General features: G+C 71.1%; 56 protein-coding genes and 2 riboswitches (2 of these 58 running past the window's edge). Of the genes, 36 read left to right on the forward strand and 20 right to left on the reverse strand.

Annotated features, from left to right (window positions below; all coding sequences use genetic code 11):
- Both FB563_RS23820 and FB563_RS23825 read right to left on the reverse strand, forming a co-directional pair.
- On the reverse strand, positions 1 to 739 hold the 5' end (the start) of the coding sequence (locus tag FB563_RS23820; RefSeq protein WP_142218887.1) for a hypothetical protein. The gene continues 857 nt to the left of window position 1, outside the view; the window shows 739 of its 1596 coding nt (coding positions 1–739); its start codon is at positions 737 to 739; its stop codon lies off the left edge, out of view.
- A gap of 102 nt (positions 740 to 841) precedes the next feature.
- Entirely contained in the window at positions 842 to 1063 is a 222-nt protein-coding gene (locus FB563_RS23825) for a hypothetical protein (RefSeq protein ID WP_055710484.1), read from the reverse strand.
- A 182-nt stretch (positions 1064 to 1245) separates the two neighbouring features.
- On the opposite strand from FB563_RS23825, the gene FB563_RS23830 reads away from it, so the two are divergent.
- Positions 1246 to 2220 carry a carbohydrate kinase family protein gene (locus FB563_RS23830; protein ID WP_142218888.1) on the forward strand — a complete coding sequence of 325 codons (975 nt, stop codon included), beginning with the start codon at positions 1246 to 1248 and terminating at the stop codon, positions 2218 to 2220.
- 70 nt (positions 2221 to 2290) lie between these two features.
- On the opposite strand, the gene FB563_RS23835 is transcribed toward FB563_RS23830, so the two are convergent.
- On the reverse strand, positions 2291 to 3670 hold the full coding sequence (locus FB563_RS23835) for a cysteine desulfurase/sulfurtransferase TusA family protein (RefSeq protein ID WP_142218889.1): 1380 nt from the start codon (positions 3668 to 3670) through the stop codon (positions 2291 to 2293).
- A gap of 284 nt (positions 3671 to 3954) precedes the next feature.
- Here FB563_RS23835 and ctaC point away from each other — a divergent pair, with 284 nt between their 5' ends.
- The 4 genes from ctaC to FB563_RS23855 all read left to right on the forward strand — a co-directional run bounded on the left by ctaC (position 3955) and on the right by FB563_RS23855 (position 8463).
- Positions 3955 to 4914: an aa3-type cytochrome oxidase subunit II gene (gene ctaC / locus FB563_RS23840; protein WP_055706855.1), complete on the forward strand. Its 960-nt coding sequence runs from the start codon at positions 3955 to 3957 to the stop codon at positions 4912 to 4914.
- Positions 4911 to 6644 carry an aa3-type cytochrome oxidase subunit I gene (gene ctaD / locus FB563_RS23845; RefSeq protein WP_142218890.1) on the forward strand — a complete coding sequence of 578 codons (1734 nt, stop codon included), beginning with the start codon at positions 4911 to 4913 and terminating at the stop codon, positions 6642 to 6644. Before ctaC ends, ctaD begins: the two co-directional genes overlap by 4 nt.
- Positions 6641 to 7039: a cytochrome c oxidase subunit 4 gene (locus FB563_RS23850; protein ID WP_023551358.1), complete on the forward strand. Its 399-nt coding sequence runs from the start codon at positions 6641 to 6643 to the stop codon at positions 7037 to 7039. Before ctaD ends, FB563_RS23850 begins: the two co-directional genes overlap by 4 nt.
- Before the next feature lie 164 nt (positions 7040 to 7203).
- A complete protein-coding gene (locus FB563_RS23855; RefSeq protein ID WP_142218891.1) occupies positions 7204 to 8463 on the forward strand; it encodes a L,D-transpeptidase in 1260 nt (419 codons plus the stop codon).
- Positions 8464 to 8498: 35 nt separating this feature from the next.
- On the opposite strand, the gene FB563_RS23860 is transcribed toward FB563_RS23855, so the two are convergent.
- A complete protein-coding gene (locus tag FB563_RS23860; protein WP_055710317.1) occupies positions 8499 to 8900 on the reverse strand; it encodes a response regulator in 402 nt (133 codons plus the stop codon).
- A gap of 167 nt (positions 8901 to 9067) precedes the next feature.
- Here FB563_RS23860 and ctaE point away from each other — a divergent pair, with 167 nt between their 5' ends.
- The 6 genes from ctaE (at position 9068) to FB563_RS23890 (ending at position 16155) form a co-directional block, all read left to right on the forward strand.
- The gene (ctaE, locus tag FB563_RS23865) at positions 9068 to 9688 is read left to right on the forward strand and encodes an aa3-type cytochrome oxidase subunit III (protein WP_142218892.1); all 621 of its coding nucleotides are present in this window, start codon (positions 9068 to 9070) and stop codon (positions 9686 to 9688) included.
- A 63-nt stretch (positions 9689 to 9751) separates the two neighbouring features.
- Positions 9752 to 10564 (forward strand): cytochrome bc1 complex diheme cytochrome c subunit, encoded by an 813-nt coding sequence (gene qcrC / locus FB563_RS23870; RefSeq protein WP_142218893.1) that lies wholly within the window; start codon positions 9752 to 9754, stop codon positions 10562 to 10564.
- A complete protein-coding gene (gene qcrA, locus FB563_RS23875) occupies positions 10561 to 11619 on the forward strand; it encodes a cytochrome bc1 complex Rieske iron-sulfur subunit (protein ID WP_142218894.1) in 1059 nt (352 codons plus the stop codon). The genes qcrC and qcrA overlap by 4 nt, the downstream gene beginning before the upstream one ends.
- Positions 11616 to 13253 carry a cytochrome bc1 complex cytochrome b subunit gene (gene qcrB, locus FB563_RS23880; protein ID WP_142218895.1) on the forward strand — a complete coding sequence of 546 codons (1638 nt, stop codon included), beginning with the start codon at positions 11616 to 11618 and terminating at the stop codon, positions 13251 to 13253. Before qcrA ends, qcrB begins: the two co-directional genes overlap by 4 nt.
- 125 nt (positions 13254 to 13378) lie before the next feature.
- On the forward strand, positions 13379 to 14443 hold the full coding sequence (gene trpD, locus FB563_RS23885) for an anthranilate phosphoribosyltransferase (protein WP_142218896.1): 1065 nt from the start codon (positions 13379 to 13381) through the stop codon (positions 14441 to 14443).
- A 75-nt stretch (positions 14444 to 14518) separates the two neighbouring features.
- A riboswitch (SAM riboswitch) is annotated at positions 14519 to 14635 on the forward strand.
- Between the two features lie 158 nt (positions 14636 to 14793).
- Positions 14794 to 16155, forward strand: a complete 1362-nt coding sequence (locus tag FB563_RS23890) for an aminotransferase class V-fold PLP-dependent enzyme (RefSeq protein WP_142218897.1) — start codon at positions 14794 to 14796, stop codon at positions 16153 to 16155.
- Positions 16156 to 16192: 37 nt separating this feature from the next.
- Here the strand turns inward: FB563_RS23890 and FB563_RS23895 are convergent, their stop codons facing one another.
- Together FB563_RS23895 and FB563_RS23900 are read right to left on the reverse strand one after the other, a co-directional pair.
- Positions 16193 to 16474, reverse strand: a complete 282-nt coding sequence (locus FB563_RS23895) for an Lrp/AsnC family transcriptional regulator (protein WP_055705265.1) — start codon at positions 16472 to 16474, stop codon at positions 16193 to 16195.
- Positions 16471 to 17214 (reverse strand): rhomboid family intramembrane serine protease, encoded by a 744-nt coding sequence (locus tag FB563_RS23900; protein ID WP_079048660.1) that lies wholly within the window; start codon positions 17212 to 17214, stop codon positions 16471 to 16473. Before FB563_RS23900 ends, FB563_RS23895 begins: the two co-directional genes overlap by 4 nt.
- Positions 17215 to 17398: 184 nt before the next feature.
- Between FB563_RS23900 and FB563_RS23905 the strand changes: the two genes are divergently transcribed.
- The 5 genes from FB563_RS23905 to FB563_RS23925 all read left to right on the forward strand — a co-directional run bounded on the left by FB563_RS23905 (position 17399) and on the right by FB563_RS23925 (position 22792).
- Entirely contained in the window at positions 17399 to 17638 is a 240-nt protein-coding gene (locus tag FB563_RS23905; RefSeq protein ID WP_014672226.1) for a hypothetical protein, read from the forward strand.
- Between the two features lie 42 nt (positions 17639 to 17680).
- Positions 17681 to 19024, forward strand: coding sequence for an NYN domain-containing protein (locus FB563_RS23910; RefSeq protein WP_055705263.1), 1344 nt, complete (start codon positions 17681 to 17683; stop codon positions 19022 to 19024).
- A 224-nt stretch (positions 19025 to 19248) separates the two neighbouring features.
- The gene (locus FB563_RS23915) at positions 19249 to 20283 is read left to right on the forward strand and encodes a C40 family peptidase (RefSeq protein ID WP_055705262.1); all 1035 of its coding nucleotides are present in this window, start codon (positions 19249 to 19251) and stop codon (positions 20281 to 20283) included.
- Between the two features lie 249 nt (positions 20284 to 20532).
- On the forward strand, positions 20533 to 21570 hold the full coding sequence (locus tag FB563_RS23920; RefSeq protein WP_167528506.1) for a C40 family peptidase: 1038 nt from the start codon (positions 20533 to 20535) through the stop codon (positions 21568 to 21570).
- A 28-nt stretch (positions 21571 to 21598) separates the two neighbouring features.
- Positions 21599 to 22792, forward strand: coding sequence for a hypothetical protein (locus tag FB563_RS23925; RefSeq protein WP_411573172.1), 1194 nt, complete (start codon positions 21599 to 21601; stop codon positions 22790 to 22792).
- Between the two features lie 22 nt (positions 22793 to 22814).
- Here FB563_RS23925 and FB563_RS23930 read toward each other — a convergent pair whose 3' ends face one another.
- On the reverse strand, positions 22815 to 23345 hold the full coding sequence (locus FB563_RS23930) for a PadR family transcriptional regulator (RefSeq protein WP_055705260.1): 531 nt from the start codon (positions 23343 to 23345) through the stop codon (positions 22815 to 22817).
- 131 nt (positions 23346 to 23476) lie between these two features.
- Between FB563_RS23930 and FB563_RS23935 the strand changes: the two genes are divergently transcribed.
- Entirely contained in the window at positions 23477 to 24799 is a 1323-nt protein-coding gene (locus tag FB563_RS23935; RefSeq protein ID WP_055705269.1) for an MATE family efflux transporter, read from the forward strand.
- A gap of 10 nt (positions 24800 to 24809) precedes the next feature.
- Here the strand turns inward: FB563_RS23935 and FB563_RS23940 are convergent, their stop codons facing one another.
- Positions 24810 to 26045 (reverse strand): glycosyltransferase family 87 protein, encoded by a 1236-nt coding sequence (locus FB563_RS23940; protein ID WP_055705259.1) that lies wholly within the window; start codon positions 26043 to 26045, stop codon positions 24810 to 24812.
- Positions 26046 to 26162: 117 nt separating this feature from the next.
- On the opposite strand from FB563_RS23940, the gene FB563_RS23945 reads away from it, so the two are divergent.
- Both FB563_RS23945 and FB563_RS23950 read left to right on the forward strand, forming a co-directional pair.
- Entirely contained in the window at positions 26163 to 27305 is a 1143-nt protein-coding gene (locus FB563_RS23945) for a glycosyltransferase family 4 protein (protein WP_055705258.1), read from the forward strand.
- A 147-nt stretch (positions 27306 to 27452) separates the two neighbouring features.
- Positions 27453 to 29075 (forward strand): GMC oxidoreductase, encoded by a 1623-nt coding sequence (locus tag FB563_RS23950; protein ID WP_079048659.1) that lies wholly within the window; start codon positions 27453 to 27455, stop codon positions 29073 to 29075.
- A gap of 13 nt (positions 29076 to 29088) precedes the next feature.
- Here FB563_RS23950 and FB563_RS23955 read toward each other — a convergent pair whose 3' ends face one another.
- A complete protein-coding gene (locus FB563_RS23955; RefSeq protein ID WP_055705256.1) occupies positions 29089 to 30885 on the reverse strand; it encodes an AMP-dependent synthetase/ligase in 1797 nt (598 codons plus the stop codon).
- A 296-nt stretch (positions 30886 to 31181) separates the two neighbouring features.
- Here FB563_RS23955 and FB563_RS23960 point away from each other — a divergent pair, with 296 nt between their 5' ends.
- The 7 genes from FB563_RS23960 (at position 31182) to FB563_RS23990 (ending at position 37716) form a co-directional block, all read left to right on the forward strand.
- Complete coding sequence (locus FB563_RS23960; RefSeq protein ID WP_055705268.1) at positions 31182 to 31994, forward strand: metallophosphoesterase family protein; 813 nt, start codon at positions 31182 to 31184, stop codon at positions 31992 to 31994.
- 122 nt (positions 31995 to 32116) lie between these two features.
- On the forward strand, positions 32117 to 32569 hold the full coding sequence (locus FB563_RS23965; RefSeq protein WP_055705255.1) for an SRPBCC family protein: 453 nt from the start codon (positions 32117 to 32119) through the stop codon (positions 32567 to 32569).
- A 94-nt stretch (positions 32570 to 32663) separates the two neighbouring features.
- Positions 32664 to 33839 carry an ArsA family ATPase gene (locus tag FB563_RS23970; RefSeq protein ID WP_055705254.1) on the forward strand — a complete coding sequence of 392 codons (1176 nt, stop codon included), beginning with the start codon at positions 32664 to 32666 and terminating at the stop codon, positions 33837 to 33839.
- A gap of 60 nt (positions 33840 to 33899) precedes the next feature.
- On the forward strand, positions 33900 to 34400 hold the full coding sequence (locus tag FB563_RS23975; protein WP_055705253.1) for a DUF5304 domain-containing protein: 501 nt from the start codon (positions 33900 to 33902) through the stop codon (positions 34398 to 34400).
- A 67-nt stretch (positions 34401 to 34467) separates the two neighbouring features.
- Entirely contained in the window at positions 34468 to 35421 is a 954-nt protein-coding gene (locus tag FB563_RS23980) for an ROK family glucokinase (protein WP_055705252.1), read from the forward strand.
- Between the two features lie 68 nt (positions 35422 to 35489).
- The gene (locus FB563_RS23985; RefSeq protein WP_055705267.1) at positions 35490 to 36245 is read left to right on the forward strand and encodes an endonuclease/exonuclease/phosphatase family protein; all 756 of its coding nucleotides are present in this window, start codon (positions 35490 to 35492) and stop codon (positions 36243 to 36245) included.
- Between the two features lie 100 nt (positions 36246 to 36345).
- Complete coding sequence (locus FB563_RS23990) at positions 36346 to 37716, forward strand: serine hydrolase domain-containing protein (protein ID WP_055705266.1); 1371 nt, start codon at positions 36346 to 36348, stop codon at positions 37714 to 37716.
- A gap of 83 nt (positions 37717 to 37799) precedes the next feature.
- Here the strand turns inward: FB563_RS23990 and FB563_RS23995 are convergent, their stop codons facing one another.
- Genes FB563_RS23995 through FB563_RS24005 form a run of 3 tightly spaced genes read right to left on the reverse strand, consistent with a single transcriptional unit; the run spans position 37800 to position 39883 of the window.
- On the reverse strand, positions 37800 to 38477 hold the full coding sequence (locus FB563_RS23995; RefSeq protein ID WP_055707439.1) for a TetR/AcrR family transcriptional regulator: 678 nt from the start codon (positions 38475 to 38477) through the stop codon (positions 37800 to 37802).
- Between the two features lie 40 nt (positions 38478 to 38517).
- Entirely contained in the window at positions 38518 to 39111 is a 594-nt protein-coding gene (locus FB563_RS24000) for a hypothetical protein (protein WP_055707438.1), read from the reverse strand.
- The gene (locus FB563_RS24005) at positions 39104 to 39883 is read right to left on the reverse strand and encodes an alpha/beta hydrolase (protein WP_055707437.1); all 780 of its coding nucleotides are present in this window, start codon (positions 39881 to 39883) and stop codon (positions 39104 to 39106) included. Before FB563_RS24005 ends, FB563_RS24000 begins: the two co-directional genes overlap by 8 nt.
- A 188-nt stretch (positions 39884 to 40071) precedes the next feature.
- On the opposite strand from FB563_RS24005, the gene FB563_RS24010 reads away from it, so the two are divergent.
- The 4 genes from FB563_RS24010 to FB563_RS24025 all read left to right on the forward strand — a co-directional run bounded on the left by FB563_RS24010 (position 40072) and on the right by FB563_RS24025 (position 43843).
- Positions 40072 to 40785, forward strand: coding sequence for a lysophospholipid acyltransferase family protein (locus FB563_RS24010; protein ID WP_234357825.1), 714 nt, complete (start codon positions 40072 to 40074; stop codon positions 40783 to 40785).
- A gap of 36 nt (positions 40786 to 40821) precedes the next feature.
- Positions 40822 to 42030, forward strand: a complete 1209-nt coding sequence (gene macS, locus FB563_RS24015; RefSeq protein WP_055707436.1) for a MacS family sensor histidine kinase — start codon at positions 40822 to 40824, stop codon at positions 42028 to 42030.
- Complete coding sequence (locus FB563_RS24020) at positions 42027 to 42704, forward strand: response regulator (RefSeq protein WP_055707435.1); 678 nt, start codon at positions 42027 to 42029, stop codon at positions 42702 to 42704. The genes macS and FB563_RS24020 overlap by 4 nt, the downstream gene beginning before the upstream one ends.
- Positions 42705 to 42814: 110 nt before the next feature.
- Complete coding sequence (locus FB563_RS24025) at positions 42815 to 43843, forward strand: 6-phosphofructokinase (RefSeq protein WP_055707434.1); 1029 nt, start codon at positions 42815 to 42817, stop codon at positions 43841 to 43843.
- A 15-nt stretch (positions 43844 to 43858) separates the two neighbouring features.
- On the opposite strand, the gene FB563_RS24030 is transcribed toward FB563_RS24025, so the two are convergent.
- Together FB563_RS24030 and FB563_RS45490 are read right to left on the reverse strand one after the other, a co-directional pair.
- A complete protein-coding gene (locus FB563_RS24030; RefSeq protein ID WP_055707433.1) occupies positions 43859 to 45730 on the reverse strand; it encodes an anthranilate synthase family protein in 1872 nt (623 codons plus the stop codon).
- Between the two features lie 97 nt (positions 45731 to 45827).
- Positions 45828 to 45884, reverse strand: a complete 57-nt coding sequence (locus tag FB563_RS45490; protein WP_073894098.1) for a trp operon leader peptide — start codon at positions 45882 to 45884, stop codon at positions 45828 to 45830.
- Between the two features lie 106 nt (positions 45885 to 45990).
- Between FB563_RS45490 and FB563_RS24040 the strand changes: the two genes are divergently transcribed.
- Together FB563_RS24040 and FB563_RS24045 are read left to right on the forward strand one after the other, a co-directional pair.
- Complete coding sequence (locus FB563_RS24040; RefSeq protein WP_055707432.1) at positions 45991 to 47343, forward strand: class II 3-deoxy-7-phosphoheptulonate synthase; 1353 nt, start codon at positions 45991 to 45993, stop codon at positions 47341 to 47343.
- A gap of 162 nt (positions 47344 to 47505) precedes the next feature.
- Complete coding sequence (locus FB563_RS24045; RefSeq protein WP_055707431.1) at positions 47506 to 47730, forward strand: (2Fe-2S)-binding protein; 225 nt, start codon at positions 47506 to 47508, stop codon at positions 47728 to 47730.
- On the opposite strand, the gene bfr is transcribed toward FB563_RS24045, so the two are convergent.
- Positions 47727 to 48206, reverse strand: a complete 480-nt coding sequence (bfr, locus tag FB563_RS24050) for a bacterioferritin (protein WP_055707430.1) — start codon at positions 48204 to 48206, stop codon at positions 47727 to 47729. The two genes, FB563_RS24045 and bfr, sit on opposite strands and share 4 nt — an antisense overlap.
- A gap of 174 nt (positions 48207 to 48380) precedes the next feature.
- Here bfr and FB563_RS24055 point away from each other — a divergent pair, with 174 nt between their 5' ends.
- Positions 48381 to 49013: a sulfite oxidase-like oxidoreductase gene (locus tag FB563_RS24055; RefSeq protein WP_055707429.1), complete on the forward strand. Its 633-nt coding sequence runs from the start codon at positions 48381 to 48383 to the stop codon at positions 49011 to 49013.
- Positions 49014 to 49066: 53 nt separating this feature from the next.
- Entirely contained in the window at positions 49067 to 49342 is a 276-nt protein-coding gene (locus FB563_RS24060; protein ID WP_079048883.1) for a hypothetical protein, read from the forward strand.
- 9 nt (positions 49343 to 49351) lie between these two features.
- Here FB563_RS24060 and FB563_RS24065 read toward each other — a convergent pair whose 3' ends face one another.
- The 5 genes from FB563_RS24065 to thiO all read right to left on the reverse strand — a co-directional run bounded on the left by FB563_RS24065 (position 49352) and on the right by thiO (position 54561).
- Positions 49352 to 50239 (reverse strand): deoxyribonuclease IV, encoded by an 888-nt coding sequence (locus FB563_RS24065; protein ID WP_079048882.1) that lies wholly within the window; start codon positions 50237 to 50239, stop codon positions 49352 to 49354.
- Between the two features lie 57 nt (positions 50240 to 50296).
- The gene (gene pknB / locus FB563_RS24070) at positions 50297 to 52213 is read right to left on the reverse strand and encodes a Stk1 family PASTA domain-containing Ser/Thr kinase (RefSeq protein WP_055707427.1); all 1917 of its coding nucleotides are present in this window, start codon (positions 52211 to 52213) and stop codon (positions 50297 to 50299) included.
- A 159-nt stretch (positions 52214 to 52372) separates the two neighbouring features.
- Positions 52373 to 53167, reverse strand: a complete 795-nt coding sequence (locus tag FB563_RS24075) for a thiazole synthase (RefSeq protein WP_055707426.1) — start codon at positions 53165 to 53167, stop codon at positions 52373 to 52375.
- A 3-nt stretch (positions 53168 to 53170) separates the two neighbouring features.
- Entirely contained in the window at positions 53171 to 53389 is a 219-nt protein-coding gene (thiS, locus tag FB563_RS24080; protein ID WP_055707425.1) for a sulfur carrier protein ThiS, read from the reverse strand.
- Positions 53386 to 54561: a glycine oxidase ThiO gene (thiO, locus tag FB563_RS24085; protein ID WP_055707424.1), complete on the reverse strand. Its 1176-nt coding sequence runs from the start codon at positions 54559 to 54561 to the stop codon at positions 53386 to 53388. The genes thiS and thiO overlap by 4 nt, the downstream gene beginning before the upstream one ends.
- Positions 54559 to 54670: riboswitch (TPP riboswitch) on the reverse strand. (Overlaps the previous gene by 3 nt.)
- Positions 54671 to 54723: 53 nt before the next feature.
- Here thiO and FB563_RS24090 point away from each other — a divergent pair.
- Both FB563_RS24090 and FB563_RS24095 read left to right on the forward strand, forming a co-directional pair.
- On the forward strand, positions 54724 to 55074 hold the full coding sequence (locus FB563_RS24090) for an avidin-fold protein (RefSeq protein ID WP_055707423.1): 351 nt from the start codon (positions 54724 to 54726) through the stop codon (positions 55072 to 55074).
- Between the two features lie 32 nt (positions 55075 to 55106).
- On the forward strand, positions 55107 to 56269 hold the 5' portion of the coding sequence (locus tag FB563_RS24095) for an NAD(P)/FAD-dependent oxidoreductase (RefSeq protein WP_199832882.1). 70 nt of this gene lie beyond the right edge of the window; 1163 of the gene's 1233 nt are visible here — the first part of the coding sequence; its start codon is at positions 55107 to 55109; the stop codon falls past the right edge of the window.

The following is a 56269-nucleotide window of genomic DNA, read 5'->3' on the forward strand; positions in this document are numbered from 1 at the left end:
TCGCCTTCCGCACGTTCACCGGGGTGCCGGTCGGGCCCATCGGGTCGTGCGTGCACAGGACACCCTTCTTGCAGTCGTCGGTGCCCGGCACATACCGGCTGAACGTCCAGCTGCCCGGAGCGTCCCGGTTCACCGTCAGGCTCGGCCCGGAGCCGTCCTTGCCGCCGACCCGCCAGATCCGGCCGTCGGCGACCGGGGTGCCGTCGACGCCCAGCGCCTTGGCCAGCCGGGCCACCGCGTCCTTGCCGACCTCGCCCTTCGGCGCGTACACGGGCGCGGAGCCGGGACCGGCCGGCAGCTCGCCGTGGGCGACGTACCTCGCGCCGTACGGGTCCGGCTCGCCCGGAGCGATGCCGTTGCCGCTGCTCCAGCCGTCCAGGGCGAGCGGCGGGGGAGTGGCGCCGGCGCCGGTCGCGCCCGGTCCGCCCGTACGGCCGCCGGTGCCGCCGCTCGCCGCGAGATAGGCGCCACCGCCGCCGACCAGCAGCACGGCGGCGGCGACGGAGACGACGACGAGCCGCGACCGTCGCCGGCCGGCCGGCCCGCCCTCCGCGCCGTCGACGCCGAGATCGCCGGTGGCGTCGGTGCCGTCGGCGCCCTCCGCCGTGGCGGCCGACGGCTCAGGCTTCCCCGAGTCCGCGAAGCCCTCCTGGCTCCCGCCGCTCCCGCCGCTCCCCGCGCTCTCGGTGTGCTCGGAGCCCTCGGGGTGCTCGCGGTTCTCGGGTCGCTCGGTGTTCACCGCATCGCTCCTCGCTGGTCGTATCCCGCATCCCCCGCCTGGGGGACGGCGATGGGACGCGGGAGGGGAGCGTGCGGTTCCCTGCGCAATGCGCCCCGCGCGTCAGTCGCCGTAGTCGGACATCGCGTCCAGCAGCCGCGCGGACCGCGCCGGCACGGTCACCCCGTGGATCAGGGACGGCGGCACCGGCCCGGGCTCGGCGTGCTCGGGGACCGTCCAGTGCGGGGCCATCCGGGCGCAGTCGCCGCGCAGTGCGGCGAGGTCGTCCTCGGAGTCACTCCAGAGGCCGGCGGGGGCGGTGTGGCGGAACTTGAGGTTCGTCATGACCGCACGGTAGGCCTGCTGCGGACCGCGAAGAAAGGGCTACTATCGGGTAGTTTCGCCAGCTGCAGCGGGGACGGCCGAGCGGGTAGCGTGAACTGTCAACCCGCCCTCCCGTCTCCCACCACCGCCCTTCCAACGAGCGCTAACGCGCGCACCTTTTGATTCCGCAGGAGAATGCCGACGTGCGCATCGCAGTCACCGGCTCCATCGCCACCGACCACCTCATGACCTTCCCCGGCCGTTTCGCCGACCAGTTCGTCGCGGACCAGCTGCACACGGTCTCGCTCTCCTTCCTGGTCGACAACCTGGACGTGCGCCGGGGCGGCGTCGGCGCCAACATCGCCTTCGGCATGGGCCAGCTCGGCACCGCGCCGATCCTGGTCGGCGCCGCCGGCTTCGACTTCGACGAGTACCGGGCCTGGCTCGACCGGCACGGCGTGGACACCGACTCGGTCCGGATCTCCGAGACCCTGCACACCGCCCGCTTCGTGTGCACCACCGACGCCGACCACAACCAGATCGGCTCGTTCTACACCGGCGCGATGAGCGAGGCCCGCCTCATCGAGCTGAAGACCGTCGCCGACCGCGTCGGCGGCCTGGACCTGGTCCTCATCGGTGCCGACGACCCGGAGGCGATGCTCCGCCACACGGAGGAGTGCCGCTCCCGCGCGATCCCCTTCGCCGCCGACTTCTCCCAGCAGATCGCCCGGATGGAGGGGGAGGAGATCCGGATACTGCTGGACGGGGCGACGTACCTGTTCTCCAACGAGTACGAGAAGGGCCTCATCGAGACCAAGACCGGCTGGAGCGACGCCGAGATCCTGGCCAGGGTCGGCCACCGCGTCACCACGCTCGGCTCGCGCGGGGTGCGCATCGAGCGGGTCGGCGAGGACCCCATCGAGGTCGGCTGCCCCGAGGAGGAGCGCAAGGCCGACCCCACGGGTGTCGGCGACGCCTTCCGCGCGGGGTTCCTGTCGGGACTGGCCTGGGGTGTCTCCCTGGAGCGCGCGGCGCAGGTGGGCTGCATGCTGGCCACGCTGGTCATCGAGACCGTGGGCACGCAGGAGTACCAGTTGCGGCGGGGGCACTTCATGGAGCGGTTCGTGAAGGCGTACGGGGATTCCGCCGGCGAGGAAGTCCAGGCCCACCTGCGCTGACACGGTACTGGCGCTCGCGGGCGACTGTTCGTCCGCCTCGCGAGCGCCGTCGTCGGCTGCCGGACCCCCTTCAGCTCACCCGGCGTACCAGGTACGCCGTTCCCCCCTCCGCAGGCTCCTCCCCGACGTACTCCTGCCCCCGCATCTCGCACCAGGCCGGGATGTCCAGGCGGGCCGCCTCGTCGTCCGAGAGCACCCGTACGGTCCCACCCACCGGCACCTGCCCGAACACCTTGGCCAGCTCGATGACCGGAATCGGGCAGCGCTTGCCCAGGGAGTCGACGAGTACTTCCCCGCGGCTCTCCTGAGCGGCCGGAGCGGCGGGCGCGCCCAGCTTCTCCCGGACGCCCGCCACCACCCCCGGCAGCACCGCGAGGAACCGCTCCACGTCCTCCTCGGCCACCCCCATCGGCAGGGACACCCGGACGTTCCCCTCGCTCAGCACGCCCATCGCCCTCAGTACATGGCTGGGCGTCAGCGTGCTGCTGGTGCAGGAGGAACCCGAGGAGACGGAGAAGCCCTCCCGGTCCAGTTCGTGCAGCAGGGCCTCGCCGTCGACGTAGAGGCAGGAGAAGGTGACGATCCCGGGCAGCCGCCGCTCGGGGTCGCCGACGACCTCCACATCCGTCACGGCCTCCGGTACCCGCGTCCGGATCCGCTCCGTCAGCTGCCGTAGCCGTACCGCCTCCTGGGCCGCCTCGGCCCGCACCGCCCGCAGGGAGGCGACGGCCGCCACGATCGCCGGGATGTTCTCGAACCCGGGAGCCCGCCCGGACTCCCGCTCGTCGAGGGGCCCTTGGGCGGCGAACCGCACCCCCTTGCGTACGACGAGCAGTCCGACCCCGGACGGCCCGCCCCATTTGTGCGCACTGGCCGTGAGCAGCGACCAGTCGCCCTCGACGGGCCCCCACCCCAGCGACTGCGCCGCGTCCACCAGCAGCGGCACCCCGGCGCCCCGGCACACCTCGGCCACCTCGGCGACCGGCTGCGCGGTGCCCACCTCGTGGTTGGCCGACTGCAGGCACGCCAGCGCGGTGTCCGGGCGCAGGGCGGAGGCGTAGTCCGACGGGGTGACGGCTCCGGCCCGATTGACGGCCACTTGGGTGACCGCCCCCCCGTCCGCCTCGAACACCTCCGCCGCGTGGAGCACGGAGGAATGTTCGACAGCGGACACGACCAGGTGACGCCCGACCCGCCGCCGCCCGGCCAACGCCCCTGCGATCCCGCTGTGCAGGGCCCGGGTCCCCGACGACGTGAACACCACCTCGTCCGCCCGGCACCCCACGGCCTCAGCAGCCGCCTCCCGGGCAGCGTCCAGCAGCATCCGGGCCTTGCGTCCCTCCCGGTACAGCCGTGCAGGATCGGCCCACCCCTCATCCAAAGAGGCCAACAACGCCTGACGGGCCACGGGATGGAGGGGAGCGGCGGAAGCAGCGTCAAAGTAGGCCATACGGCAACGCTAAACCGCCGGTCAGGGCAGCGCCCCAAAGGGGCGCGGGGCTGTGACATCAGCGGCTCCGCCGCGGGGCGCGACCAGCCACAATGGACCCGCAGCCGCCAATCCAGCGAACCACCCAACTCAGTAGGCACCCCTCCCCGCGAACCCTCGGAGAGGGTGGGCTAGGGTTTGGTCCGCATAAACATCCAAACCCCTGCCCGACGCAGGGCGGCGACCGACCAGCGAGAAGAAGGCCGCAGCCGACCGCGCGGGCGAGACTCTCGGGAAGGCGCTACGTGAGTCCCAACGGCTCCGACCGCTCGCCGCGGCGCCCGATGCGGCGGAAGCTGCTGCAGGCACTGACCGCGGGCCTGGTCCTGGCGACCGCAACCGGTTGCACATACAAGGACTTCCCCCGCCTTGGCATGCCCACCCCGACCACGGAAGAGGCTCCGCGGATCCTCTCCCTGTGGCAGGGCTCCTGGGCTGCCGCGCTCGCCGTCGGCGTGCTGGTGTGGGGCCTGATCCTGTGGAGCGCCATGTTCCACCGGCGCAGCCGCACCAAGGTCGAGGTACCTCCGCAGACCCGGTACAACATGCCGATCGAGGCCCTGTACACGGTGGTCCCGATCATCATCATCTCGGTGCTCTTCTACTTCACGGCCCGGGACGAGTCGAAGCTGCTCAGCCTCGACAAGAAGCCCGACGTCACCATCAACGTGGTCGGCTTCCAGTGGAGCTGGGGCTTCAACTACGTCGAGAACGTCCCCGGTGTCTCCGGCGACGCCAAGACCGACAAGAACCTGGACGCCATTCCGGACCGGTTCAAGAAGGACTTCCCGGCGAACGCCGGCGGTGTCTACGACGTCGGCACCCCGGGCACGCGGAACCCACAGACGAACAACCCCGGTCCGACGCTCTGGCTCCCCAAGGGCGAGACGGTCCGCTTCGTGCTGACCTCCCGTGACGTCATCCACTCCTTCTGGGTGGTGCCGTTCCTGATGAAGCAGGACGTCATCCCGGGCCACACCAATGCCTTCCAGGTGACCCCGAACCACGAGGGCACCTTCCTCGGCAAGTGCGCCGAGCTCTGCGGTGTCGACCACTCGCGCATGCTGTTCAACGTGAAGGTCGTCTCCCCTGCGGCGTACCAGAAGCACCTCCAGGACCTCGCCAAGAAGGGGCAGACCGGTTACATTCCCGCCGGCATCGCGCAGACGAGCCACGAGAAGAACCGGGAGACGAACAACCTGTGAGCATCCTCAACGAACCCCAGGGTGCCGCGGCAGCTGAAGGCGCGTACGCGGACGAGCTGCCGGTCAGGCGCAAGCAGCCCGGCAATGTCGTGGTGAAGTGGCTGACGACCACCGACCACAAGACGATCGGCACGCTGTATCTGGCGACGTCGTTCGCGTTCTTCCTGATCGGTGGCGTGATGGCGCTGCTCATGCGCGCCGAGCTGGCCCGTCCGGGCCTGCAGATCATGTCGAACGAGCAGTTCAACCAGGCGTTCACGATGCACGGCACGATCATGCTGCTGATGTTCGCGACGCCGCTGTTCGCCGGCTTCGCGAACTGGATCATGCCGCTGCAGATCGGCGCGCCGGACGTGGCGTTCCCGCGGCTGAACATGTTCGCCTACTGGCTGTACCTGTTCGGCTCGACCATCGCGGTGGGCGGCTTCCTCACCCCCGAGGGTGCGGCCGACTTCGGCTGGTTCGCCTACTCCCCGCTGTCGGACGCGGTCCGCAGCCCGGGCATCGGTGCCGACATGTGGATCATGGGTCTGGCCTTCTCCGGCTTCGGCACCATCCTCGGCTCGGTCAACTTCATCACCACGATCATCTGCATGCGCGCGCCGGGCATGACCATGTTCCGCATGCCGATCTTCGTGTGGAACGTGCTGCTGACCGGTGTCCTGGTCCTGCTGGCCTTCCCGGTCCTCGCGGCCGCGCTGTTCGCCCTGGAGGCGGACCGCAAGTTCGGCGCCCACGTGTTCGACGCCGCGAACGGCGGAGCCCTGCTGTGGCAACACCTCTTCTGGTTCTTCGGACACCCGGAGGTGTACATCATCGCCCTGCCGTTCTTCGGAATCATCTCCGAAGTGATCCCGGTGTTCTCCCGTAAGCCGATGTTCGGCTACATGGGCCTGATCGCCGCGACCATCGCGATCGCCGGTCTGTCCGTGACCGTGTGGGCCCACCACATGTACGTCACCGGTGGTGTGCTGCTGCCGTTCTTCTCCTTCATGACCTTCCTGATCGCCGTACCGACCGGTGTGAAGTTCTTCAACTGGATCGGCACCATGTGGAAGGGCTCGCTGTCCTTCGAGACCCCGATGCTGTGGGCGACCGGCTTCCTGATCACCTTCACGTTCGGTGGTCTGACCGGTGTCATCCTGGCCTCGCCGCCGATGGACTTCCACGTCTCCGACTCGTACTTCGTGGTGGCCCACTTCCACTACGTGGTCTTCGGCACGGTCGTCTTCGCGATGTTCTCCGGCTTCCACTTCTGGTGGCCGAAGTGGACCGGCAAGATGCTGGACGAGCGCCTCGGCAAGATCACCTTCTGGACGCTGTTCATCGGCTTCCACGGCACCTTCCTGGTCCAGCACTGGCTGGGCGCCGAGGGCATGCCCCGCCGCTACGCCGACTACCTGGCGGCCGACGGCTTCACCGCCCTGAACACGGTCTCGACGATCAGCTCCTTCCTGCTCGGCCTGTCGATCCTGCCGTTCCTCTACAACGTCTGGAAGACGGCCAAGTACGGCAAGCCGGTCGGCGTGGACGACCCGTGGGGCTACGGCCGTTCGCTCGAGTGGGCGACGTCCTGCCCGCCGCCGCGGCACAACTTCCTCACCCTGCCGCGGATCCGCAGCGAATCCCCGGCGTTCGACCTGCACCACCCTGAGATCGCCGCGCTCGAGCAGCTCGCGCACAGCGGTCACGGCACCGCCATCGCGGGCAGCAAGGAGGCCGGCAAGTGAAGATCCAGGGTCGGATGTTCATCTGGCTGAGCGTCTTCATCCTGATCATGGCCATCGTGTATGGCGTGTGGTCGAAGGAGCCGGCCGGTACCACCGCACTGTTCCTGGCCTTCGGCCTGAGCGTCATGATCGGCTTCTACCTGGGCTTCACCGCCCGGCGGGTCGACGCGGGCGCCCAGGACGACAAGGAGGCCGACGTCGCGGACGACGCGGGCGAGCTGGGCTTCTTCAGCCCGCACAGCTGGCAGCCGCTCATGCTGGGCTTCGGCGGCGCGATCGCCTTCCTCAGCATCGCGGTCGGCTGGTGGCTGATCTACTTCTCCGCCCCGTTCATCGTGGTCGGTCTGTTCGGCTGGGTGTTCGAGTACTACCACGGTGAGAACCGCACCCAGTAGCACCCGAGTGCACGCACCGGAGGCCCGGACGCTCCTTCAGGAGGGTCCGGGCCTCCGGCTTTTCCACAGGCCACCCCGGTGCGGTCGTTCCTTTGCCGCAGTGTCGATCGCTCGTACGGGTTACTCACCGCGCCAATGGGGTCAGCGCCTCATAGCGTGATCGTATGAACCACACTCCGCGGACCCGCACCGTCGTCAGCTGCACCCTGCTGGTGACCGCGCTCGGCGCGGGCCTCACCGCCTGCAGTTCGGACGGCAACGCCCTGGCGGACAAGCCGTACGACGCGGCGGACCTGGTCTCCCTCAACGGCGACTCCGACGAGGGGAAGCGGGTCGACCCGGACAAGCCCCTGGAGATCACCGCCAACGGCGACGACCGCATCACCGACGTCACCGCCCAGGACTCCACAGGGCGCTATGTGGCGGGCGAACTCTCCGCCGACGGCAGCAGATGGCACAGCACGGCCCCGCTGGCCGCCAACGCCCACTACACGGTCACGGTGAGCACCGAGGACGACGACGACGCGCCCGGTCGCAAGGTCTTCACGTTCGACACCAGCAGGCCCACCAGCAGGAAGCGCCTGACCGTCACCTTCGGGCCGAAGTCGGGCCAGTACGGGGTCGGGCAGCCCATCACCGCCGAACTCGACCAGGCGGTCAAGGACAAGGCGCAGCGCGCCATCGTGGAGCGCGCCCTCCGGGTGGACTCCGCGCCGGCCGTGCAGGGCTCCTGGTACTGGGTGAGCGACAAGGAACTCCACTACCGGCCCCAGGAGTACTGGCCCACCCACGCCACCATCACGGTGCACAGCAACCTGGACGGCATCAGGATCAGCGACCGGCTGTGGGGCGGCCCGTCGAAACCGGTGAAGATCACCACGGGTGACCGGATCGAGGCCCTCACGGACGCCGCGGCGCACGAGCTGACGTTCTACAAGAACGGCGACGTGATCAAGCGGATCCCCGTCACCACCGGCCGGCCCGGCTACGACACCCGCAACGGCATCAAAGTCGTCCTGGAGAAGGCGTACGTCGTACGCATGCGCGGCACCACGATCGGCATCTCCGCGAGCAGCTCCGACTCCTACGACCTGAACGTCTACTACTCCACCCGGGTGACCTGGTCCGGCGAGTACGTCCACGCCGCGCCCTGGTCCGTGGGTTCACAGGGCTACGCCAACGTCAGCCACGGCTGCACGGGCATGAGCACCGGCAACGCCCAGTGGTTCTTCGCCAACATTCACCAGGGCGACATCGTCAGGGTCGTCAACTCCCGCGGCCACCAGATGGAAGACTTCGGCAACGGCTTCGGCGACTGGAACGTCGACTGGAAGAAGTGGCGCAAGGGCAGCGCCCTCGTCAACGACAAGCCGGACGCCCCCTCCGAGGCGGACACGGCACGTCTGCAGCCGACGGCGGTGTAGGCGCACGGAAGGGGCGCGGGGCGTCCCATGCGCGGCTAGGCGCCCACCAACCGCCTCTGCCGCAGCAAGGAGGCCAACGCCGACGCGAACTCCACAGGATCCACCGGAAGAGTCACGGCCGCATCGGCCCGGCTCCACGTCGCCAGCCACGCGTCCTGCGGCCGCCCCATCAGCAGCAGCACCGGCGGACAGTTGAACACCTCGTCCTTGATCTGCCGGCAGACCCCCATACCCCCCATCGGCACGGCCTCACCGTCGAGCACGCACACGTCGATGCCCCCTCTGTCCAGCTCCCGGAGCACCGCCTGCGGCGTCGCGCACTCCACGAACTCGACCAAGGGGACGTCGGGAGCGGGCCTGCGGCCGGCGGCCAGCCGTACTTGCTCGCGGGTGTTGGAGTCGTCGCTGTAGACCAGCACCGTGGCGGTCGGCTGCATTGTTCCTCCGGGACGTCAGCGTCGTACGGACGGGACGGACAGGGCCGTTCGGGGCGGAGCTTACTCCCGTGGAAGTCCCCATGAACACCACGTCAACACCGGTTCGGCGGGCAGCAACACTCCGAACGGCACCCCCCGGAGTGAGGGCGGGATAAGCGACCGACATAATGTCGGTCGTGGCGACAGCAACGACAGTAGAAACCGGGCACGCGCACCCGTCGGTCAACCGGCCGAACCTCACCAGCGTCGGAACCATCATCTGGCTGAGTTCCGAGCTGATGTTCTTCGCGGCCCTCTTCGCGATGTACTTCACCCTGCGATCGGTGACGGGTCCGGCGCACTGGAAGCACATGGCCGACGCGCTCAATGTGCCCTTCTCCGCGACGAACACCACGATCCTGGTGCTCTCCTCGCTCACCTGCCAGCTCGGCGTGTTCGCGGCCGAGCGGGGTGACGTGAAGAAGCTCCGCGGGTGGTTCATCGTCACCTTCATCATGGGTGCGATCTTCATCGGCGGTCAGATCTACGAGTACACGAGCCTGGTGAAGGACGAGGGCATCTCGCTCTCCTCCGACCCGTACGGCTCGGTGTTCTATCTGACCACCGGCTTCCACGGCCTGCACGTGACGGGCGGTCTCATCGCCTTCCTGCTGGTCCTCGGCCGCACCTACATGGCCAAGAGGTTCACCCACGAGCAGGCGACCGCCGCCATCGTCGTGTCCTACTACTGGCACTTCGTCGATGTGGTCTGGATCGGCCTTTTCGCCACGATCTACCTGATCAAGTAGTCGGGACCGGCTCCCGCACATCCAGAAGCACCGACGCAGAAGATCCTGACACCGGGGTAATCCGTGAAAAAGCTCTCCGCACGACGACGCCATCCGCTGGCGGCGGTCGTCGTCCTACTCCTCGCGCTGGCGGCCACTGGGGGGCTGTACGCCGCGTTCGCACCCGCGGGCAAGGCGCAGGCCGATGATTCCGCCCAGTCTCTGACCATCCAGGAGGGCAAGAAGCTCTACGAGGTCGGCTGCGCCAGCTGCCACGGCACCGGTGGCCAGGGCTCCTCCGACGGGCCGAGCCTGGTCGGCGTGGGCGCCGCGGCGGTCGACTTCCAGGTCGGCACCGGCCGTATGCCGGCCGCCACCTCGCAGGGCGCCCAGGTCCCGCGCAAGAAGGTCGTCTACAACCAGACGCAGATCGACCAGCTCGCCGCGTACATCGCCTCGCTGGGCGCGGGCCCGAGCGTGCCCACCAAGGACCAGTACGGCCCTGACGGCGCCGACATCGCCAAGGGTGGCGAGCTGTTCCGCACCAACTGCGCGCAGTGCCACAACTTCACCGGCAAGGGCGGTGCCCTCACCAAGGGCAAGTTCGCGCCGACGCTCGAGGGCGTCGACCCGAAGCACATCTACGAGGCCATGCAGACCGGCCCGCAGAACATGCCGTCCTTCCCGGACACCACGTTGTCCTCGAAGAACAAGAAGGACATCATCGCGTACCTGCACGCGGTCGACAGCAGCGAGACGACGAACCCCGGCGGTCTGGAGCTGGGCGGCCTCGGGCCGGTCAGTGAGGGTCTGTTCGCCTGGATCTTCGGCCTCGGCGCGCTGATCGTGGTCGCCGTCTGGGTCGCCGCTCGGACCGCAAAGGCCAAGAAGTCATGAGTAGCCAAGACATTCCAGAAGAGAACCTGCCCGCTGAGCAGGAGCACGCCCGCGGCGCGGTAGGGATCGCGGACGAGGAGAACCCGTTCGCCGACCCGGGACTGCCGCCCCACGAGCACCGGATCCAGGACATCGACGAGCGGGCCGCCAGGCGGTCCGAGCGCACGGTCGCCCTGCTGTTCACCGTGTCGATGCTGGCCACCGTCGGCTTCATCGTCTCCTACGTGACGATCCCGCACGACAAGAGCATCTTCGTCTTCCCGATCGGGCACCTCAGCGCGCTGAACTTCGCGCTGGGCCTGACCCTCGGTACGGCGCTGTTCTGCATCGGCGCGGGCGCGGTCCACTGGGCCCGCACCCTGATGTCCGACGTGGAGGTCGCCGACGAGCGGCACGCCATCGAGGCCCCGGCCGACGTCCGCGCGAAGGTCCACGCGGACTTCCGCCAGGGCGCCGAGGAGTCGGCGCTCGGCCGCCGCAAGCTGCTGCGCAACACGATGTTCGGCGCGCTGGCCCTGTTCCCGCTCTCCGGCGTCATGCTGCTGCGCGACCTCGGCCCGCTGCCCGGCTCCTCGCTGCGTCACACCCTGTGGGCCAAGGGCAAGCGCCTGGTCAACATGAACACGGGTCAGCCGCTGCGCCCCGAGGACGTCGCCGTCGGCTCCCTCACCTTCGCCAAGCCCGACGGGCTGGAGGAGACGGACGAGGAGTTCCAGACGGAGATCGCCAAGGCGGCCCTGATGATCGTCCGGCTGCAGCCGGGCAACATCAAGGACAAGCGCGAGCTCGACTGGTCGCACGAGGGCATCGTCGCCTTCTCCAAGATCTGCACCCACGTCGGCTGCCCGATCTCGCTGTACGAGCAGCAGACGCACCACGTGCTGTGCCCGTGCCACCAGTCCACCTTCGACCTCTCCGACGGTGCCCGAGTGATCTTCGGCCCCGCCGGCCACGCCCTGCCGCAGCTGCGCATCGGCGTGGACAGTGACGGTTACCTCCAGGCGCTCGGCGACTTCGAGGAGCCCGTCGGTCCTGCATTCTGGGAGCGCGGATGAGTACTGCAGCGAACGAGACGCCCCGCCCTCGCGGGAAGGCACCGGCCGGCGAGCGGGTCGCCGACTGGGCCGACGGCCGGCTCGGGATCTACTCCCTGGCCAAGTCCAACATGCGCAAGATCTTCCCCGACCACTGGTCGTTCATGTTGGGCGAAGTGTGCATGTACAGCTTCATCATCATCATCCTGACGGGTGTCTATCTGACGCTGTTCTTCCACCCGTCGATGAACGAGGTGGAGTACCACGGCAGCTATGTCCCGCTGCAGGGACAGCTGATGTCCGAGGCGTTCAACTCGACCCTGCACATCTCCTTCGACGTGCGCGGTGGTCTGCTCATCCGGCAGATCCACCACTGGGCCGCGCTGATCTTCCTCGCCGGCATGTTCGTGCACATGATGCGCGTGTTCTTCACCGGCGCCTTCCGCAAGCCGCGTGAGATCAACTGGCTGTTCGGCTTCCTGCTGTTCGTCCTCGGCATGTTCACCGGCTTCACCGGTTACTCGCTCCCGGACGACCTGCTCTCCGGCACCGGTGTCCGCTTCATGGAGGGTGCGATCCTGTCCGTGCCGATCGTCGGCACGTACCTGTCGTTCTTCCTCTTCGGCGGTCAGTTCCCCGGCCACGACTTCGTCGCCCGGTTCTACTCGATCCACATCCTGCTGCTGCCGGGCATCATGCTCGGCCTGATGGTGGGCCACCTGATCCTGGTCTTCTACCACAAGCACACGCAGTTCGCGGGTCCGGGCAAGAGCAACAACAACGTCGTCGGCATGCCGCTGCTGCCGGTCTACATGGCCAAGGCGGGAGGCTTCTTCTTCCTGGTCTTCGGTGTCATCGCGGCCATCGCGGCGGTCGCCCAGATCAACCCGATCTGGGCCATGGGCCCCTACCGTCCGGACCAGGTGTCCACCGGCGCCCAGCCCGACTGGTACATGGGCTTCGCCGAGGGTCTGATCCGCTTCATGCCGGGCTGGGAGATCAACTTCGCGGGCCACACGCTCGTCCTGGGCGTGTTCATCCCGCTGGTGCTCTTCCCGCTGGTCCTGGCGGCGATCGCGGTCTACCCGTTCATCGAGTCCTGGATCACCGGCGACAAGCGCGAGCACCACATCCTGGACCGCCCGCGCAACGCCCCGACGCGTACCGCGTTCGGTGTCGCCTGGGTGACGATCTACATGATCACCCTGGTCGGCGGTGGCAACGACCTGTGGGCCACCCACTTCCACCTGTCGATCAACGCGGTCACCTGGTTCGTCCGGATCGGGTTCTTCGTCGGACCGATCATCGCGTTCATCGTCACCAAGCGGATCTGCCTGGGTCTGCAGCGCCGCGACCGCGACAAGGTGCTGCACGGTCGCGAGACCGGCATCATCAAGCGGCTGCCGCACGGTGAGTTCATCGAGGTGCACGAGCCGCTCAGCCAGGAGCAGCTGCACACCCTCACGGCTCACCACCAGTACCAGCCGGCCGAGATCGGCCCGACGGTCGACGAGAACGGTGTCGAGCGCAAGGTCCCGGCCTCGGAGAAGCTCCGGGTGAAGCTGTCCAACGCCTACTACGGCGAGGACAACCAGATCCCGAAGCCGTCCGTCGAGGAGTACAAGGAGATCACGAGCGGCCACGGCCACCACTGATCCCGCGTCGCCACGCCACGCCGAAGGGCCCCGTCCGGCTTACGGACGGGGCCCTTCGCCGTGTGCGGGGGTGGATAGGCTGGGATCGGACCACCGATGTTGTGTACGACACCCAGGAGCGGCTAATGAGCGCTGTGATCCCCGCTGGAGGCGACACCGCGGCGGGCCGTTCCTGGCCCGCCCTGCTGAACGGCCTGCTGGACGGTCAGGACCTGTCCGCCGACGACACCGCGTGGGCGATGGACCGGATCATGCGCGGCGAGGCGACCGACGCGCAGATCGCCGGGTTCGCGGTGGCGCTGCGGGCCAAGGGGCAGACGGTGCAGGAGATCACCGGTCTCGTCCGCACCATGTACGAGCACGCGAACGTGATCGAGGTGCCCGGCCGCACCGTCGACATCGTCGGCACGGGCGGCGACGGGGCGAAGACGGTGAACATCTCCACCATGTCGTCGCTGGTCGTCGCCGGTACGGGCGCGAAGGTCGTCAAGCACGGCAACCGCGCCGCGTCCTCCGCCTCCGGGTCCTCCGACGTCCTGGAGAAGCTGGGCGTCAACCTCGATCTCACGCCCCGACGGGTGGCCGAGGTCGCGGAGGAGGCCGGCATCACCTTCTGCTTCGCGGTGAAGTTCCACCCCGCGCTGCGTCATGTGGGCGCCGCCCGCGGGCAGTTGGGCATCCGGACGGTGTTCAACCTGCTCGGTCCGCTGACCAATCCGGCGAAGGTACGGGCCCAGGCGGTCGGCGTGGCCGTCGCCCGCGAGGCACCGATCGTCGCGGGCGTGCTCGCGGAGCGCGGCAACTCCTCGCTGGTCTTCCGGGGCGACGACGGGCTGGACGAGCTGACCACGACGTCCACGTCCCATGTCTGGATCGTCCGGGACGGCAAGGTCACCGAGGAGACCTTCGACCCGCGGGACGCCGGCATCGGCCTCGTCCCCGTGGAGGCGCTGCGCGGCGGCGACCCGTCGCACAACGCCGAGGTCGCCCGCCGTCTGCTCGACGGTGAGACGGGGGCCGTACGCGACGCGGTGCTGCTGAACTCCGCGGCGGCCCTCGTCGCCCTGGACCCGGCGGACGCCCCGCTCGCCGACCAGCTCCGTGCCGGCATGGCCAAGGCCGCCGAGTCCATCGACTCGGGCGCGGCGAAGCGGGCGCTGGAGCGGTGGGTGGCGGCGAGCAACGCCTAGCGGTCACCGGCGGTCGTCCCGCGATCCGGACACGGGTTGCGGGACGACGATCTTTTCGCGTACGTTCCCGTACCAGGTCATGAGTGACAGTCATGAGGCCCCGGCCGACTGTCCGGCAACCCTCCGTCCGTGGCGGGGTGCCCCGGGTGAGGACCAGGCCGTAGGCAGCGAGGTCTACGGCAAGCGCGGACCCCTCGCGCGCTGCTGAGAGCGCGGGACCAGGGGTCCTGGTCATCGAGGGAGCCTTCCGTGAGCAAGCGAATGCGATAGGGCCGCAGAGCCCCGCCTCCGCACACCCTTTTCTCTTCTCTTCCGCGCCTTCGGGCGTGCGTCCTCACGGGAGTTCCCCCATGTCTGTCTTCACCGCTGCCGCCGACCAGTCCGTTTGCTCCCCGCTGCCCGTTCTGGGCCGGGATGTCACCGTCCCGCTCGTCACCGGCGGCGAGGTCACCTACGCGGCCCTCGACTACGCGGCCAGTGCCCCCGCCCTGCAGCGTGTCTGGGACGACGTGGCCGCCTACGCGCCGTACTACGGCAGCGTCCACCGCGGCGCCGGCTACCTCTCCCAGCTCTCCACCGACCTGTTCGAGAACGCCCGCAGGACGGTCGCCGAGTTCCTCGGCTGCCGCGCCGATGACCAGGTGGTCTTCACCCGCTCCACCACCGATTCCCTGAACCTGCTGGCCCGCGCCCTCCCCGCCGGCTGCCAGGTCTTCGTCTTCGAGACCGAGCACCACGCGTCCCTGCTGCCCTGGCAGCACGCGAAGGTCACCTACCTCGACGCCCCGCGCACCCCGCAGCAGGCCGTCGCGACCCTGGAGCGGGCCCTCGCCGACCGCGACCCGTACGGCCCGGCCCTGGTCTGCGTCACCGGCGCCTCCAACGTCACCGGCGAGCTGTGGCCGGTGCGCGAACTGGCCGCGGCGGCGCACGCGCACGGCGCCCGGATCGTCCTGGACGCCGCCCAGCTGGCCCCCCACCACCCCGTGTCCGTCCGTGACCTGGACGTCGACTGGGTCGCCTTCTCGGGGCACAAGCTGTACGCCCCCTTCGGCTCCGGTGTCCTGGCCGGCCGCGCCGACTGGCTGCGCGCCGCCGAGCCGTACCTCGCGGGCGGCGGCGCCAGCCGCAAGGTGACCCGGCGTCAGGACGGGGGTGTGGACGTGGAGTGGCACGAGAGTGCCGCGCGGCACGAGGCGGGCTCGCCCAATGTGATCGGTGCCTACTCCATCGCGGCGGCCTGCAAGGCGCTGACCGAGGCCGGCTGGGACACCCTGGTGGCCCGGGAGCAGCACCTCATCCGCAGGGTCCGCGAGGGCCTGGCCGAGGTCCCGCAGGTCAGGATCCTCTCCCTCTTCGGCGAGGACGCGCCCCGGGTCGGCGTGATCTCCTTCGTCGTCGAGGGCTGGAACAGCTCCCACTTCGCCGCCGCCCTGTCCGCCGAGTACGGCATCGGCGTCCGCGACGGCCTCTTCTGCGCCCACCCCCTGGTCCGCACCCTCCTCGGCAGCGACCCCCAGACCCAGGGCGAGTGCGGCGCCCCCGAGGCCGCGCCGGGCGAGAAGTCCCTCAACGCCATCCGCGTGAGCTTCGGCGCGGGCACCCCCGACGAGCACGTGGAGCGTTTCGTGACGGCGGTACGGGAACTGGTCACCGACGGCGCGCAGTGGACGTACCGCACGGAGGACGGCCGCTGCGTCCCGGCGGTGTGATCAGCGCGCCGCAGACGCCTGGGCGGTCTTCGGACGATCAGTTGTCGAGACCGATCGAGAAGGCCGCCTCCAGGTCGTGCTGGGAGTAGGTGCGGAAGGCCACGTGCGTGTCCGTGCCCTCCACGCCGGGGATCTTGCTGATCCGCCCGGGGATGACATCGGCCAGGTCCTCGTGCTGCCGCACCCGGACCATCGCGATCAAGTCGTACGTACCGGTGACGGAGAAGACCTCGCTGACCGACTCCAGCGAAGCGATCTGCTCCGCGATCTCGGGGATCCGGTCCACGCTGGTCTTGATCAGGACGATCGCGGTGATCACGGCAGGTTCTCTCCCTCGGGGGCCTGAGCAGGGGCGGCTTTCACTCTAGTCGCACGGCCGTAGCGCACCCACGCGTAGACGAACCCCAGCACGAATCCCACCAGGTGCGCCAGATACGCCACCCCCGGCCCCTGCGCGGAGCGCCCCGCCGCCGCCCACTGCAGCGCCGCCCAGAAGGGCAGCACGATCCAGGCCGGGAACCGCAGTGGCAGGAAGAACAGGAACGGCAGAAGACTGGTGACACGGGCGCGAGGGAACAGGTAGAGGAACGCCCCGAGGACCGCCGAGATCGCCCCGGACGCGCCCACCAGCGACTGCTCGGAGGCGTCGTTGGCGGCCGCGTACCCCAGCAGGGCGAGATAGCCGCAGCCGACGTAGAAGAGGGTGAACTCGACCCGGCCCATCCGTTCCTCGGTCATCGCGCCGAAGACGAAGAGGAAGAGCATGTTGCCGAGCAGATGTACCCAGCTGCCGTGCACGAACAGGGCCGTGGCGGGGGTCAGGGCCGCGCGCACCGGCCTGGCGAACAGCTCGGCCGGCACCACGCCCCAGCGGTGGAAGTACGCCCGCTGCGCGGCGAGCAGGGCGTCCCCCGAGCCGTATCCCGGGGTGAGCCCCGAGGCCGGGCCCAGGACGAAGAGCAGACAGCACAGGGCGATGAGGCCGTACGTCATGGGTGCTGATGTGCTCCGGACCGCTCTGAACGCCCTGCCCGCCGCCGTGCTCGACTCGCTGATCATGAATACAGAGCATGACGTAACGGGACGCAAGCCGACAGACCGCCTCGCCGCCGTGGACGGACCAGCGGCGAGTCGCCGCCAGGCCGTAGGGTTACCGCCACACGCGTCGGCCGGCGGCACGCGAGCGAGCACGAGCCGGTACGAGGCCGTACGAGCCCGAACGAGAAGGAAGCGGACAGCCACGATGACGGTTCCCCTGCCGACCGCCACCACCCGATGGCGCTGCACCCTGTGCGGCAACCTGACCCGGTTCGACGTGACGCGCTCCTCGAAGGTCGTCGAGTACGTCCACCTCGATCTGGCCGGCGAGCCGACCGTGGAGGAGCGCGAGGTGGTCAGTGAGACCATCGAGTCGGTGCGGTGCCGCTGGTGCAACGCGGTGGACCAGGTGGAACTCGTGGACAGGCCGGGCGCCGGCTCCTGAGCGGAGCGGCTCCGAAGAAGTGGAAGTAGTGGGGTGTGACGGATGGTGGAGACCACAGGCGGGGGGCCGGGCGACGGCACCGCCGAGGTGCTTGACCGTCCGCTGCCCGACGGGGTGCGACGCAGGGTCGTCCAGATCGTCTCCGACGGCTTCGGCGGGCTGACCATGACGGAACTGCCCGCCCAGCTCAGGCAGTACGCCCGCTTCACCCCCAGCCGCCGGGCCAAGTTCGCCGGCAACGCGATGGCGGCGGCGCTGGAGACCGATGCGCTGTTCCGGCAGCGGATCGGGGAGAAGTTCAGAGAGGCGCAGCCGGAACTCGCCGGCGCCCTCGACTCCGGCTCGCCGCTCCCGGCCGCGGACCCGCTCGACGTGGCGGCCGCGGCCTACGTGCTGCGCCCGGCGGGCTGGGTGAAGCTGGTCACCGCGGTCGGCGAGGAGGTCCAGCGCGCGGACGCCGAGCGCGCCGACGAGGAGAGCCGGGCCGAGCTGGAGCGGCTGCGCGCCGAGCTGGCCCAGGCCCGCGAGCACACCCGCGCCGAGAACGAACGGCTGCGGGCGGAGCTGGAGTCGGCGAAGAAGGAAGCGGAATCGCTGCACCGCAAGCTCCGGGCCGCCCTCAGCGACGTCAAGCGGGGCGAGGCCGCCCTGCGCAAGGCCCAGGGCGAGATGGACGCCCTACGCGCCGAGGCGCACCGGCAGGTGTCGGCCGCCGAGAGCGAGTCGCGCCGGCTCAAGGCCCGCCTCGGCGAGGCGGAGGCCGCGCTGGAGGCGACCCGCCGCGCCGCCCGCGAGGGCCGCAGCGTGGAGGACATGCGGGTACGGCTGCTGCTCGACACCCTGCTGGAGGCGACCCAGGGCCTCAGGCGCGAACTCGCCCTGCCGCCCGTGTCCGTGCGGCCCGCCGAGACCGTGGACGCGGTCGAACCGGGACGAATGACCCCGAAGGACATCGCGGCGCGCGCCCTGTCGGAGAACGACCCGGCCATTCTCGACCAGTTGCTTGCGCTGCCGCAGGTACATCTGGTGGTCGACGGCTACAACGTCACCAAGACCGGCTATCCGCAGATGCCGCTGGAGAAGCAGCGGCTCAGACTCCTCGGCCAGCTCTCCGCGCTCGCCGCGCAGACCGGCGCCGAGGTGACCTGTGTCTTCGACGGCGCCGAACTGGCCGCCCCGGTGCTGCTCGCACCGCCGCGCGGGGTCCGGGTGCTGTTCTCCAAGCCGGGCGTCACGGCCGACGAGCTGATCCGTCAGCTGGTGCGCGCGGAGCCGCCCGGCCGTCCGGTCATCGTCGCCTCCACCGACCGTGAGGTGGCCGACGGGGTCGCCAGGGCGGGTGCCCGGCCCGTCGCCTCTGCGGTGCTTCTCAAGCGACTGTCCTGAAGGCCCAACGGGCATATGCAATGCCCGAATTAGCCGTATCGTCACGCAACGTAGTGTCGATCGCGCATCACGGCATGTGAGTTCTGTGCAAAGAATGCATTGCGTGATGGGATTTTCTGGTGAGAGGATTTGAACTGATCACAACTGGGTCACTAGGGTCTGGGCTCGAACCTCCGAACGGGTGATCACTCACTCACTCACTCACGAGAAGGAGTTCGTCCTCCGTGGCGTCCCACCGTCGACCCAAGCAGCAGAGTCGCGCCCGCGTGACCGTGCTGACCACCGCAGCCGCCGCAGCCGTCGTCCTGAGCGCGAACGCCGCCAACGCCGCGCCGAGCCAGAAGCTCTCCAAGGACCAGGTCAAGGCCAAGGTCGACGAGCTCTACCAGCAGGCGGAGCAGGCCTCCGAGAAGTTCGACGGGGCCAAGGCGAAGCAGCAGAAGCTGCAGAAGGAAATATCCACCATCCAGGACAACGTCGCGCGGGGTCAGCAGGACCTCAACAAGCTGCGCGACGGCCTGGGTTCGCTGGCCACCTCGCAGTACCGCTCGGGCGGCATCGACCCCTCGGTCCAGCTCTTCCTGTCCTCGAACCCGGACGACTTCCTCGACAAGGCCTCCACGCTCGACCAGTTGAGCGCCCAGCAGGTCGACGCCCTGAAGAAGATTCAGGACAAACAGCGCGAACTCGCCCAGGAGCGCACGGAAGCCGCCGACAAGCTCAAGGACCTCTCCTCCACGCGCACCCAGCTGGAGCAGAAGAAGAAGGAGGTCCAGGCCAAGCTCGCCGACGCGCAGAAGCTGCTCAACACCCTGACGGCCAAGGAGAAGGCGGACCTCGCCGCCCAGCAGGCGCGCGCAGACCGCTCCTCCAGCGCTCGCGTCAACCTCGGCGACGCCCCGCCGGCCTCCGGCCGCGCCGCGGCGGCCTTCTCCGCCGCGCAGAGCGTGATCGGCTCGCCCTACGTCTACGGCGCCTCCGGCCCGTCCTCCTTCGACTGCTCGGGCCTGACCTCCTGGGCCTACGCCCAGGCCGGTGTCTCGATACCGCGCACCTCCGAGTCGCAGGCCACCATCGGCACCCGCATCTACGACCAGAGCCAGCTCAAGGTCGGCGACCTGGTGTTCTTCTACGGCGACATCCACCACGTCGGCCTGTACGCGGGCAACGGCCAGGTGCTGCACGCCCCGCACACCGGTGCCGTGGTCCGCTACGAGGCGATGTCCGACATGCCCTTCCAGTTCGGCGTCCGGGTCTGATACCCGCCGCGATCCCCTCGGAAACGCTCGCACGGGGGCGCCCGAACGGGCGAATCCCGTGGACCGGAAGTGACTCCACGCCCCGCCACTGACCTGGGTCAGCGGCGGGGCGTCACCGTATGTTGCCGCCACGGCCGTTGGTCCGGCCCCTTCCGCACGGCTACTGTCTGCCGCGTTTCCCCGGCGCCGGGGCCTCCCCGTCCCCAGGCGCCGGGGGAGCGGTTCCTGTCCGCCAGCAGAAGGACTGCCGTGGGGTCTCATCGCCGCTTCTCCTCCTCCGGATTCGACCGGGGCGCCGCCGCCCTGTGCGTGCTGTCGGCCGCGGCCGCCGCACTCGGCGCCGTACCGGCACAGGCCGCACCGAAGGGCGACACCCGGGCCGAGGTGGACCGGCTCTACCAGGAGGCCGAGCAGGCGACCCAGGCCTACGACAAGGCCCAGGAGCGGGAGGGCGCGCTGCGCCGTGAGGTCCGCGAGGCCCAGGACCTCATCGCCCGGCAGCAGCAGCGCGTCAACACCCTGCGCGAGCAGCTGGGTTCGCTGGCCGGCGCCCAGTACCGCGCGGGCGGCATCGACCCGGCCGTGGCGCTGCTCTTCTCCGACAGCCCCGACGACTATCTCGACAAGGCGTCCACCCTCGACCGCATCACCGCTCAACAGGCCGGGCAGCTGCGGGAGTTGCAGTCCGCGCTGCGGGACCTCGCCCAGGAGCGCTCGGTGGCGGTCGGGAAACTCGCCGAGCTGGAGAGCAGCCGCAAGGCCGTGGCCACGCAGAAGCGGACCGTGGTGCGCAAGCTCGCCAGGGCCCGGCAGCTGCTCAACGCGCTCCCGCCGGCCGACCGCGCGGTCCTCGGCCGGGCCTCGCGCTCCGACGGCGACGGCCGCCTCGATCTGTCCGACCTGACCGGCCTCATCGCCCCCGACACCTCGGACACCCCCGACGCCCGCGCCGCCGCCGCGGTGGCCGCCGCCCGCTCCGCCCTCGGCCGGCCGTACGTGTGGGGCGCCAGCGGCCCCTCCGGCTTCGACTGTTCGGGCCTGATGCAGTGGTCGTACGCGCACGCCGGGGTCCAGCTGCCCCGGACCTCGCAGGAACAGCGCTTCGCCGGCCGGCAGGTCCCGCTCTCCGAGGCGCGGCCCGGCGACCTGGTCATCTACCGCTCCGACGCCAGTCATGTGGGGATGTACGTCGGCAACGGCCAGGTCATCCACGCGCCCTATCCCGGCGCCGCGGTGCGCTACGACCCGGTCGGGATGATGCCGGTCTCCTCGGTCACCCGGCCCTGATCCGGCCGCTCGCCGTTACGATCGGGAAGTGGCTGGTCGCAGGCGGGCGTGGAGTATCGGGGCCGTGGGGCTCGGGCTGCTGCTGCCCCTGGCCGGCTGCGGCGGCACCCCGTCCGACACCGCCCGCGCCCAGGTGCAGCATCTGCTCGACCGGCGCTCGGCCGCGCTCCTCGGCCACGACGAGACGGCGTACGGGGTGACGGGCACCCGCACCGAGTACACCCGGCTGCGCGCCCTGCCGCTGGCCTCCTGGGCCTACCGGGTCACCGCCGTGCACCGCACCTCCGCCGGCACCACCGCCGACGCCGACCTGAGCTATCGCGTCGCGGGGTACGACAAGGCCCCTGTCGACGCCCGGCGCACCCTCACCCTCGGCCGCACCGCCGACGGCAAGTGGTACGTCACCGCCGACCGGCCCGCCGAGGACGCCGGGCAGCAGCTGTGGGACCAGGGTCCGGTGACCGCCGTCAAGGGCGCGCACAGCCTGGTCCTGGGCACCGGCCGGACCCTCGCCGACCTGCGCGGATACGCGAAGCTGGCCGACCGTGCGGTGCCCGCGGTCTCCCGGGCCTGGGGCACCGACTGGACCCGCCGTGTCGTCGTCCTCGTCCCGCGGTCCCTGCAGGGCATGGCGGGACTGCTCGGCTCGCCCGCCGCGAACTACCGGGGGATCGCCGCCGTGACCACCGGTGAGACGGGGGGCTCGGGCCGGGCGCCCGCGGACCGGGTGGTCGTCAACCCGGAGGCGTACGCCATCCTCGGTGACCTCGGCAAGCAGGTGGTGCTCACCCACGAGACCACCCATGTGGCCACCCGCGCGCACACCACCGCCGCGACTCCGCTGTGGCTCTCCGAGGGCTACGCGGACTGGATCGGCTACCTGGGCACCGGCCGCACCCCCACCGAGGCCGCGCCGGAGCTCACCCGTGCCGTGCAGGACGGTCACCCGCCCACCGGGCTCCCCACCGACAAGGACTTCGGCTTCACCAGCGACCCGGCCGAGCTCGCCCGGGCCTACGAGAGCGGCTGGCTGGCCTGCCGGATGATCGCCGATCACTGGGGCGCGGCCCGGCTCGACGCCTTCTACCGCGCCGTCGGTGCCCACCGGAAGCGGGCGGGGGCGGTCGAGGACGCGCTGCGGAAGGTGCTGGGGACCACACCGGGGGAGTTCACCGGGCAGTGGCGGGAGTATGTGCGGGCGCAGCTGAGCCGGACCGAGTGACGCCCCGCTCCCTTGCGACCGGTCAACCGGCCGCGTCGAGCGTCTCGATGGCCTCGCTCAGCCAGGCCCGCTCCGCCTTCCCGGTGGCCCGGGCGACCCGCAGCATGCCCTCGCGGAACAGGTCCCCCGCCTCCTCCGCGCGCACCGGCTCGCCCTGCCGGTAGAAGAAGCTCGCCGGAGCCTCCAAGAACTCCAGCCGGCGGCGCAGCACAGCGGCCTGCTCGGCGGGGTCGTCCAGATGGCGCAGGAAGGCCAGCAGCGTGTTGAAGCGGACGTGGTCGGTGATCTCCGCCTGCTTGGGGGCGCGCAGCCGTGCCAGCAGCTCCTGACGGCCCTTTTCCGTCAGCGACAGCACCCGGCGCGGGGCGGCACTCGCACCTTCCTCGGTGTGCTGGTCGAGCAGTCCGGCGGCGACGAGCCGGTTGATGGCCGGATAGAGCGCGCCGTCGCTGACCGGGCGGACATGGCCGCTCAGCGCCTTGATGCGTTCCTTCAGCTCGTAACCGTGCAGCGGTCCCTCGGCGAGGAAGCCCAGGATCGACAACTCCAGCACGCGGTCTCCTCCTTGCAGCGGCCTCGGACGCCATGTTACCTCTTATCGAGTTACCTCGAATCGAGGTAACACGAAACGAGATAGCCGCATACGGCATGGATCGATGTGCGGACGCCGAGGAGTCGCCGACCGTGATCGCCCACCGCAAGCAGCTCATAGCCCTCGCCCACCCCGTCTACCTCTCCCTGCTCGCCTCGGTCGCCTCCGGGATCATCAACACCGTCTGGGTCTCCCGGCTCGGCGGTGCCGCCGTCGCCGCCGTGGCCGTCGCCACCAACACCGAGAACGTGCTGCTCGGCGTCGCGCTGGTCTTCGCCTCCGGTACGACCGTGCTGGTGGCGCACGCCCGAGGGGTCCGGGACCCGGCCGCCGTACGAGCCGCCGTGCGGGGCGGCTGGGCCCTGTGCGCCCTGGTGACGCCGGTGGTCGCGGCGGGCGGCCTGCTGCTGCGCGGCCCGCTGGCCGCACTGGTCCTCGGCGGCCACGACGGAGCGGCCCTCGGCCTGGCCACCGCCTACTTCGCGATCTCCCTGCCGGGCCTGGCCGTCTTCTTCGCCCAGCAGCTCGTCGACGGCATCCTCAAGGGCACCGGCGACACCCGCACGCCGCTGCGCCTCGCCCTCCTCGTCAACGGCCTGATCCTGCTGTGCGACCCCGTCCTCATCCACCTCTACGGCGTCCGGGGCGCCGCCGCCTCCACCGTGCTGTGCCGCGCTGTGGCCCTCGCGGCGGGCCTGCGCGCCCTGCGCCGGGCCGCCCTGCCGCGGACGGCGGCCCGGCCCACGCCCGCCGAACCCGTCCACACCGCCCTGCGCCGCACCTTCACCACCGGCCTGCCCATGTCCGCCGACTTCACCGTGCGCCAGAGCGGCGCCCTGGTGCTGGTGGCGATCGTGGCCCGGCTCGGGGTGACGGCGGTGGCCGCGTACGCCCTCGCCTACAAGGTCATGTACGTCGCCACCATGGCCTTCTACGCGGTACGGCAGGCCGCCGCGATCCACACCGCGCACACCAGGGGCGCGGGAGCGGACGCGTGGCGGGACATCGGCCGGCAGGCGGTGCTGCTCTCCGGCGCCCTCGGCCTCGCCGCCTCCGCCGTCTTCGCCGCGACGGCGCCCTGGATCATGGCCGCCTTCGGCGCTGGCCCCGAAGTCGCCCGCCAGGGCGCGCTGTTCCTGCGCTGCGTCGGCCCGTATCTGGTGCTGATGGCCTGCTTCATCGCCCTCGGCGGGGTCTTCGAGGGCAGCGGCGGAGCACCGGCACTGCTCCGGGTCACCCTGCTCGGCACGGTCGTCCAACTGTCCCTGGCGTACGCCCTCGGCAACCTCGGCCTGCCCGGCATCTGCCTGGCCCTGGCCCTCGCGATGACCGTCCAGTGCGCGGCCGTGGCAGTGCTGCTGCGCCGGACCGGCCGCCACGAGAAAGCAGGGGTGTCCCTTGTCCGTGCCGGGTGAGCCGGGCGGGTCAGGGAGAGACCGGGGTCTGGTGCGCTTCGGCCGGTTGCGGGGCGAGCGGGGCGGTGGGAGCCGGGGATACGGTCGAGTGCCACAGGCGGCGGGCCGCCGTGAGCGAGGCCGCGACCAGCAGGCCGTTGCGCACCAACAGCAGGAAGACGCCGTACCGGTCGCTCAGCACCACGTGCAGGAAGCCGAGCGGGAACTCCAGGACGGTCACGAAGGACGCGGCCACCACCATCAGCGCGGGCGCGCCCATCCGGCTCGCCCGGTACGACACACAGACCGCGGCCAGGCCGATCAGCCACACCAGGTACTGCGGGCTGATCACCCGGCTGGTGACCGTGAACAGCAGGACCGCCGTGAAGGCCGCCTCCGCGAGCGTGTGCGGCGCCCTGCGTGCCGCGCGCAGCCGCCACAGCAGCAGCCAGCCGAACGCGGCCCCGGTCAGCCCCAGAGCCGCCGTGCTGACCAGGCCCACATACGGGCCGAGGAACTCGATCGACCCGTAGTTCAGCAGCACCTGGCCCTGCCAGCCGAAGTGCCGGGCCACATGGAAGACCAGGGCGCCCAGCGACTCCACCTCGGTGCCCCGGTCCCGCTGGAAGGTCAGGAAGGCGAAGGCGCCCGGCATGGACACCGAGAACAGCGCCGCAAGACCGGACGCGGTCACCGCCGCCGACCACCAGGCCCGCCGCCGCACGGCACCGACCAGCAGCAGCGCCGGCCACACCTTCAGCAGGGCGCCGAACGCGGACAGCGCGCCCATCACCCGCGGATGCCGGGCTCCGGCCACCAGCGCCGCCACGGCCACCGCGGTCACCATCACGTCGTAGCGGGCGTACACCGTCGGACCGAGCAGCGGCGCGCCCGCCACCCACACCCAGGCCCCGCGCAGGGAGCGGCCCGGGCGCCGGCCCGGATACAGCAGCAGCGCCAGGACGGCCACGTCGGCGAGGAACGCCAGCACGAAGAAGGCGTGCGCGTACGACAGGAAGGGCAGGACGGCGGGGGAGAGCACCGGGAGCGCGGCGGCCGGGGGGTACTGCCAGGTCACGTCGTCCAGCGGAAACGTCCCCTGGCGCAGCACCTCGTACCAGCCCCGGTAGATCACCGACACGTCGGAGGTGACGTCCGGGCCCGGGAAGACGAAGACCTGGAAGACGAACAGGAGCAGCACCGCACGGGTGACACTCCAGGTCGCGAGCAGCCATGCCAGGGACCGCCCGGCGCCTTTCGTCTCCACGTGCTCCCCTGCCGTTCGATGCCGCGTCGGGCACCATGATGTCGTGCATGTCTGTGTGCATGCCACAAACTCGGCCGCACGCGGCTCCGGACGGCCGATTCGGTAGGGTCGGCGGCGATGCACAAGACCCTGATCGTCACCAACGACTTCCCGCCCCGGCCGGGCGGTATCCAGGCCTTCCTGCACAACATGGCCCTCCGCCTGGACCCCGGCCGGCTGGTCGTCTACGCCTCCACCTGGAAGCGCGGCAGGGAGGGCGCCCGGGCCACGGCCGCCTTCGACGCCGAGCAGCCCTTCACCGTCGTACGCGACCGTACGACCATGCTGCTGCCGACCCCGCGGGTGACCCGGCGGGCGGTGGGGCTGCTGCGCGAGCACGGGTGCACCTCGGTGTGGTTCGGGGCGGCGGCGCCGCTCGGCCTCATGGCCCCGGCGCTGCGCAGGGCGGGCGCCGAGCGACTGGTGGCGACCACCCACGGCCACGAGGCGGGCTGGGCCCAGCTGCCCGCCGCCCGGCAACTGCTGCGCCGGATCGGCGAGTCCACGGACACGATCACCTATCTGGGTGAGTACACGCGGTCGAGGATCGCCTCGGCACTGACCCCGGCGGCGGCCGCCCGCATGGTCCAACTGCCGCCCGGCGTCGACGAGAAGACCTTCCACCCCGGCTCCGGCGGCGCCGAGGTCCGCGCCCGCCTCGGCCTCACCGACCGCCCGGTCGTGGTCTGCGTCTCCCGGCTGGTCCCGCGCAAGGGCCAGGACACCCTCATCCAGGCCATGCCCCGCATCCTCGCCGCGGAGCCCGACACCGTCCTGCTCGTCGTCGGCGGCGGTCCCTACGAGCGGGACCTGCGCCGCATGGCCGCCGAGACCGGCCTCTCCGACTCCGTCCGCTTCACCGGTTCCGTCCCCTGGTCCGAGCTGCCCGCCCACTACGGCGCCGGCGACGTCTTCGCCATGCCCTGCCGCACCCGTCGGGGCGGCCTGGACGTGGAGGGCCTGGGCATCGTCTACCTGGAGGCCTCGGCGACGGGCCTGCCGGTGGTGGCGGGCGACTCGGGCGGCGCACCGGACGCAGTCCTGGACGGGGAGACGGGCTGGGTGGTCAAGGGCGGCTCCCCCGAGGAGGCGGCCGACCGGATTGTGGCCCTGCTGGCCGACCCCGAGCTGCGCCGGAGGATGGGCGAGCGAGGCCGCCAGTGGGTCGAGGAGAGGTGGCGCTGGGACCTGCTCGCGGAGACGTTGAAAACACTGCTGTAGTGCAGCGCCCCGTAAGGGGCGCGGGGAACTGCGCGAGCAACCACGAAACACCCGCAGCCGCCGACGACGAGTCCCCACCCCTTCATACGGCGACTCTTGGCGGAACTCCATAATCCGCCGATGCTGCGGCACATGACAGCAAACCTGATGAGACGTCAGCTGACAAGACGTCACATACTCGGTATGGCCGCGCTCCGGACCGCGGCCACCCTCGGCTTCACCCGCATAGGACTCCAGTCGGCCCGAGCCGCCGAGCCCGACGCAGTCGAATCCGCCCCGGCCATCGTCATCGGCTCCGGCTACGGCGGCGCCGTGGCCGCCCTCCGCCTCGGCCAGGCCGGCATCCGTACCCTCGTCCTGGAAATGGGCCGGCTCTGGAACACCCCCGCCCCCGACGGCAGGGTCTTCTGCTCCACCACCGCCCCCGACCAGCGCTCCATGTGGTTCCGCACCCGCACCGAGGCCCCGCTCGCCACCTTCCTCTGGCTCGACGTGGTCAACAAGGACATCGGCCTCTATCCCGGCGTCCTGGACCGCGTCCACTACGACAACATGTCCGTCTACGTCGGCCGGGGCGTCGGCGGCGGCTCGCTCGTCAACGGCGGGATGGCGGTCACGCCCCTCAAGTCCTACTTCACCGAGCAGTTCCCGACCGTCGACGCCGACGAGATGTACGGCACCTACTACCCCCGCGCCCGCGCCATGCTCGGCGTCAACACCATCGACCCGGCCTGGTTCGAGTCCACCGAGTGGTACCGGTTCACCCGCACCTCCCGGAAGGCCGCCGGCAACGCGGGCCTGAGGACCACCTTCGTGCCGAACGTCTACGACTTCGGCTACATGCAGCAGGAGGCCGCCGGTACGGCCACGAGGTCCGCGCTGGCCGGGGAGGTCATCTACGGCAACAACCACGGCAAGCGGAGCCTCGACAAGACCTATCTGGCCGCCGCCCTCGGCACCGGCAACGTCACCCTCCACACCCTGGAGAAGGTCACCTCGGTCGGCAGGGCGGCCGACGGGTCGTACGTCCTGAGCGCCGACCGGATCGACGCCACCGGCGCGGTCGTGGAGACCAAGCAGTACGGCTGCACGTACCTGTTCCTCGGCGGCGGCAGCCTCGGCACCACCGAACTCCTCGTCCGCGCCCGGGACACCGGCACCCTGCCGGACCTGAACTCCGCCGTGGGCGCGGGCTGGGGCACCAACGGCAACACCATGCTCGGGCGCGCCAACCACGTCTGGGACACCGTCGGCGCCGACCAGGCCACCATGCCCGTCATGGGCATCGACGACTGGGCCAACGCCGACAACCCCGTCTTCGCCGAGATCGCCCCGCTGCCCATGGGGTTCGAGCACTGGATCAGCCTCTACCTGGCGATCACCAAGAACCCCGAACGGGCCTCCTTCACCTACGACTCCGCCTCCCGGGCGGTGAAGCTCGGCTGGAGTGCCGCCCAGAGCGCGGTGTCGGTGAGCATGGCCAAGAAGCTGTTCGACCGGATCAACCTGGCCAACGCGACCATCTACCGCTACGACCTGTTCGGCTCCGGCAGCAAGGTGTTCGCGGACGACTTCACCTACCACCCCCTCGGCGGCTGCGTCCTCGGCCGGGCCACCGACGACTACGGCCGGGTCAAGGGGTACTCCCACCTCTACGTCACCGACGGCTCGCTCGTGCCCGGCAACATCGGCGTGAACCCGTTCGTCACCATCACCGCGCTCGCCGAACGCACGATGGCGCGGGTCCTCGCCGAGGACACCGCGCCATGAGACAACTGCCGGGCTATTTGGCGTAGATCGCCTCGATCTCGTCCGCGTAGTCCTTCGCCACCACGTTCCGCTTCAGCTTCAGGGACGGGGTGAGGTGGCCCGACTCCTCCGAGAACTGGGAGGACAGAATGCGGAACTTCCGCACCGATTCCGCCTTCGACACCGCGGCGTTGCCGTCGTCGACCGCGGCCTGGATCGCGGCGTGCAGATCCGGGTCGTCCTTCAGCGACGCCGCGGTGGAACCCGCCGGCTTGCCGTGCTCGGCGCACCAACGGCCCAGGAACTCCTCGTCGATGGTGACCAGCGCCCCCACGAACGGCCGCCCGTCGCCCACCACCATGCACTCCGCGACCAGCGCGTGCGCCCGGATCCGGTCCTCGATCACCGCCGGGGCCACGTTCTTGCCGCCGGCCGTGACGATGATCTCCTTCTTGCGGCCGGTGATCCTGAGGTAGCCGTCCTCGTCCAGGGTGCCGATGTCACCGGTGTGGAACCAGCCGTCGGCCAGCGCCTCCGCAGTCGCGCCCGGGTTGTTCCAGTACTCCTTGAACAGGTGCTCGCCGTGCAGCAGCACCTCGCCGTCGTCCGCTATCCGCACCACCGAGCCGGGCAGCGGCTGGCCGACGGTGCCGATCTTCTGCCGGTCCCAGGGGTTGAACGCCGTGGCCGCACAGGACTCGGTCAGGCCGTAGCCCTCCAGCACGGTGAAGCCGATACCGCGGAAGAAGTGGCCGAGCCGCTCGCCGAGCGGGGCGCCGCCGGAGATGGCGTACTCGCCGCGGCCGCCGAGGACCGCGCGCAGCTTGCTGTAGACCAGCTTGTCGAAGACCTTGTGCTTGACCTTCAGGCCGAACGACGGGCCGGAGGCGGTGTCCAGCGCCTTGCTGTATGCGATCGCGGCGTCCGCCGCCTTGTCGAAGATCGCGCCCTTGCCGTCCGCCTGCGCCTTGGCGCGCGCCGTGTTGTAGACCTTCTCGAAGACGCGCGGGACACCGAGGATCAGCGTCGGCCGGAACGCGGCCAGCTCGTCGGTGAGGTGCTTGATGTCCGGGACGCAGCCCAGCTTGATCGGCGCCATCATCGGCGCGATCTGCACCAGCCGGCCGAACACGTGCGCCAGCGGCAGGAAGAGCAGGACCGAACACTCGCCGGTACGGAACAGCGGGCGCAGCCGCTCCACGATGTTGCCGCACTCGGCGAAGAAGCTGCGGTGGGTGAGCACACAGCCCTTGGGGCGGCCGGTGGTGCCGGAGGTGTACACGATGGTCGCCGGGTCGTCGGCCTTGGCGAGCGAGCTGCGCTCCTCGACCGTCTCGTCCGACACGTCCTGCCCGAGCCGACCGAGCTCCTCCACCCCGCCGGCCTCGATCTGCCAGACGTGCTTGAGGGCGGGCAGCGACTCGCGCACCGACTCCACGGCCGCGGCGTGGCCCGCCTGCTCCACGACGCAGGCGGTGGCGCCCGAGTCGGACAGGATCCACTGCACCTGCTCCGGCGAGCTGGTCTCGTACACCGGCACGGTGACCGCGCCCGCGCTCCAGATCGCGAAGTCGAGCAGGGTCCACTCGTAACGGGTGCGGGACATCAGGCCCACCCGGTCGCCCGGCTGGACCCCGGCGGCGATGAGACCCTTGGCGGCGGCGTGCACCTCGGCCAGGAACTCCCGGGCCGTCACGTCCTGCCAGACACCTGCGACCTTGCGGGCGATGACGGCGACGTCGGGATGCTGCGCGGCGTTTCTGCGGACGATGTCGGTCAGGTTGCCGTCCGCAGGGACCTCGTACAAAGCCGGAAGGCTGAACTCGCGCAAGACTGCTGCTCCTCATAGGGCGCCGACGCCACGACACTGTGTGATGCGACGGTGCGGTCCAAGGCTCGGGCAAGTGCTCGGGAATTCAGCTGTTGAAATCCAGAGCACGACTGGACGGCCCGGACGTTACCCGCCGGTATGCCGTTCCCGACAGGGGGTCCCGGTGAGATGTTCGCTGCGTCACACATGTTGGCGTTCCTTCGCGCACAGTAGTCCACGGCTGAAGCGACCGGCGAGTAACCGCAGGCCGGACCGACACTGTTCACGCACACCGCACACGCCTACGCTTGATCACCATGGCCCCCACACCCTCCGGCAGCGGAAACGCCGGACATCGCAGGACCCGCGTCCACGTGGTCAGCGACGTGCACGGCAACGCCCGGGACCTGGCCCGGGCCGGCGAGGGTGCCGACGCCCTGATCTGCCTGGGCGACCTCGTCCTCTTCCTCGACTACGCCGACCACTCGCGCGGCATCTTCCCGGACCTGTTCGGCAAGGAGAACGCCGACCGGATCGTCGAGCTGCGCACCGCCCGGCGCTTCGAGGAGGCCCGGGAGTTCGGCGCGCGGCTGTGGGCCGGCATCGGCACGGACCGGGCCGCGGCCATCGAGAAGGCGGTGCGCAAGCAGTACGCCGAGCTGTTCGCCGCGTTCCCGACCCCGACGTACGCCACCTACGGCAATGTCGACATGCCGCCGCTCTGGCAGGAGTACGCCCGCTCCGGCACCACCGTGCTCGACGGCCAGCGGGTGGAGATCGGCGGCTGGACCTTCGGTTTCGTCGGCGGTGGGCTGCGCACCCCCATGCGAACGCCGTACGAGATCGACGACGAGGAGTACGCGGCGAAGATCGAGGCGGTCGGCGAGGTCGACGTGCTGTGCACGCACATCCCGCCGGAGGTCCCCGAGCTGGTCTACGACACGGTCGCCCGCCGCTTCGAACGCGGCAGCCGCGCGCTGCTGGACGCGATCCGCCGTACCAGGCCCCGCTATTCGCTCTTCGGACACGTCCACCAGCCGCTCGCGCGCCGCATGCGGATCGGCGCGACCGAGTGCGTGAACGTGGGCCACTTCGCCGGCACGGGCCGCCCCTGGGCGCTCGAATGGTGACCGGCCGACGGCGGGTGGGACATGGGGTGAAGGCGGCAGGTCGGCGGCGCGGTAGCCTTCACGCTGCACACACGTGCGCACGACGACCTCTGTACCGGCCCGCATCTGGAGGAGCCACGGCGATGGCGGAACACACCAGCTCGAGCATCACCATCGAGGCGGCACCGGCCGACGTCATGGGGGTGATCGCCGACTTCGCCCGCTACCCGGACTGGACCGGCGAGGTGAAGGAGGCGGAGGTCCTCAAGACCGACGACCGGGGCCGCGCCGAGCAGGTCCGCCTCGTCATGGACGCCGGCGCCATCAAGGACGACCAGACGCTCGCCTACACCTGGACCGGCGACAACGAGGTCTCCTGGACCCTGGTCAAGTCCCAGATGCTCCGCTCCCTGGACGGCTCCTACATCCTCAAGCCCACCGGCCCGGCCACGACGGAGGTCACCTACCTCCTCACGGTGGACGTCAAGATCCCCATGCTCGGCATGATCAAGCGCAAGGCGGAGAAGGTCATCATCGACCGCGCGCTGGCGGGCCTGAAGAAGAGGGTGGAGCAAGGCGGCCCGTCCGGCGTTTGAGGACGCGGACGTCAGGCCGAAGCGCGGGTCCGGGGGCACAGCCCCCGGTGACGCACGCCGAGCCACCGGACAGGCACCGGTACGGTTCAGCCTCATGCGCACCATCCTGATCACGGGCCCGGGCGGCAGCGGCCGTACGACCGTCGCTGCCGCCACCGCACTGCGCGCCGCAGGCGAAGGCACCCGCACCCTCCTGCTGAGTGCCGACCGCACCGACACCCTCGGCGCCGCGCTGGGCTCCGCGGCAGGGCCGGTGCCGGAAGAAGCCGCGGCGCACCTCGACACCTGGCGCCCCGACGCCGCCGAACGCTTCCGGGAGGACCTCACCGCCTTCCAGGCCCGTGCCGCCAACGTTCTCGACCTGCTCGGCGCCGCCCGGCTGGACGCCGAGGAGGTCACCCCGCTGCCCGGCGCCGAGGAGCTGTCCTTCCTGCGAGCCGTGCGGGACGCGGCACTGTCGGAGCGGTACGACCTGCTCGTGGTGGACCTCCCGCCCCTTCCGCAGGCCCTCGCCCTGCTCGGCCTCCCCGAGGAGCTGCGCCGCTATCTGCGCCGGCTGCTCCCGCCCGAGCGGCAGGCGGCCCGCGCCCTGCGCCCGGTCCTCGGCCGGCTGGCCGGCGTGCCGATGCCCTCCGACTGGCTGTACGAGACGGCCGCCCGCTGGGACGTCGAACTCGCCGCCGTCGAGGCCGTCCTCACCGACCGGAACACCGCCGTACGCCTGGTCGCCGAACCCGGCCCGGCCGGCGCCGACGCCGTACGGACCGCCGGCCTCGGCCTCGCCCTGCGCGGCCTGCGCACCGAGGCCCTGATCGCCAACCGCGCCCTGCCCGAGACCGACCCGGACAGCCTGCTCGCCGGGCTCCTCGCCCAGCAGCGCAAGACCCTCGCCGACTGGCAGGAGCGGCCGTACGACGTCCACCTCGTCCCGCACCTCGGCCACGACCCGCGCGGCACCGACGACCTCGCCGCCCTCGCCGTGCCGCCCGTCAACCCGTCGCCCGCCCCGGTCGAGTGGCCCGTCACCGACCGGATCGCCCAGGACGGCGTGCTGGTCTGGCACATCCCGCTGCCCGGGGCGATACGGGACGAGCTGGACCTGATCCGGCGCGGCGACGAACTCGTGATCACCGTGGGCCCGTTCCGGCGTATCGTCCCGCTGCCCTCCGCCCTGCGCCGCTGCACAGTCGCCGGGGCCGGCCTGCGCGAGGGCGAGCTGCGCATCCGCTTCGCCCCGGACCCCGACCTGTGGCCCACAACCGGACGGTGATGATCCGGGTACGCCCGTTCGGGTAACGTCGTAAAGGCGAACCGTAGTCAGGAGTCCGCCATGAGCGAAGAGCGTCCCGCATCCGACTCGCACCAGGGATATGAGGAACCGGGGCGGGCGACCGACGCCGACGCCTGGGCCACGGCCTGCGCCGAGGACCTCGCCGCCGAGAAGGCCCGCCGCCGCGCGGAGTACGGCCCCCAGCCGGGCTCGGCCGCGGAGGAACTGAAGAAACTCGTGGACACGGTGGCCGACAAGCTGTCCGGCCTCCAGTCACCGCTCCTCGGCAGCCTCGCCGGACCCGCCGCCCAGCAGATGGTGCGCCAGGTCGTCCAGCAGGCCAAGGCCGCCGTCGAACCCGTCATCGACCGCAACCCGGACGTCTTCGACCACCTGGCCGCGGCCGGCGGCGAACTGCTCGCCGCCTACCGATCCGCGGTCCAGGCCCAGGAGCGCCGCTGGACCGCCCGCACCGCCGACGACCTGACCCGCGAGGGGCCGGACGACCGGCGGGACGGGGGCGAGGGCACCGGTCCGGGGGAGCGGATCGACCTGGACTGAAGCGCTTTCCCGGCAGGGCCTCGGGTACGGTTGGCCGTAGCGGGGCTCGACCGGAACTGAGGGATTCATGGGACTCACCATCGGCGTCGACATCGGCGGCACCAAGATCGCGGCCGGCGTGGTCGACGAGGAAGGCAACATCCTCTCGACCTTCAAGGTGCCGACCCCCACCACGCCCGAGGCCATCGTGGACGCCATCGCCTCGGCGGTGGAGGGTGCGCGCGCCGGGCACGAGATCGTCGGCGTGGGCATCGGTGCGGCCGGTTACGTCAACCGGCAGCGCTCGACGGTGTACTTCGCGCCGAACATCGACTGGCGCCAGGAGCCGCTGAAGGAGAAGGTCGAGGCCCGCGTGGGCCTCCCGGTCGTGGTCGAGAACGACGCGAACGCCGCCGCCTGGGGCGAGTACAAGTTCGGCGCCGGCAAGGGCCACCGCAACGTCATCTGCATCACGCTCGGCACCGGTCTCGGCGGCGGCATCATCATCGGCAACAAGCTGCGCCGCGGCCACTTCGGCGTGGCCGCCGAGTTCGGCCACATCCGGATGGTCCCGGACGGCCTGCTGTGCGGCTGCGGCAGCCAGGGCTGCTGGGAGCAGTACGCCTCGGGGCGCGCCCTGGTGCGGTACGCCAAGCAGCGCGCCAACGCCACCCCCGAGAACGCAGAGATCCTGCTGGGCCTCGGTGACGGCACCCCCGACGGCATCGAGGGCAAGCACATCTCCATGGCCGCCCGCCAGGGCGACCCGGTGGCCGTCGACTCCTACCGCGAGCTGGCCCGCTGGGCCGGCGCGGGCCTGGCCGACCTGGCCTCCCTCTTCGACCCGTCCGCGTTCATCGTCGGCGGCGGCCTCTCCGACGAGGGCGAACTGGTCCTCGACCCGATCCGCAAGTCCTACAAGCGCTGGCTGGTCGGCGGCAACTGGCGCCCGGTGGCCGACGTGATCGCCGCCCAGCTCGGCAACAAGGCGGGCCTGGTGGGCGCGGCGGACCTGGCCCGGGAGCCCGACCCGATCATGTAGTGGGGCGTACGACGGTGCCCGCCGCGTCCGGTCCCGGGACGGGCGGGCATCGTCGTATGTTGATCGCCATGGCGACCAGCACGCTGCTTCCCAACTCCCGTACCGAACCCGACGGTTCCGCCGTCATCCGCGTCCTGAGCTACAACATCCGCTCGATGCGCGACGACACCGACGCCCTGACCAGGATCATCACCGCCTGCGCCCCCGACCTGGTCCTCGTCCAGGAGGCCCCGCGCTTCTTCCGCTGGCGCAAGAAGCTGGCCCGGCTGGCCGCGGCCTCCGGCCAGGTGGTCCTCACCGGCGGCGCCACCGCGGCGGGCCCGGCGATCCTCTGCTCGCTCCGGGCCACCGTGGAGCGGACGGAGGACGTCCTGCTGCCCCTCACCCCCGGCCTGCACCGGCGCGGCTTCGCCACGGCGGTGGTCCGTTTCGGAGGGGTCCGGCTGGGCGTGATCAGCTGCCATCTGAGCCTGGAGGGCAAGGAGCGGTACGAACAGGGCGGCCTGCTCCTCGACCGCCTCACCGGCCTGGGCGCGGAGCACGCCATCGCCGGCGGCGACCTGAACGAAGGCCCCGACGGCCCTGCCTTCCGTCTGCTCTCGGCGAGCCTCCAGGACTGCCGTGCCGTGGCCCCCTGGGGCGGCGAGACCACCTGGCCGCACAGCGACCCCCCGCAGCGCCTCGACGCCGTCTTCGCGACCAAGGGCATCGAGGTCCTCGGCTGCGGTGTTCCGCTGGACCAACCAGGGGTCGCCCGGGCCGACTTGACGGCGGCCACTGACCACCTCCCGGTCCTCGCGGCACTGCGCGTACCGGTGGCGTGAGTTCCGCTTGAACTAAGTACAGGAAAACCCTTGTGCACCTCCGCCGCGATCACCTACTGTCCTTCCTGTACTTAGTTCAAGTGACCAGGAGGGGGAAATGATGTCCGGGAAGCGTGAGTCACTGGCCGCGTTCGTGGAGACGGCGGCGAAGGAGTTCGGGGTGCCGGGGGCCGCCGTGGCCGTACTGACCGGCGGCGAGGAGATCCATGTCCACCACGGGGTGACGAACGTGGAGCACCCCCTGCCGGTCGACGAGCACACGCTCTTCCACCTGGCCTCGGTCAGCAAGACCTTCACGGCGACCGCGCTGATGCGCCTGGTCGAACAGGGCAGGGTGGACCTCGACGCGCCGGTCCGCCGGTACGTTCCCGAGCTGCGCCTCGCCGACGAGGAGGCCGCCGCCCGGATCACCGTGCTGAACCTGCTCAACCACACGGCGGGCCTGGACTGGAACCTGGTCGACGCCGACGAGGGCGACGGCTCGCTCGCCGCGTTCGTCGGCCGGCTGGACCGGCTGCCGCTGATCGCGCCGCCCGGCACCCGCGCCTCCTACAGCCAGGCCGGCTACAACCTGCTCGGCCGGGTGGTGGAGAACGTCACCGGCCTGCCGTTCGAGAAGGCGCTGGCCGAACTGGTCCTGGAGCCGCTGGGCCTGTCCGACACCGTCCTCGACCTCGACGACGTCGTGGTCCGCCGCTTCGCCGTCGGCCACAACCGCGCCGAGGACGGCTCCCTCACCCTCGCCCGGCCCTGGAAGTCATGGCGGGCCGGACTGCGTGGCAACAACCCCGGCGGCGGAGTCGTGTCCTCGGCGAGCGACCTGCTGCGCTGGGCGCGGTTCCAGCTGGGCGACGGAGCGGGTCCGGTGGCCGCCGGGACGCTGGACCGCATGAAGGAACCGACCGTCGAACTGCGAGGCAGCACGCTCGGCGACGCCTTCGGCATCTGCTGGTTCCTGCGGGACGTGGAGGGTGTGCGCACGGTCGGCCACGGAGGTTCGGGCAACGGCCAGTTCGCCGAGCTGCTCCTGGTGCCGGAGCGGGACTTCGCCGTCGTCTCGCTCGCCAACTGCGGCCCGGACGGCTACCAGTTCAACCAGGCGGTGCTGAAGCGGGCGCTGGAACTGTTCCTCGATGTGGTCGAGCGGGAGCCGGAACCGCTGCCCTACGACGAGGAGCGGGCGCGGGAGGTCGCCGGGCGGTACGAGATCGACGCCATGAACCTCGACATCGCGGTGGCCGACGGCCGGCTCACGCTGGCCGTCGGCATCAAGCCGGAGATCCGGGCGGCGTCGGATGCGCAGATGCCGCCGGACTACCCGGCCGCGGGGATCGGCTTCCTGCCGGGGGACGGGGACGAGTACGTCGTCACCGAGGGCGGCTTGAAGGGGCAGAAGGGCTTCTTCTCGCGCGCGGCCGACGGCACGGTGACGGGGGTCGACCTGGCGGGGCGCCTCTTCACTCGGTCCTGATTCGCCGTACGCGACTGCGGGTGCGTGGGGGCTGGTCGCGCCCACGCACCCGCAGTCGCGTATCAGACACAGCCCCGCGCCCCTTACGGGGCGCTGTCCACCGGCCGCAGCCCCTCCAGCAGTGCGCGCAATCCCGCCGCATAGCTACCGTCGGCCGCGGCCGCGTACTCGGTGGCCGCGGTCGTGCCCAGCCGCGCCTGCAGCCGCGGGAACTGCTGCGCCGCCTGAGCCGCCTTGGCCAGGGTCTGCGAGAACATCTCCTCCGCGTCCCCACCGGCCCGCCGCACCTTCCTCGCCAGTGAGGCGGTGGCGGACGCGCCGAGGGCGTTGCCCAGGACGTACGTCACCAGCGCGCCGGCCGCCCGGTCGGCCTCCTGCGGGGTGAAGCCGGCGGTCTCGAAGACGCCGAGGAGATGATCGTCGTACCGGGCCTTGCCGGTGCCGTGGAGGAGATGGGAGCCGATCGCCTGGACCAGCCACGGATGCCGGAGCAGCATCTCGTGCAGCCGGTCGGCCATCGCCGTGGCCGTGTCCCGCCAGTCGGCCGCGTCGAGCGCCGGCAGTGCCACCTCGTGCCACACCCGGTCCGCGGCGAGCAGCACGAGGTCGTCCTTGTTCTTTACATGCCAGTAGACGGCGGTCGCCGCGGCCCCCAGACGCTTGCCCAGGCTGCGCATGTTCAGGCCCTCGAGACCTTCGTCGTCGAGGAGCTCCACGGCGGTCCGGACGATCTGTTCCGGGGTGAGCGTGTCGCGTGGCATGGGCTCACGATAGGGCAGGTCTTCAGGACTTGTACAAAGTTCAGACCACCGCGCCCCGGCCCGGGTCGTCACCTTCCTCGTCGTCCGTGCGCATCCGCACCACCAGCGTGGCGAAGCCGCCGAGGAAGCCCCCGATGCCGAGGGTCGTCAGCCACCAGGTCATGTCCCAGCCGAGCAGCACCGCGAGCAGCAGCAGGACCGGCCCGCCGACGACGCCCAGCCAGGCGAACTTCGCGGTGACGTCGGCGTCCGGCAGCGGCGGCGGCTCCGGCGGGACGAAGTGGCCCTCGTCGTCCTCGTCGAAGTCGTCCTCGGAGGGCTCGGGCGGGTTGTAGTCGCGCGGGCCGACACCGGGCGCGAACGAGACCGAGCTGCCCAGCGGTCTGACCGGCGGTGCCTTGTCGGTGTCGCTCTCGGCGTCCTTCTCCGGCTCGGGCAGCGCCAGGTCCTCCACCGGCTTGAAGGGCCGGGCGCCCGGCGGGTCCGGCGGCTCCTCGCCGTACCCCGCGACGATGGCCCGCCAGGCGGCGTCCTCGTCGAAGGGCACCTTCTGCTCGTCCGGCTCGCGGCCCTCGCGGCCCTCGCGGCCCTCGCGGCCCTCGCGGCCTTCACGGTCGGACTCGTGCTCAGCCACCTGTGGCCGTCCCTTCCTTGCCGAGACTGGGTGCGAGCCGGCCCATGAAGGCGAGGCTCTCCTCGAAGATCCGGTCCGCATCCTGGTCCAACGTCGCCACGTGGTAACTGTGTTCCAGCACGGTCTCCGTCACGTCCGTGGACGACACCCGGCTCAGCACCCGGGCCGAGTCGGCCGCCGGGACGACATGGTCCTGGGCGCTGCGCAGCAGCAGCAGGGGCTGGGTGACCTGGGGCAGCTCGCCGTCCAGCCGGCGCAGGAACACCCGCAGGGAGTGCGCCGCGTGCAGCGGCACCCGGTCGTAGCCCAGCTCGGCCGCGCCCTCCTTGGCTATGTCGCTGGCGATGCCCTTCGTCGTCCGCACGAGATGCCGGGCCACCGGAAGGGCGTACGCCGACAGGCCGTGCACCTTGTTCGCCGGGTTGACGACCACCGCGCCGGCGACCCGCTCGCCGTGCCGGGCCGCCAGCCTGAGGGCCAGTGCGCCGCCCATGGACAGGCCGGCGACGAACACGCGGGAGCAGCGCTCGGAGAGGAGGCGCAGTTCGCGGTCCACCTCCGCGTACCAGTCCTGCCAGCCCGTGACCTGCATGTCCTCCCAGCGGGTGCCGTGGCCGGGCAGCAGGGGCAGCGACACGGTCAGGCCGTGCGCCGCGTGGTGCTCCGCCCAGGGGCGCAGCGACTGGGGCGAGCCGGTGAAGCCGTGGCAGAGGAGAACCCCCACCTCCCCGCCCTCGTGGCGGTACGGCTCGGCTCCGGGGAGGACCGGCACCTTCGACGCTCCTGTTTCTGGAGAGAGCCCCCACCGGTGGGCGGTGGCGGCGTGGGGAAAACGTGCGGATGTGCTTCACCGTACGCGACCGCACCGACACCGACCAGGGTCGTCGGGCCCTTTGAGGTTCCCGAAGGGTTAAGGTCTGTTCGACGGAAACAGGAGGCAAGCGGGTGTTGTACGGCACGATGAAGGTCGCCATCGGGGGGCCGCTGAAGGTCGCCTTCAGGCCCTGGGTGGAAGGCCTGGAGAACATACCGGCCGACGGCCCGGCCATCCTGGCGAGCAATCACCTGTCCTTCTCGGACTCGTTCTTCCTGCCCGCGGTCCTGGACCGCAAGGTCACCTTCATCGCCAAGGCCGAGTACTTCACCACCCCAGGGGTGAAGGGCCGGCTGACCGCGGCCTTCTTCAAGGGTGTCGGACAGCTCCCGGTGGACCGCTCCGGGGCGCGCGGCGCCGGCGAGGCCGCGATCAAGAGCGGCATAGAGGTGCTGGAGCGCGGCGAGCTGTTCGGCATCTACCCCGAGGGCACCCGCTCGCCCGACGGCAGGCTCTACCGGGGCAAGCCCGGCGGCCTCGCGCGCGTGGCGCTGGCCACCGGCGCTCCGGTCATCCCGGTGGCGATGATCGACACCGAGAAGATCCAGCCCCCCGGCAAGGTGATGCCGAAGCTGATGCGGCCCGGCATCCGCATCGGCAAGCCGCTCGACTTCAGCCGCTACCACGGCATGGAGCACGACCGCTTCGTCCTGCGCGCCGTGACCGACGAGGTCATGTACGAGATCATGAAGCTGTCCGGCCAGGAGTACGTCGACATGTACGCGACGGCTGCCAAGCGGCAGATCGCGGAGGCGGCGAAGGCGGCCAAGGAAGCGGAGAAGAAGAAGGCCGACGAGTAGACGCGAACCGGGGGAAGCGGGGGGACGGGGGGTACGGTGGTCAAGCGCGAGCGCGTCATGAGGATGTCCGTCGAGCAGCCGATGTGGCGTGCCCTCGCCGGATACCGCGTACTGACGATGCTGTACGCGATCGGCCTGTTCGTCGCCCGGCACGGCAAGTACGAACACCCCTGGGTCGCCGTCGGCTACTTCGCGGTCCTCCTCGTGTGGACGCTGGCCACGCTGCCCAAGGTCGCGAGCGCCGCACACTGCACCCGGCGCTTCCTCGCCGCCGACCTGGCCATCGGGCTCACCGGCATCCTCCTCACGCCGGTCGCCGCCTCCCACGCGCGCATCGTGGCGGGCACTCCGACGCTGCCGTCGATATGGACGGCCGGTGTGGTCCTCGGCTTCGCGCTCAAGGGGGGCTGGCGCTGGGCGGTGCTGGCCTCGACGCCGGTCGCCATCGCCAACGTCGTCCAGCGCGGCACTCCGACCCGGGCGACGGTGCACGCCGTCCTGCTGGTCTGGATCGCCTCCGTGGCCATCGGCTACGTCGTGGAGGTCGCCCGCGCCTCCGAGCGCACCCTCGCCCGCGCCCTGGAGATCGAGGCCGCGACCCGGGAGCGGGAGCGGCTGGCCCGGGACATCCATGACGGCGTGCTCCAGGTGCTGGCGATGGTGCAGCGGCGCGGCGCCGTCATCGGTGGCGAGGCGGCGGAGCTCGGGCGGCTCGCGGGGGAGCAGGAGGTGGCGCTGCGCACGCTGGTCTCCGGCGGTCTGCTGCCGGTCTCCCGGGTGTCGGAGGACGCCGCCGCGGGGGCCGTCGTACGCGTGGTGGAGGAGCCCGACGACGACGGGCCGGTCGACCTGCGCTCCCTGCTCGCGCCCTACGCCGGTGCCCGGGTGAGCCTGGCCGAGCCCGGCGCGCCGGTCGCGCTGTCCCGGCCCGCCGCGCGGGAGCTGGCCGCCGCGGTCGGCGCCGCCCTGGACAACGTGCGCAGGCACGCGGGCGAGCGGGCCCGGGCCTGGATCCTGGTCGAGGACGAGCCGGACGAGGTCGTCGTGACCGTACGGGACGACGGTCCCGGCATCCCCGAGGGGCGGCTCGCCCAGGCCGAGGGGGAGGGCCGGCTCGGCGTGGCCCAGTCGATCCGGGGGCGGCTGCGCGACCTGGGGGGCAGCGCCGAACTCGTCTCCGTCCCCGGGCAGGGCACGGAAGTGGAACTGAAGGTACCGAAGAACCAGAAGGCGGGACGTCGATGAGCGAGCAGCAGGACCCGATCAAGGTCATGGTGGTGGACGACCACCCCATGTGGCGCGACGCGGTCGCCCGGGACCTGACCGAGTCCGGCTTCCATGTGGTCGCCACCGCGGGCGACGGCGAGCAGGCGGTCCGCCGCGCCAAGGCCGCGGTCCCCGACGTCCTCGTGCTGGACCTCAACCTGCCCGCCAAGCCCGGCGTCCAGGTGTGCAAGGAAGTGGTCGCCCACAACCCGGCGTTGCGCGTCCTCGTCCTCTCGGCCAGCGGTGAGCACGCCGACGTGCTGGAGGCGGTGAAGTCCGGCGCGACCGGCTATCTGCTGAAGTCGGCCTCCACCGAGGAGCTGCTGGACGCGGTGCGCCGTACCGCCGTCGGTGACCCGGTGTTCACGCCGGGCCTCGCCGGACTGGTCCTCGGCGAGTACCGCCGGCTGGCCTCCGAACCGGCCCCCGCCCCCGACACCGACGAGCCCGGCGCGCCCCGGCTGACGGACCGGGAGACGGAGGTGCTGCGGCTGGTCGCCAAGGGGCTGAGCTACAAGCAGATCGCCGAGCGCCTCGTCATCTCCCACCGCACGGTGCAGAACCACGTGCAGAACACCCTCGGCAAGCTGCAGTTGCACAACAGGGTCGAGCTGGTGCGGTACGCCATAGAGCGCGGACTCGACGACGAGTAGGCGCCGCCGGTCGGCCGTCCACCGGAATCACCCTTCCCGCCTCTCCCGATGTGACGCGAATCACCATTAGCGTGACTCTCTGTCAGGGAACCGCGGCGAAGGGACATTTCATGCGGGTCGGAGTACTGACCGGAGGCGGCGACTGCCCCGGGCTCAACGCCGTCATCCGGGGCATCGTCCGCAAGGGCGTGCAGGAGTACGGCTATGACTTCACCGGCTTCCGGGACGGCTGGCGAGGCCCCCTCGAAGGCGACACCGTCCGTCTCGACATCCCCGCGGTGCGCGGCATCCTGCCCCGCGGCGGCACCATCCTCGGCTCCTCGCGCACCAACCCCCTCAAGGCGGAGAACGGCATCCGCCGGATCAAGGACAACCTGGCCAAGCTGGACGTCCAGGCCCTCGTCGCGATCGGCGGCGAGGACACCCTGGGCGTCGCCGCGCGGCTGTCCGACGAGTACGGGGTGCCCTGCGTCGGGGTGCCCAAGACCATCGACAACGACCTGTCGGCCACCGACTACACCTTCGGCTTCGACACCGCCGTCAACATCGCCACCGAGGCCATCGACCGGCTGCACACCACCGCCGAGTCCCACATGCGGGTCCTGGTCGTGGAGGTGATGGGCCGGCACGCCGGCTGGATCGCCCTGCACTCGGGCCTCGCCGGCGGTGCCAACGTCATCCTCATCCCCGAGCAGCGCTTCGACGTCGACCAGGTCTGCGCCTGGGTGACCTCCCGCTTCCGGGCGTCGTACGCGCCGATCGTCGTCGTCGCCGAGGGCGCCATGCCGAGGGACGGCGACATGGTGCTCAAGGACGGCTCGCTGGACTCCTTCGGGCATGTGCGCCTGTCCGGGGTCGGCGAATGGCTGGCCAAGGAGATCGAGAGCCGCACCGGCAAGGAGGCCCGGACCACGGTCCTCGGCCATGTCCAGCGCGGCGGCACACCCAGCGCCTTCGACCGCTGGCTCGCCACCCGCTTCGGCCTGCACGCCATCGACTGCGTCCACGACGGCGACTTCGGCACGATGGTCGCCCTGCGCGGCACCGACATCGTCCGCGTCCCGATCTCCGAGGCCACGGCCAGGCTGAAGACGGTGAACCCGAAGCTGTACGAGGAGGTCGGGGTGTTCTTCGGCTGACGGCGGCCCGGACGGCTACACGGTCGTGCGGCGCAGCTGACCCACCAGTTCCCGTACGACCGTTGCCCCGTTCAGCGTCAGGACCGACTCCGGGTGGAACTGCACCCCCGCGAACCCCGGGCCGCGCAGCGCGTGCACCTCACCGTTCGCCCCCCGGCTCACCTCCACGCCGTGCGCGGCCAGTTCCCGGGCCGCCTCCTCGTCGCAGCGGGCGACGAAGCTGTTGTAGAAGCCGACCGTCTCCGGCCGCCCGAACAGGTCGACCGTGGTCTGCGCCCCCTGGTACGGCACCTCCTTGCGGACGATGTCCAGCCCCAGCTCGGCCGCGATCAGCTCGTGGCCCAGGCAGACGCCCAGCACCCCGTGCCGGTGCTCCCGGATCACCGTGGCGGTCAGCTCGCGCAGGAAGCGCATCTTCGGATCGGCCGCGTCGCAAGGGTCACCGGGACCGGGCCCGAGCACCACCGGCCCCTCGTGCGCGAGCACCGCCGCCCGCAGCCCCGGCTCGTCGTACCGCCGGACGGTGACGTCCAGCCCGCTCGACCGCAGCACGTGGGCGAGCATCGCCGTGAAGGTGTCCTCGCCGTCGACCACCAGCGCATGGCCGGTCAGTTCCCGCGCGGGCTCCTGCATCCGCAGCCAGAACGGCGCGAGCGCGGACCGCCGGCCGTCCAGCGCCGCCCGTACCCGCGGGTCGTCGGCCAGCCGGGGCCGCTCCCGCTCCTCGCGCGGCCGGGACGGCCGCACCCCGAGGGCCGCGAGCACGCCCGCCGCCTTCGCGTGCGTCTCCGCGACCTCGCCCGCCGGGTCCGAGCCGCGTACCAGAGTCGCCCCGACCGGGACGCGCAGCCGCCCCTGGGCGGAGATGTCGGCGGTGCGGATCAGGATCGGCGAGTCCAGTGTCTGCGCGCCCCCCGGGTCGCGGCCGAGCAGCGCCAGCGCGCCCGCGTAGTAGCCGCGTCCGGCACCATCCCGCCCGAGCGGCTCGTACCGCTCGATCACCCGGCACGCGTTCTGCACCGGCGAGCCGGTCACCGTGGCCGCGAACATGGTCTCCCGCAACACCTCCCGCACATCCAGGGAGGACTTGCCGCGCAGCTCGTACTCGGTGTGCGCGAGGTGCGCCATCTCCTTCAGGCGGGGGCCGACGACCACTCCGCCCATGTCGCCGACGGTGCACATCATCTTCAGTTCCTCGTCGACGACCATCGACAGCTCCTCGATCTCCTTGCCGTCGGCGAGGAAGGAGAGGAGGTGCTCCGGGGTCGGCCCCTCGGCGGGATAGCGGTACGTCCCGCTGATCGGGTTCATGACGACCGTGCCGCCGGACATCCGCACGTGCACCTCGGGGCTCGCGCCCACCAGCGTCCGGTCCCCGGTGTGCACGACGAACGTCCAGTACGCGCCCCGCTCGCCCTCCAGCAGCCGCCGGAACAGCGCGAGCGCGTCGGCCCGGCCGAACCCCGGGACCTCGCCCTCGTACGTGCGCCGGATCACGAAGTTCGCGCCCTCGCCCCGGCCGATCTCCTCCGCCAGCACCCGCCCGACGATCTCGCCGTACTCCTCGTCGCCGACGTCGAAGCCGCCGCCCTCGACGCGCACCTCGTGCGCCGGGAGCTGCGACAGCGCCACGCCGAGCGGCAGCTCGTACGACTCCTCGGGGGTCAGCACCAGCAGCGGGGTGCCGTCGTCGCGGACGTCGAAGCCGCGCTCGCGGATCTGCCGGAACGGGATCAGCGCGAGCCCCTCGTCGGGCAGGTCGGCGAGCCGGTCACGGCGGGTCACCGGGCCGAGCAGCACCTCCACCGGGTGCTCGTCGAGGCCCGGGGTGCGACGGCGGAGCAGGGCGAAGGGGCGGGGGTCGTGCAGGAGGTCCTGGAGATTCATGGGTGATCCTTCTCGATCTTCTGACGGAGAGGAACGACCCCGGAAACGCCGAAGGCCGCCCCTCGGGCGGCCTTCGCGAAGTCTTGCGTACGCGCAGTCAGTGGGCCGCCGGAGAAGCGGTCCACCACCAGTTCTGGATCGACAGCGCGAACATGGCAGGAACCCTACCGCACCCGCCCCCGGTCCACAGGACAACCGTCGCGTCTCACCTTTCGAGCCAGAAGATGGGGCATGCGAGCCGACCGCGTAATGTTTACGAGGTGACCGTGAACGCTAAGACCAGCCCGAGCGCTGGCAACACCTGGCGAGACCTGCCCGCGGCGCAGCAGCCCGAGTACCCCGACCCCGAGGCTCTGCGCGCAGTGATCGCGGACCTCGAGTCGTATCCGCCGCTCGTCTTCGCGGGCGAGTGTGACCAGCTGCGCGCCCGGATGGCGGCAGTCGCCAAGGGAGAGGCGTTCCTCCTCCAGGGAGGCGACTGCGCCGAGGCCTTCGACGCGGTGTCCGCCGACCAGATCCGCAACAAGCTGAAGACGCTGCTCCAGATGGGTGCCGTCCTCACCTACGCGGCCTCCGTGCCGGTGGTGAAGGTCGGTCGTATCGCCGGGCAGTACTCCAAGCCCCGCTCCAAGCCGACCGAGACCCGCGACGGCGTGACCCTGCCGACCTACCGCGGCGACTCCGTCAACGGCTTCGACTTCACCGAGGCCGCCCGCGTCCCGGACCCCGAGCGCCTGAAGCGGATGTACAACGCCTCCGCCTCCACGCTGAACCTGGTGCGTGCCTTCACCACCGGCGGTTACGCGGACCTGCGCCAGGTGCACGCCTGGAACCAGGACTTCGTGCGGACCTCGCCGTCGGGCCAGCGTTACGAGCAGCTCGCGCGGGAGATCGACAACGCGCTGAACTTCATGCGGGCCTGCGGCGCCGAGCCGGAGGAGTTCAAGACCGTCGAGTTCTTCTCCTCGCACGAGGCGCTGCTGCTGGACTACGAGTCCGCCCTGACCCGGGTCGACTCGCGCACCGGCAAGCTGTACGACGTCTCCGCGCACATGGTGTGGGTCGGTGAGCGCACCCGGCAGCTGGACCACGCGCACATCGAGTTCGCCTCGCAGATCCGCAACCCGATCGGCGTCAAGCTCGGCCCGACGACGACGGCCGAGGAGGCGCTGCAGTACATCGACCGCCTCGACCCTGAGCGGGAGCCGGGCCGGCTGACCTTCATCGTCCGGATGGGCGCCGACAAGATCCGCGACCGGCTGCCCGAGCTGGTGGAGAAGGTCACGGCGTCCGGTGCGACGGTGGCCTGGGTGACCGACCCGATGCACGGCAACACCTTCGAGGCGGCCTCCGGGCACAAGACCCGCCGCTTCGACGACGTGCTCGACGAGGTCAAGGGCTTCTTCGAGGTCCACAAGGCGCTCGGCACCCACCCGGGCGGCATCCACGTGGAGCTCACCGGTGACGACGTCACCGAGTGCGTGGGCGGCGGCGACGAGATCTTCGTCGACGACCTGCACCAGCGTTACGAGACCGCCTGCGACCCGCGGCTGAACCGCAGCCAGTCGCTGGACCTGGCGTTCCTGGTCGCGGAGATGTACCGGGACCAGTAACCGGGACGCGGTAGGACCCGTGGGCGATCTGGGGCGCGGATCACATCCGATCCGCGCCCTGCCCACTTTTGCGGGCCGGATGCGGCGGGTAAGGTTAGGTTTGCCTCACCGGTCAACGGGATGGCAGTGACAGAGCGATCCCGCCCCGGGAGGTGAATCCGCGTGTACGTCTGCAGCTGCTTCGGCATCACCGAGGCCCAGGTCAAGCAGCACGCGGAGGACGGCGCCTGCACCCCCCGCCAGATAGCCTCCGCCTGCAAGGCGGGCACGGACTGCGGCGGCTGTGTACGGCGCATCCAGGCGCTGCTCGGCCGGGGAGCCTGCCCGCGGCGCGACCTGGCCGACCAGGGCAAGCCCGTCCTCACGGCGCTGGACGAGGCCGCCTAGCTCTCCGGCTGCTCGATCAGCTGGGCGATGTAGAGCGCCTCGCCGAGCTTGTCCAGCAGCTCCAGCTGGGTGTCGAGGTAGTCGATGTGGTGCTCCTCGTCGGCGAGGATCTCCTCGAAGATGTTCGCCGACGTGATGTCGCCCTTCTCCCGCATCACCTTGATGCCCCGCCGCAGCCGGTCGATCGCCTCCACCTCGATCTGCCGGTCGGCCTCGAACATCTCCTGCACGGTCTGGCCCACGCGGACGTGGAAGAGCCGCTGGTAGTTCGGCAGGCCCTCCAGGAACAGGATCCGGTCGGTGAGCACCTCCGCATGCTTCATCTCGTCGAACGACTCGTGCCGTGTGTACTTGGCGAGCTTGTACCAGCCGAAGTTCTCCTGCATCTTCGCGTGCAGGAAGTACTGGTTGATCGCGGTCAGCTCGCCGGTGAGCTGCTCGTTGAGGAACTCGATGACCTCGGGGTCGCCCTGCATCGCAGCGGCTCCTTCCACACGGGGACGGGGGAGGTGTGCGGCGGCATGATTGCACCGGCGCCGAAGATCGTCCAGTAAGTGCGTACTTAGTAAGTTCGCTCTGAATTGATGCTGCTTGTCCGCTTTCTGGACGGGTGGTCAAGGGCACTGCCCGAGGTCTGTCAGGATGGATACATGGGTCATCCGGTGGAGCGAGAGTCTGGAGCAACGGCAGGGTCCGACCTCCCGCCGGGTCAGCGGCTCCAGCGCGGCTGGCCGGTCACGCACTACGGGCCCGTTCCGAAGTTCCGCCCCGAGCGCTGGGAGTTCCGGGTCTTCGGCGCCACCGCCGACGGTGACAAGCACCTGTGGAACCACGAGGAGTTCACGGCACTGCCGTACACCACCGTGGTGGCCGATCTGCACTGCGTGACGAAGTTCAGCATGGTCGGCGCGGAGTGGGGCGGCATCCCCGCCCGCACCATCCTCGAGCTGGCCCCGCCGGCCCCGGACGTCACCCATGTGATGGTCTGGGCCGAGTACGGCTTCAGCTCCAACCTCCGCCTGTCGGACTTCGCCTCCGACCGCACCCTCTTCGCCACCCACCAGGACGGCGAGCTCCTCACCGCCGAGCACGGCTTCCCGGTCCGCCTGATCGTGCCCCACCTGTACGCCTGGAAGGGACCCAAGTGGGTCCGCGGCGTCGAGTACATGACCACCGACCGCCGCGGCTTCTGGGAGGAACGCGGCTACCACAACATCGGCGACCCGTGGAAGGAACAGCGGTATTCCTACCAGGAGCAGCCGGGGGACGGCCCGGAGCTGTGACACCGGCCGGTAGGCTCGGTGCCGGACATTCGACAACCATGCAGGGAGCCCTGGTGGCAGTCTTCAACGTGATCTTCTCGGAGGCCGCGGCGCGCATGCGCGACAGCCTTCCGGACGACCGCAGGGAGCTGCTTCAGCGCGGCCTCGCCATACTGTCCACGGATCCCCGCCCCAAGATCTCGTCGCCCATCTCCGGCGACGAGAACACCCGCTCCCTCGCTCTCACGCGCACCATGGCCATCGAGTACGTGATCAGCGACGGGCTCTTGGTCGTACTGCTGGTGCACCTGGTCGACACGTCGCACGTACTGTTCGAGAACGAGGACTGACCGGCGCCCTCAGCCGTCCCTGAGCTTCTTCAGGCGTTCCACGTCCGCCGCGTGCCCCGTCTTGCCGCCGGGCGTCTCGATGATCAGCGGTACGCCCTCGGTCGCGGGGTGGGTCATCAGGGCCCGGAACGGGTCCTCGCCGATGTGACCGGCGCCGATGTTCTCGTGCCGGTCCTTGTGGGCGCCGACCACGTCCTTGGAGTCATTGGCGTGGATCAGCTTCAGCCGGCCCTCGCCGACGGTGTCCACGAGCAGGTCCAGGGTCTGGTGCATGCCGCTCGGCCCGGTCAGGTCGTGACCGGCGGCGAAGATGTGGCAGGTGTCCAGGCAGACCCCGAGCTTCGGGTGCGCGTCCAGCGCCTCGAAGTACGGCCCGAAGTCCCAGGTGCGCGAGCAGAGGGAGGCGCCCTGCCCGGCCGTCGACTCCAGGAGCAGGAAGGGGTCGTCGTCGTGCGTCAGCTCCTCCAGCAGCGGCAGCATGTGCTCCCGTACCTGCCGCAGCGCCACCTCACGGCCCCGCCCGCCGGTCGCGCTCCCGGTGTGCACGACCACACCCAGCGCCCCGATCTCCCGCCCGCGCCGCAGGGAGTGCCGCAGGGACTCCACCGACCGCTCCACGGTGGCCTCGGTGTGCGAGCCGAAGTTGATCAGGTACGGGGCATGGACGTACGCCGGGATCGACTCCGCGGCGCACGCCGCGCGAAAGGCCTCGTCCTGCCGGGGATTCCCGGCCGGCGTGGCCCACCCGCGCGGATTGGCCACGAAGACCTGCACGGTCTCGGCCTTCAGGTCATGGGCGTACGACAGCCCCACGGAGTGCAGACCGCCGGCGACGGGGACATGACCGCCGACGGGATTGCGCGGCCGGGACGACGAAGGCGGGACAACGGGACTCACCCGTTCAGGGTGTCATGCCCGCTCCGGCCGCCGGACCACGGTCCCCGGTGACCCCGGTCACCGGATGGTGATCGTGACGGTCGACCCCTTGGGTGCCTTGTCGCCGGCCTGTACCGACTGCTTCTTCACGGTGTCGCCGAACAGCCCGAGCAGGCCGCGGTCCTCCTCCACCTTGAACCCGGCGCCCTCCAGGGCCTTGTGGGCGTCGTCGACGCTGTCGCCGACCACGTCCGGCACCTCGATCATCTCCGGGCCCTTGGAGAGCGTCAGCGTCACCGTGTCGCCCTCGGCGGCCTGGCTGCCGTCGCCCGGGCTCTGCTGCGCCACCTTGCCCTTGTCGTACTCGGAGTTGACCTGCTGGGCGGCGATCCTCACCTTCAGTCCGGCGTCGGTCAGATCCCGCCGGGCGCTGTCCAGGTCCTCACCGGTGACGTCCGGTACGTCGATCGGGCTGCCCTTGCTGACGGTCAGCGCGATCGCCGACCCGGCGTGCCGCTTGGTGCCGGCCTTGGGTGTCGTGGAGATCACCGAGCCGCCCGCGACGTCCTCGCTGAACTGCCGGGTGACCATGCCCGGTTCCAGCCCGTCCGCCTTCAGCCGCGCCCGCGCCTCGGCCAGGGGGCGGCCCGCGACATCCGGCACGTTCACCGTCTCCGGGCCCAGCGAGATGGTCAGCGTCACCGAGTCGTGGTCGCGGATCCGGGCGCCGGGCGCGGGGTCGGTGCCGATGACCGTGCCCCGCTGGACGGTGTCGTTGTACTCGCGCCGGACCTGCCCGACCTCGAGCCCGGCGGCCCCGAGCCGCTTCCGCGCCTGCGCCTCGGTCTTCGCCAGCAGCGGCGGGACCTTCGTGAACTGGCCGGAGTTGATGTACCAGACCCCGGCGCCCACGCCGAACACCACCAGCACGGCGGCGACGATCGTCAGCACCAGGCGCCGGGACCGGCGGTGCGGCACGGGCGGCGCCTGCAGCCGGGTGGTGTGCCGGACGACCCCCTCGGCCGGCTCCTCCTCGTTGACCGGTAGCGGCCGTGGCACCGTCAGCGAGCGCGGTATCACGCTCGTACGGTCACCGGCGTTGTCGTGCTCCGCGGCGATCGCCTGCGGCGGCACGGCGTCCAGCTGCTCGTCGCTCAGCGTCCGGCGCGCCTCGAGCACCTGGGCGAGCAGCGCCACGGCGTCGTGCGGCCGGATGCCGGGGGTGCGCGCGGTCGCCGAGGCGACCAGCTCGTCCAGCTCGTACGGCAGCCCCGGCACCAGTGCCGAGGGCGGCGGCACGTCCTCGTGGATGTGCTTGTAGAGGACCTGGGCGGGGGAGTCCCCGGAGTGCGGCTTGCCGCCGGTCAGCATCTCGTAGAGCACGACACCGCACGCGTAGACGTCGACGCGTGGATCGGCGGTGCCCTGTTCTATCTGCTCGGGCGCGAGATACGAGACGGTTCCGAGCACGGCCCCCGTCGTACTGGTCTGGGTGTCCACGGAACGCACAAGCCCGAAGTCGGCGACCTTGACCCGCCCGTCGTCGCCTATCAGCACGTTCTCGGGCTTCATGTCCCGGTGCACGAACCCGGCCCGGTGCGCGGCGCCGAGCGCGGCGAGGACGGGCTCGAGGATGTCGAGGGCCGCGCGGGGCTGCAGCGCCCCCCGCTCGCGCAGCACGTCCCGCAGGGTGCACCCGGCGATGTACTCCATCGCCAGGTACACGTACGACCCGTCGGTGCCCTGGTCGAAGACCTGCACCACGTTCGGGTGCGCGAGCCGGGCGACCGACTTCGCCTCCCGTATGAACCGCTCCACGAAGGATCCGTCGGCCGCGAGCGTGGGGTGCATCACCTTCAGCGCGAGCACACGGTCCAGACGGGTGTCCAGGGCCCGGTAGACCGTGGCCATCCCGCCGACCGCGATCCGCGCGTCGACGCGGTAACGGCCGTCGAGCACCTGACCGACGAGGGGGTCCTGAAGGGTCGTATCCACGCAGGGGAGTCTACGAGGACCGACCGGCACTCCCTCCGCCGAGACCGCTTTCCCACAGGCACTGAAGCCGACCTGTGACGCGACGCACGACCGGAGCGAAGCCGAAGGCGAGGCGCCCAGGACCACCCGCGACCCCGCGGGCGGGAGACCGGAACGGGACTAGAACGCCGGTCGCTCAGGATCCAACCGAGCCAACCCCTCCGTGGGAGACGACGCCTCCGCAAAGTGCCGCCGCGGAATCCGCCCCGCCAACCGAGCCAGCCGGCCCCCCTCCACGGCATGCCTCATCGCCGCGGCCATCAGCTCCGGCTCCTGCGCCCGGGTCACCGCGGAGGCGAGCATCACCCCCGCACACCCCAGCTCCATGGCCAGCGCGACATCGGACGCCGTACCGGCCCCGGCGTCCAGAATCACCGGCACACGCGCGTGCTCGACGATCAGCTGGAAGTTGTGCGGATTGCGGATCCCGAGCCCGGACCCGATCGGCGAGCCCAGCGGCATGACGGCGGCACAGCCCACCTCCTCCAGCTTCCGCGCCAGCACGGGATCGTCATTGGTGTACGGCAGCACCGTGAACCCGTCGTCCACCAGTGTCTCCGCCGCCTCCAGCAGCTCCACCGGATCCGGCAGCAGCGTCCGCTCGTCGGCGATGACCTCCAGCTTGATCAGGTCCGTGCCCAGCGCCTCCCGCGCCAGCCGCGCGGTCAGCACGGCCTCGCCCGCGGTGAAACAGCCCGCCGTGTTCGGCAGCACCCGGATGCCCAGCTTCTGAAGCACCGACAGCACCGAACCGTGCACGGAGGGGTCCACCCGCCGCATGGCGACCGTCGTCAGCTCCGTACCGGAGGCGACCAGCGCCCGCTCCAGCACCTCCAGGCTGGGCGCACCGCCCGTGCCCATGATCAGCCGCGACGAGAGGGTCGTACCCCCGAGGACCAAGGGATCGTCGGCCATGGCTCAGCCTCCCTGGACCGCGGTGAGCACCTCGACCCGGTCGCCCTCGGCCAGCGTCGTGGAGGCCCACTGCGCGCGCGGGACGACGGTCTCGTTGACGGCGGCGGCCACCCCGGAGGGCGCCGCGACCAGCGACCGTACGACGACGTCGAGCGCCGTACCCGGAACGATCTCCCGGCGCTCTCCGTTGACGGAGATGGAAACAGTGACGGAGATGCTCATGCTGGCTGCTCCATGAGGACGGCGGCGGCACCGAAGCGCCGCGGGGTGAACGGGCGGGCCTCTTCCGGCAGTTCGCCGTCGGCCAGCAGCCGGGCCATGACGTCGCCGGTGACCGGTGTGAGCAGCACCCCGTTGCGGTAGTGCCCGGTGGCCAGCAGCAGCCCGTCGAGCCCGGACGGGCCGAGCAGCGGCGCGTTGTCGGGGGAGCCGGGGCGCAGTCCGGCCCGGGTCTCGGTGAGCGGCAGTTCGGTGATGCCCGGCACCAGCTCGTGGGCGTCGCGCAGCAGCTCGTACACCCCGCCCGCGGTGACGGTCGTGTCCCAGCCCAGTTCCTCGCTGGTCGCGCCGACGACCAGCTCGCCGTTCTCGCGGGGGACCAGATAGACATGGCTGCCGCGGACCACGGCCCGCACGGTCCGGCTGAGGAACGGCGCGTACCGGCGCGGCACCGTCAGCCGCAGCACCTGCCCCTTCACCGGTCGCACCGGCGGCAGCAGCGCCTCGGGCACGCCCGCGAGCCGTCCGCTCATGCTTCCGGCGGCCAGCACCACCTGCCCGGCGCGCAGCCCGGTGCCGTCCGCGGTGGTGACCCCGGCGGCCCGGTCCCCTGCGACGTCCAACCGCTCGGCCCACGCACGGTGGAACGTCACGCCGGACCGCTCGCACGCGGCCAGCAGCGCCGCCGCGAGCCGCCGCGGATCGATCTGGTGGTCGCCGTCGACCCGCAGCCCGCCGCGCACCCCGGGCGCCAGCAGCGGCTCCAGGCGCCGGCACTCCCGCCCGGACAGCCACTCCGAGTCCAGGCCGGAGCGCTGCTGCAGGGCGTGCAGTTCGCGCAGGTGGGCGCGGTCGTCCGCGTCGAGCGCGACCGCGAGGGTGCCGCAGCGGCGGTAGCCGAGGTCATGGCCGGTCAGCTCGGTCAGCTCGGCCGCGAAGTCCGGGTAGCGGCGGGCCGATTCCAGGTTCAGGGTGAGCAGCTGCTCCTCGCCGTAGTGCAGTTCGGTGACCGCGGCCAGCATCCCGGCCGCGACCCGCGCGGCCCCGCCGCCGGGCTCGGGGTCCACCACGGCCGTGCTGAGCCCGCGCTGCGCCGCGCGCCAGGCCGTGACCAGGCCGATGATTCCGCCCCCGATGACGAGGACGTCGGACGTATCGGACGTACGTGACGACATGGGCGTCCAGCCCCTCCCTTCGCCGGCATGACCCGGATCAGGTTCGTACGGTCGGAGGCCGCCAGCCTCCCTCTCAGCCCGGTGCGTCCGGGCTCCCGCGAGTGCTTGTACGGTGGCCACCCTAGCCCGCCCCCCTCGTCACCCGTAAGGGAGCCCCTGCCCATGGCCCGGTCGCTCGACGGACTGATCCTCGCCCCCGTGGCGGACCAAGCCCCAGGTCAGGTGGGTACCCGCACCCGGTTCACATACCACGAGAAGGACGGCGAGATCTGGGCCGAGTACGCGGGCGGCGATGTCGTGCGCGGCCATCTGGTCGGCACCCGGGAGGGTGACCGGCTGGACTTCCGCTATGTCCAGCTGAAGACCGACGGGACGACCGCCTCGGGGCACTGCGTCTCCACGGTCGTGGAGTTGCCGGACGGGCGGGTGCGACTGGAGGAGACCTGGGAGTGGGAGTCCCGGGCGGGCGCCGGTACGAGCGTTGTGGAACAGGTCACCGGGCACGCCCGCTGACTGACGCGTCGTCACGTGTCTATGGTGATCGGGTGAGCGAGCAGACAGCGCAAGGGGGCACGTCAGCGGGGCGGCGCGTGGTCGTCGCCGGTGCGGGCATGGCCGGAGTGCAGACCGCGGTCGCGCTGCGGGAACAGGGCTTCAAGGGCCCCGTCACCGTGATCGGCGCGGAGCCGCACCAGCCGTACGACAGGCCGCCGCTGTCGAAGGCCGTACTGCTCGGCAAGGCCGAGGACTCCGCCTTCGACGTGGACTTCGAGTCCCTCGGCGTCGACCTGCGGCTCGGCTGCGAGGCGCTGGGCCTGCGCCCGGCCGAGCACGTGCTGGACACCGAGCAGGGCCCGGTGCCGTACGACGTCCTGGTCCTCGCCACCGGTGCCGAGCCGATCACCCTGCCCGGCACCGAGGGTGTGCCCGGCGTGCATCTGCTGCGCACCCTGGACGACGCCGAACGGCTGAAGCCGGTGCTCGCCCGGCAGCACGAGATCGTGGTCGTCGGGGCCGGCTGGATCGGCGCCGAGTTCGCCACGGCCGCCCGTGAGGCCGGCTGCGCGGTGACCGTGGTGGAGGCCGCCGACCGTCCGCTCGCCGGCGCCCTGCCCGCCGAGGTCGCCGACCCCATGGCCGCCTGGTACGCCGAGGCGGGCGCCGATCTTCGCACCCACGCGCGCGTGGAGCGCGTCGAGCCCGGCGCGGTGGTCCTCGCCGACGGCACCCGGCTGGCCGCGGGCGCCGTCGTCGTCGGCATCGGCGCCCGCCCCGCCACGGCCTGGCTGGCCGGCTCCGGCGTGGTGCTGGGCCCGCACGGGGACGTCCTCGCCGACGACCGGCTGCGCACCTCGGTCGAGGACGTGTACGCCGTCGGCGACTGCGCCTCCTTCCCCTCCGCCCGCTACGGCGAACGGCTGCTCGTCCATCACTGGGACAACGCCCTGCAGGGCCCACGCACGGTCGCCGCGAACATCCTCGGCGAGACCCCCGCCGTCTACGACCCGGTGCCCTACTTCTGGTCCGAGCAGTTCGGCCGCTTCGTGCAGTACGCCGGCCACCACGCCGCCGCCGACCGCATGGTCCGGCGCGGCGACCCGCAGGGCCCGGCCTGGACGGTGTGCTGGCTCCGCGAGGACCACCTGGTGGCCCTCCTGGCGGTCGGCCGCCCGCGTGATCTGGCCCAGGGACGCCGACTGATCGAGGC

Origin of the sequence: Streptomyces puniciscabiei (assembly GCF_006715785.1) — a bacterium.
GTDB classification, from domain to species: domain Bacteria; phylum Actinomycetota; class Actinomycetes; order Streptomycetales; family Streptomycetaceae; genus Streptomyces; species Streptomyces puniciscabiei.

Bases quoted from the DNA above. Each gene is read 5' to 3' on its own strand.
- FB563_RS23975 (WP_055705253.1), top strand. From the start codon at position 33,900: ATGAGCGAAGAGCGTCCCGCATCCGACTCGCACCAGGGATATGAGGAA.
- FB563_RS23985 (WP_055705267.1), top strand. From the start codon at position 35,490: ATGGCGACCAGCACGCTGCTTCCCAACTCCCGTACCGAACCCGACGGT.
- FB563_RS23965 (WP_055705255.1), top strand. From the start codon at position 32,117: ATGGCGGAACACACCAGCTCGAGCATCACCATCGAGGCGGCACCGGCC.
- qcrB (WP_142218895.1), top strand. From the start codon at position 11,616: ATGAGTACTGCAGCGAACGAGACGCCCCGCCCTCGCGGGAAGGCACCG.
- FB563_RS23970 (WP_055705254.1), top strand. From the start codon at position 32,664: ATGCGCACCATCCTGATCACGGGCCCGGGCGGCAGCGGCCGTACGACC.
- FB563_RS23835 (WP_142218889.1), bottom strand. From the start codon at position 3,670: ATGGCCTACTTTGACGCTGCTTCCGCCGCTCCCCTCCATCCCGTGGCC.
- FB563_RS23995 (WP_055707439.1), bottom strand. From the start codon at position 38,477: ATGCCACGCGACACGCTCACCCCGGAACAGATCGTCCGGACCGCCGTG.
- FB563_RS24020 (WP_055707435.1), top strand. From the start codon at position 42,027: ATGAGCGAGCAGCAGGACCCGATCAAGGTCATGGTGGTGGACGACCAC.
- FB563_RS23890 (WP_142218897.1), top strand. From the start codon at position 14,794: ATGTCTGTCTTCACCGCTGCCGCCGACCAGTCCGTTTGCTCCCCGCTG.
- FB563_RS23860 (WP_055710317.1), bottom strand. From the start codon at position 8,900: ATGCAGCCGACCGCCACGGTGCTGGTCTACAGCGACGACTCCAACACC.
- FB563_RS23825 (WP_055710484.1), bottom strand. From the start codon at position 1,063: ATGACGAACCTCAAGTTCCGCCACACCGCCCCCGCCGGCCTCTGGAGT.
- FB563_RS24090 (WP_055707423.1), top strand. From the start codon at position 54,724: ATGGCCCGGTCGCTCGACGGACTGATCCTCGCCCCCGTGGCGGACCAA.
- FB563_RS23990 (WP_055705266.1), top strand. From the start codon at position 36,346: ATGTCCGGGAAGCGTGAGTCACTGGCCGCGTTCGTGGAGACGGCGGCG.
- FB563_RS24075 (WP_055707426.1), bottom strand. From the start codon at position 53,167: ATGGCCGACGATCCCTTGGTCCTCGGGGGTACGACCCTCTCGTCGCGG.
- qcrA (WP_142218894.1), top strand. From the start codon at position 10,561: ATGAGTAGCCAAGACATTCCAGAAGAGAACCTGCCCGCTGAGCAGGAG.
- FB563_RS23855 (WP_142218891.1), top strand. From the start codon at position 7,204: ATGAACCACACTCCGCGGACCCGCACCGTCGTCAGCTGCACCCTGCTG.
- trpD (WP_142218896.1), top strand. From the start codon at position 13,379: ATGAGCGCTGTGATCCCCGCTGGAGGCGACACCGCGGCGGGCCGTTCC.
- FB563_RS24010 (WP_234357825.1), top strand. From the start codon at position 40,072: ATGAAGGTCGCCATCGGGGGGCCGCTGAAGGTCGCCTTCAGGCCCTGG.
- FB563_RS24055 (WP_055707429.1), top strand. From the start codon at position 48,381: ATGGGTCATCCGGTGGAGCGAGAGTCTGGAGCAACGGCAGGGTCCGAC.
- thiO (WP_055707424.1), bottom strand. From the start codon at position 54,561: ATGTCGTCACGTACGTCCGATACGTCCGACGTCCTCGTCATCGGGGGC.
- FB563_RS23905 (WP_014672226.1), top strand. From the start codon at position 17,399: ATGACGGTTCCCCTGCCGACCGCCACCACCCGATGGCGCTGCACCCTG.
- FB563_RS23960 (WP_055705268.1), top strand. From the start codon at position 31,182: ATGGCCCCCACACCCTCCGGCAGCGGAAACGCCGGACATCGCAGGACC.
- FB563_RS23950 (WP_079048659.1), top strand. From the start codon at position 27,453: ATGAGACGTCAGCTGACAAGACGTCACATACTCGGTATGGCCGCGCTC.
- FB563_RS23980 (WP_055705252.1), top strand. From the start codon at position 34,468: ATGGGACTCACCATCGGCGTCGACATCGGCGGCACCAAGATCGCGGCC.
- FB563_RS23945 (WP_055705258.1), top strand. From the start codon at position 26,163: ATGCACAAGACCCTGATCGTCACCAACGACTTCCCGCCCCGGCCGGGC.
- bfr (WP_055707430.1), bottom strand. From the start codon at position 48,206: ATGCAGGGCGACCCCGAGGTCATCGAGTTCCTCAACGAGCAGCTCACC.
- FB563_RS24030 (WP_055707433.1), bottom strand. From the start codon at position 45,730: ATGAATCTCCAGGACCTCCTGCACGACCCCCGCCCCTTCGCCCTGCTC.
- FB563_RS23910 (WP_055705263.1), top strand. From the start codon at position 17,681: ATGGTGGAGACCACAGGCGGGGGGCCGGGCGACGGCACCGCCGAGGTG.
- FB563_RS24025 (WP_055707434.1), top strand. From the start codon at position 42,815: ATGCGGGTCGGAGTACTGACCGGAGGCGGCGACTGCCCCGGGCTCAAC.
- ctaE (WP_142218892.1), top strand. From the start codon at position 9,068: ATGTCGGTCGTGGCGACAGCAACGACAGTAGAAACCGGGCACGCGCAC.
- FB563_RS23900 (WP_079048660.1), bottom strand. From the start codon at position 17,214: ATGATCAGCGAGTCGAGCACGGCGGCGGGCAGGGCGTTCAGAGCGGTC.
- thiS (WP_055707425.1), bottom strand. From the start codon at position 53,389: ATGAGCATCTCCGTCACTGTTTCCATCTCCGTCAACGGAGAGCGCCGG.